The sequence below is a fragment of the Amedibacillus dolichus DSM 3991 genome, from assembly GCF_000154285.1.
Classification (GTDB): domain Bacteria; phylum Bacillota_I; class Bacilli_A; order Erysipelotrichales; family Erysipelotrichaceae; genus Amedibacillus; species Amedibacillus dolichus.
Genome location: NZ_DS483474.1, coordinates 230686 through 288356, shown reverse-complemented (window position 1 = coordinate 288356; position 57671 = coordinate 230686). Strand labels below are relative to the sequence as shown.

Annotated in this window: 60 protein-coding genes and 1 riboswitch (1 of these 61 running past the window's edge); of the genes, 6 read left to right on the top strand and 54 right to left on the bottom strand. The window is 36.5% G+C overall.

Annotated elements, in window-relative coordinates:
• Nucleotides 1–147 precede the first annotated feature (147 nt).
• Complete coding sequence (locus EUBDOL_RS11440) at nucleotides 148–285, bottom strand: hypothetical protein (protein WP_022421017.1); 138 nt, start codon at nucleotides 283–285, stop codon at nucleotides 148–150.
• Between the two features lie 107 nt (nucleotides 286–392).
• Complete coding sequence (locus tag EUBDOL_RS04385) at nucleotides 393–1646, bottom strand: hypothetical protein (RefSeq protein WP_004798907.1); 1254 nt, start codon at nucleotides 1644–1646, stop codon at nucleotides 393–395.
• Nucleotides 1647–1763: 117 nt separating this feature from the next.
• On the opposite strand from EUBDOL_RS04385, the gene EUBDOL_RS04380 reads away from it, so the two are divergent.
• Nucleotides 1764–2825, top strand: a complete 1062-nt coding sequence (locus EUBDOL_RS04380) for an amidohydrolase family protein (RefSeq protein WP_004798906.1) — start codon at nucleotides 1764–1766, stop codon at nucleotides 2823–2825.
• Between the two features lie 55 nt (nucleotides 2826–2880).
• On the opposite strand, the gene EUBDOL_RS04375 is transcribed toward EUBDOL_RS04380, so the two are convergent.
• On the bottom strand, nucleotides 2881–3204 hold the full coding sequence (locus EUBDOL_RS04375) for a cyclic-di-AMP receptor (RefSeq protein ID WP_022421020.1): 324 nt from the start codon (nucleotides 3202–3204) through the stop codon (nucleotides 2881–2883).
• 166 nt (nucleotides 3205–3370) lie between these two features.
• Here EUBDOL_RS04375 and EUBDOL_RS04370 point away from each other — a divergent pair, with 166 nt between their 5' ends.
• The gene (locus tag EUBDOL_RS04370; RefSeq protein ID WP_004798901.1) at nucleotides 3371–4228 is read left to right on the top strand and encodes a patatin-like phospholipase family protein; all 858 of its coding nucleotides are present in this window, start codon (nucleotides 3371–3373) and stop codon (nucleotides 4226–4228) included.
• 7 nt (nucleotides 4229–4235) lie between these two features.
• On the opposite strand, the gene EUBDOL_RS04365 is transcribed toward EUBDOL_RS04370, so the two are convergent.
• The 4 genes from EUBDOL_RS04365 to EUBDOL_RS04350 form a co-directional block, all read right to left on the bottom strand.
• Nucleotides 4236–4934, bottom strand: a complete 699-nt coding sequence (locus EUBDOL_RS04365; protein WP_040463060.1) for a GNAT family N-acetyltransferase — start codon at nucleotides 4932–4934, stop codon at nucleotides 4236–4238.
• Nucleotides 4935–4994: 60 nt separating this feature from the next.
• Nucleotides 4995–5621, bottom strand: a complete 627-nt coding sequence (locus EUBDOL_RS04360; protein WP_148495289.1) for a hypothetical protein — start codon at nucleotides 5619–5621, stop codon at nucleotides 4995–4997.
• Nucleotides 5596–5970: a hypothetical protein gene (locus EUBDOL_RS10940; protein ID WP_022421024.1), complete on the bottom strand. Its 375-nt coding sequence runs from the start codon at nucleotides 5968–5970 to the stop codon at nucleotides 5596–5598. Before EUBDOL_RS10940 ends, EUBDOL_RS04360 begins: the two co-directional genes overlap by 26 nt.
• Before the next feature lie 281 nt (nucleotides 5971–6251).
• A complete protein-coding gene (locus EUBDOL_RS04350) occupies nucleotides 6252–6938 on the bottom strand; it encodes a hypothetical protein (RefSeq protein WP_004798892.1) in 687 nt (228 codons plus the stop codon).
• Nucleotides 6939–7062: 124 nt separating this feature from the next.
• Between EUBDOL_RS04350 and EUBDOL_RS04345 the strand changes: the two genes are divergently transcribed.
• Nucleotides 7063–8118, top strand: coding sequence for an HNH endonuclease (locus tag EUBDOL_RS04345; protein WP_004798890.1), 1056 nt, complete (start codon nucleotides 7063–7065; stop codon nucleotides 8116–8118).
• A gap of 181 nt (nucleotides 8119–8299) precedes the next feature.
• On the opposite strand, the gene EUBDOL_RS04340 is transcribed toward EUBDOL_RS04345, so the two are convergent.
• The 10 genes from EUBDOL_RS04340 to EUBDOL_RS04300 all read right to left on the bottom strand — a co-directional run bounded on the left by EUBDOL_RS04340 (nucleotide 8300) and on the right by EUBDOL_RS04300 (nucleotide 15199).
• The gene (locus tag EUBDOL_RS04340) at nucleotides 8300–8641 is read right to left on the bottom strand and encodes an FtsB family cell division protein (RefSeq protein ID WP_050750075.1); all 342 of its coding nucleotides are present in this window, start codon (nucleotides 8639–8641) and stop codon (nucleotides 8300–8302) included.
• On the bottom strand, nucleotides 8580–9035 hold the full coding sequence (yabQ, locus tag EUBDOL_RS11860) for a spore cortex biosynthesis protein YabQ (RefSeq protein WP_106381514.1): 456 nt from the start codon (nucleotides 9033–9035) through the stop codon (nucleotides 8580–8582). The genes EUBDOL_RS04340 and yabQ overlap by 62 nt, the downstream gene beginning before the upstream one ends.
• A complete protein-coding gene (gene yabP / locus EUBDOL_RS04335) occupies nucleotides 9035–9337 on the bottom strand; it encodes a sporulation protein YabP (protein WP_004798886.1) in 303 nt (100 codons plus the stop codon). Before yabP ends, yabQ begins: the two co-directional genes overlap by 1 nt.
• Before the next feature lie 56 nt (nucleotides 9338–9393).
• Nucleotides 9394–9753 carry a YbaN family protein gene (locus EUBDOL_RS04330; RefSeq protein WP_004798884.1) on the bottom strand — a complete coding sequence of 120 codons (360 nt, stop codon included), beginning with the start codon at nucleotides 9751–9753 and terminating at the stop codon, nucleotides 9394–9396.
• Nucleotides 9750–10073, bottom strand: coding sequence for a nitrous oxide-stimulated promoter family protein (locus tag EUBDOL_RS04325; protein ID WP_004798879.1), 324 nt, complete (start codon nucleotides 10071–10073; stop codon nucleotides 9750–9752). The genes EUBDOL_RS04330 and EUBDOL_RS04325 overlap by 4 nt, the downstream gene beginning before the upstream one ends.
• Nucleotides 10057–11712: an amino acid ABC transporter ATP-binding/permease protein gene (locus EUBDOL_RS04320; protein ID WP_004798878.1), complete on the bottom strand. Its 1656-nt coding sequence runs from the start codon at nucleotides 11710–11712 to the stop codon at nucleotides 10057–10059. Before EUBDOL_RS04320 ends, EUBDOL_RS04325 begins: the two co-directional genes overlap by 17 nt.
• On the bottom strand, nucleotides 11705–13447 hold the full coding sequence (locus EUBDOL_RS04315; RefSeq protein ID WP_004798877.1) for an ABC transporter ATP-binding protein/permease: 1743 nt from the start codon (nucleotides 13445–13447) through the stop codon (nucleotides 11705–11707). The genes EUBDOL_RS04320 and EUBDOL_RS04315 overlap by 8 nt, the downstream gene beginning before the upstream one ends.
• A gap of 174 nt (nucleotides 13448–13621) precedes the next feature.
• Nucleotides 13622–13855 carry a hypothetical protein gene (locus EUBDOL_RS04310; RefSeq protein ID WP_040463058.1) on the bottom strand — a complete coding sequence of 78 codons (234 nt, stop codon included), beginning with the start codon at nucleotides 13853–13855 and terminating at the stop codon, nucleotides 13622–13624.
• A 164-nt stretch (nucleotides 13856–14019) separates the two neighbouring features.
• Complete coding sequence (locus EUBDOL_RS04305) at nucleotides 14020–14397, bottom strand: SdpI family protein (RefSeq protein ID WP_004798874.1); 378 nt, start codon at nucleotides 14395–14397, stop codon at nucleotides 14020–14022.
• A gap of 76 nt (nucleotides 14398–14473) precedes the next feature.
• The gene (locus EUBDOL_RS04300; protein WP_004798873.1) at nucleotides 14474–15199 is read right to left on the bottom strand and encodes a nucleoside/nucleotide kinase family protein; all 726 of its coding nucleotides are present in this window, start codon (nucleotides 15197–15199) and stop codon (nucleotides 14474–14476) included.
• A 93-nt stretch (nucleotides 15200–15292) separates the two neighbouring features.
• Between EUBDOL_RS04300 and EUBDOL_RS04295 the strand changes: the two genes are divergently transcribed.
• Nucleotides 15293–17068, top strand: a complete 1776-nt coding sequence (locus EUBDOL_RS04295) for an ABC transporter ATP-binding protein (protein WP_040463056.1) — start codon at nucleotides 15293–15295, stop codon at nucleotides 17066–17068.
• A gap of 227 nt (nucleotides 17069–17295) precedes the next feature.
• Here EUBDOL_RS04295 and EUBDOL_RS04290 read toward each other — a convergent pair whose 3' ends face one another.
• The 23 genes from EUBDOL_RS04290 to EUBDOL_RS04180 form a co-directional block, all read right to left on the bottom strand.
• Complete coding sequence (locus EUBDOL_RS04290) at nucleotides 17296–18984, bottom strand: putative manganese-dependent inorganic diphosphatase (RefSeq protein ID WP_004798869.1); 1689 nt, start codon at nucleotides 18982–18984, stop codon at nucleotides 17296–17298.
• 110 nt (nucleotides 18985–19094) lie between these two features.
• A complete protein-coding gene (locus tag EUBDOL_RS04285; RefSeq protein ID WP_004798868.1) occupies nucleotides 19095–20225 on the bottom strand; it encodes an amidohydrolase in 1131 nt (376 codons plus the stop codon).
• Nucleotides 20226–20243: 18 nt separating this feature from the next.
• The gene (locus tag EUBDOL_RS04280; RefSeq protein WP_004798866.1) at nucleotides 20244–21050 is read right to left on the bottom strand and encodes a histidinol-phosphatase HisJ family protein; all 807 of its coding nucleotides are present in this window, start codon (nucleotides 21048–21050) and stop codon (nucleotides 20244–20246) included.
• Nucleotides 21051–21224: 174 nt separating this feature from the next.
• Complete coding sequence (locus EUBDOL_RS04275) at nucleotides 21225–22397, bottom strand: SIS domain-containing protein (protein WP_004798863.1); 1173 nt, start codon at nucleotides 22395–22397, stop codon at nucleotides 21225–21227.
• Nucleotides 22398–22413: 16 nt separating this feature from the next.
• The gene (locus EUBDOL_RS04270) at nucleotides 22414–23295 is read right to left on the bottom strand and encodes an aldose 1-epimerase family protein (RefSeq protein ID WP_004798861.1); all 882 of its coding nucleotides are present in this window, start codon (nucleotides 23293–23295) and stop codon (nucleotides 22414–22416) included.
• A 38-nt stretch (nucleotides 23296–23333) separates the two neighbouring features.
• Nucleotides 23334–24344: a Gfo/Idh/MocA family protein gene (locus EUBDOL_RS04265; protein WP_004798859.1), complete on the bottom strand. Its 1011-nt coding sequence runs from the start codon at nucleotides 24342–24344 to the stop codon at nucleotides 23334–23336.
• Between the two features lie 17 nt (nucleotides 24345–24361).
• Nucleotides 24362–25765 carry a PTS transporter subunit IIC gene (locus EUBDOL_RS04260; protein WP_004798858.1) on the bottom strand — a complete coding sequence of 468 codons (1404 nt, stop codon included), beginning with the start codon at nucleotides 25763–25765 and terminating at the stop codon, nucleotides 24362–24364.
• A gap of 20 nt (nucleotides 25766–25785) precedes the next feature.
• The gene (locus EUBDOL_RS04255) at nucleotides 25786–26061 is read right to left on the bottom strand and encodes a PTS sugar transporter subunit IIB (protein WP_004798856.1); all 276 of its coding nucleotides are present in this window, start codon (nucleotides 26059–26061) and stop codon (nucleotides 25786–25788) included.
• A 13-nt stretch (nucleotides 26062–26074) separates the two neighbouring features.
• Nucleotides 26075–26545 (bottom strand): PTS sugar transporter subunit IIA, encoded by a 471-nt coding sequence (locus tag EUBDOL_RS04250; protein WP_022419899.1) that lies wholly within the window; start codon nucleotides 26543–26545, stop codon nucleotides 26075–26077.
• Nucleotides 26545–27003 carry a PTS sugar transporter subunit IIA gene (locus tag EUBDOL_RS04245; RefSeq protein ID WP_004798851.1) on the bottom strand — a complete coding sequence of 153 codons (459 nt, stop codon included), beginning with the start codon at nucleotides 27001–27003 and terminating at the stop codon, nucleotides 26545–26547. The genes EUBDOL_RS04250 and EUBDOL_RS04245 overlap by 1 nt, the downstream gene beginning before the upstream one ends.
• A gap of 105 nt (nucleotides 27004–27108) precedes the next feature.
• On the bottom strand, nucleotides 27109–29157 hold the full coding sequence (locus tag EUBDOL_RS04240; protein WP_004798850.1) for a BglG family transcription antiterminator: 2049 nt from the start codon (nucleotides 29155–29157) through the stop codon (nucleotides 27109–27111).
• 27 nt (nucleotides 29158–29184) lie between these two features.
• Nucleotides 29185–29670 (bottom strand): DUF3284 domain-containing protein, encoded by a 486-nt coding sequence (locus EUBDOL_RS04235; RefSeq protein WP_004798848.1) that lies wholly within the window; start codon nucleotides 29668–29670, stop codon nucleotides 29185–29187.
• A 159-nt stretch (nucleotides 29671–29829) separates the two neighbouring features.
• A complete protein-coding gene (locus EUBDOL_RS04230) occupies nucleotides 29830–30687 on the bottom strand; it encodes an EamA family transporter (RefSeq protein ID WP_004798847.1) in 858 nt (285 codons plus the stop codon).
• A gap of 104 nt (nucleotides 30688–30791) precedes the next feature.
• On the bottom strand, nucleotides 30792–32324 hold the full coding sequence (gene purH / locus EUBDOL_RS04225) for a bifunctional phosphoribosylaminoimidazolecarboxamide formyltransferase/IMP cyclohydrolase (RefSeq protein WP_004798845.1): 1533 nt from the start codon (nucleotides 32322–32324) through the stop codon (nucleotides 30792–30794).
• Nucleotides 32321–32911: a phosphoribosylglycinamide formyltransferase gene (purN, locus tag EUBDOL_RS04220; protein WP_004798843.1), complete on the bottom strand. Its 591-nt coding sequence runs from the start codon at nucleotides 32909–32911 to the stop codon at nucleotides 32321–32323. Before purN ends, purH begins: the two co-directional genes overlap by 4 nt.
• The gene (gene purM / locus EUBDOL_RS04215; protein ID WP_004798841.1) at nucleotides 32905–33936 is read right to left on the bottom strand and encodes a phosphoribosylformylglycinamidine cyclo-ligase; all 1032 of its coding nucleotides are present in this window, start codon (nucleotides 33934–33936) and stop codon (nucleotides 32905–32907) included. Before purM ends, purN begins: the two co-directional genes overlap by 7 nt.
• On the bottom strand, nucleotides 33933–35351 hold the full coding sequence (purF, locus tag EUBDOL_RS04210) for an amidophosphoribosyltransferase (protein WP_004798840.1): 1419 nt from the start codon (nucleotides 35349–35351) through the stop codon (nucleotides 33933–33935). The genes purM and purF overlap by 4 nt, the downstream gene beginning before the upstream one ends.
• 15 nt (nucleotides 35352–35366) lie before the next feature.
• Nucleotides 35367–39059, bottom strand: coding sequence for a phosphoribosylformylglycinamidine synthase (locus EUBDOL_RS04205; RefSeq protein ID WP_004798838.1), 3693 nt, complete (start codon nucleotides 39057–39059; stop codon nucleotides 35367–35369).
• A gap of 12 nt (nucleotides 39060–39071) precedes the next feature.
• Complete coding sequence (gene purE / locus EUBDOL_RS04200) at nucleotides 39072–39569, bottom strand: 5-(carboxyamino)imidazole ribonucleotide mutase (protein ID WP_022419883.1); 498 nt, start codon at nucleotides 39567–39569, stop codon at nucleotides 39072–39074.
• 188 nt (nucleotides 39570–39757) lie between these two features.
• A riboswitch (purine riboswitch) is annotated at nucleotides 39758–39859 on the bottom strand.
• Between the two features lie 263 nt (nucleotides 39860–40122).
• The gene (locus tag EUBDOL_RS04195; RefSeq protein WP_004798835.1) at nucleotides 40123–40719 is read right to left on the bottom strand and encodes a sugar O-acetyltransferase; all 597 of its coding nucleotides are present in this window, start codon (nucleotides 40717–40719) and stop codon (nucleotides 40123–40125) included.
• A 54-nt stretch (nucleotides 40720–40773) separates the two neighbouring features.
• Complete coding sequence (locus EUBDOL_RS04190) at nucleotides 40774–41694, bottom strand: DUF1848 domain-containing protein (protein ID WP_004798834.1); 921 nt, start codon at nucleotides 41692–41694, stop codon at nucleotides 40774–40776.
• 31 nt (nucleotides 41695–41725) lie between these two features.
• Nucleotides 41726–42577, bottom strand: a complete 852-nt coding sequence (locus tag EUBDOL_RS04185) for a nucleotidyl transferase AbiEii/AbiGii toxin family protein (protein WP_004798832.1) — start codon at nucleotides 42575–42577, stop codon at nucleotides 41726–41728.
• A 17-nt stretch (nucleotides 42578–42594) separates the two neighbouring features.
• Nucleotides 42595–43176, bottom strand: coding sequence for a type IV toxin-antitoxin system AbiEi family antitoxin domain-containing protein (locus EUBDOL_RS04180; RefSeq protein WP_004798831.1), 582 nt, complete (start codon nucleotides 43174–43176; stop codon nucleotides 42595–42597).
• Nucleotides 43177–43414: 238 nt separating this feature from the next.
• On the opposite strand from EUBDOL_RS04180, the gene EUBDOL_RS04175 reads away from it, so the two are divergent.
• The gene (locus EUBDOL_RS04175) at nucleotides 43415–43792 is read left to right on the top strand and encodes a hypothetical protein (protein ID WP_004798830.1); all 378 of its coding nucleotides are present in this window, start codon (nucleotides 43415–43417) and stop codon (nucleotides 43790–43792) included.
• Nucleotides 43793–43810: 18 nt separating this feature from the next.
• Here EUBDOL_RS04175 and EUBDOL_RS11940 read toward each other — a convergent pair whose 3' ends face one another.
• The 9 genes from EUBDOL_RS11940 to kdpF all read right to left on the bottom strand — a co-directional run bounded on the left by EUBDOL_RS11940 (nucleotide 43811) and on the right by kdpF (nucleotide 52677).
• Complete coding sequence (locus EUBDOL_RS11940) at nucleotides 43811–44203, bottom strand: ATP-binding cassette domain-containing protein (RefSeq protein WP_083781335.1); 393 nt, start codon at nucleotides 44201–44203, stop codon at nucleotides 43811–43813.
• 162 nt (nucleotides 44204–44365) lie between these two features.
• Nucleotides 44366–45019: a S41 family peptidase gene (locus tag EUBDOL_RS04170; RefSeq protein WP_004798825.1), complete on the bottom strand. Its 654-nt coding sequence runs from the start codon at nucleotides 45017–45019 to the stop codon at nucleotides 44366–44368.
• A 45-nt stretch (nucleotides 45020–45064) separates the two neighbouring features.
• Nucleotides 45065–45319, bottom strand: coding sequence for a hypothetical protein (locus EUBDOL_RS04165; RefSeq protein ID WP_004798824.1), 255 nt, complete (start codon nucleotides 45317–45319; stop codon nucleotides 45065–45067).
• A gap of 402 nt (nucleotides 45320–45721) precedes the next feature.
• The gene (locus tag EUBDOL_RS04160) at nucleotides 45722–47299 is read right to left on the bottom strand and encodes an ATP-binding protein (protein WP_004798820.1); all 1578 of its coding nucleotides are present in this window, start codon (nucleotides 47297–47299) and stop codon (nucleotides 45722–45724) included.
• Nucleotides 47280–48020, bottom strand: coding sequence for a response regulator transcription factor (locus tag EUBDOL_RS04155; protein WP_004798819.1), 741 nt, complete (start codon nucleotides 48018–48020; stop codon nucleotides 47280–47282). The genes EUBDOL_RS04160 and EUBDOL_RS04155 overlap by 20 nt, the downstream gene beginning before the upstream one ends.
• A gap of 110 nt (nucleotides 48021–48130) precedes the next feature.
• Complete coding sequence (kdpC, locus tag EUBDOL_RS04150; RefSeq protein ID WP_004798817.1) at nucleotides 48131–48757, bottom strand: potassium-transporting ATPase subunit KdpC; 627 nt, start codon at nucleotides 48755–48757, stop codon at nucleotides 48131–48133.
• An 11-nt stretch (nucleotides 48758–48768) separates the two neighbouring features.
• Nucleotides 48769–50826, bottom strand: coding sequence for a potassium-transporting ATPase subunit KdpB (gene kdpB, locus EUBDOL_RS04145; protein ID WP_004798816.1), 2058 nt, complete (start codon nucleotides 50824–50826; stop codon nucleotides 48769–48771).
• A 20-nt stretch (nucleotides 50827–50846) separates the two neighbouring features.
• Complete coding sequence (locus tag EUBDOL_RS04140) at nucleotides 50847–52583, bottom strand: potassium-transporting ATPase subunit KdpA (protein WP_004798814.1); 1737 nt, start codon at nucleotides 52581–52583, stop codon at nucleotides 50847–50849.
• Nucleotides 52584–52599: 16 nt separating this feature from the next.
• Nucleotides 52600–52677, bottom strand: a complete 78-nt coding sequence (gene kdpF, locus EUBDOL_RS11935) for a K(+)-transporting ATPase subunit F (protein ID WP_083781334.1) — start codon at nucleotides 52675–52677, stop codon at nucleotides 52600–52602.
• Between the two features lie 291 nt (nucleotides 52678–52968).
• Here kdpF and EUBDOL_RS04135 point away from each other — a divergent pair, with 291 nt between their 5' ends.
• Nucleotides 52969–54858, top strand: coding sequence for a DUF4118 domain-containing protein (locus EUBDOL_RS04135; protein WP_004798813.1), 1890 nt, complete (start codon nucleotides 52969–52971; stop codon nucleotides 54856–54858).
• Nucleotides 54859–54947: 89 nt separating this feature from the next.
• Here the strand turns inward: EUBDOL_RS04135 and EUBDOL_RS04130 are convergent, their stop codons facing one another.
• The 5 genes from EUBDOL_RS04130 to EUBDOL_RS04110 form a co-directional block, all read right to left on the bottom strand.
• Nucleotides 54948–55160 (bottom strand): hypothetical protein, encoded by a 213-nt coding sequence (locus tag EUBDOL_RS04130; protein ID WP_004798811.1) that lies wholly within the window; start codon nucleotides 55158–55160, stop codon nucleotides 54948–54950.
• 112 nt (nucleotides 55161–55272) lie between these two features.
• Complete coding sequence (locus EUBDOL_RS04125) at nucleotides 55273–56514, bottom strand: HipA domain-containing protein (protein WP_040463055.1); 1242 nt, start codon at nucleotides 56512–56514, stop codon at nucleotides 55273–55275.
• Between the two features lie 119 nt (nucleotides 56515–56633).
• Entirely contained in the window at nucleotides 56634–57041 is a 408-nt protein-coding gene (locus tag EUBDOL_RS04120) for an arsenate reductase ArsC (RefSeq protein WP_004798808.1), read from the bottom strand.
• A 29-nt stretch (nucleotides 57042–57070) separates the two neighbouring features.
• Nucleotides 57071–57403 carry a thioredoxin family protein gene (locus tag EUBDOL_RS04115; protein ID WP_004798806.1) on the bottom strand — a complete coding sequence of 111 codons (333 nt, stop codon included), beginning with the start codon at nucleotides 57401–57403 and terminating at the stop codon, nucleotides 57071–57073.
• Nucleotides 57404–57419: 16 nt separating this feature from the next.
• Nucleotides 57420–57671: the end of a permease gene (locus EUBDOL_RS04110; RefSeq protein WP_040463054.1), read on the bottom strand. Its footprint extends 762 nt past the window's final position; 252 of the gene's 1014 nt are visible here — the last part of the coding sequence; its start codon lies beyond the right edge, outside the window; the stop codon is at nucleotides 57420–57422.

The following is a 57671-nucleotide window of genomic DNA, read 5'->3' as shown; positions in this document are numbered from 1 at the left end:
CTCTATACACTCATTATAATCTATTTTATGATATACTATAGTATTATATTGTGAAAAAGAGACATAGATCTCTTAAGCATGTTTACGGGTTTTATATACGTAGCACATTTTATTATTCATTTATTAACCCTCCCATATATTGTTCTTTCACTTACCACCATATAAAATAATTTCATCATTACAATCTATTGTATGTGAATGGTCGCTTCCACATTTGGCACAATAACATAGTGCCATACCCATAATAGGTAAAATTATAATTAAACTTTTAACATACTTCTTCATAAAAAAACCTCCAATTCTTTACTAAAACTATAACCTAACTTATAGTTTTTTCAATAGATTGGAGGAGAATGAAAAAAGATACAATTTTTTTAAAATCATTTCCGTTTTTATGAAGTTTTTTTCATTTCATGAAGTAAATACATCGGCTTATATGCCTTTCTTCGCTTGCAATAATCAACGATGATTTTTTCTACGATCTCATAATATAGGATATCGTTATGCGTAAGAATCGGAAGAACGCTTTTTAAAAGATAATCAATCGCTTTGCTTTCTTCTTGATTTTGATAATCCTTAAAATAGGAATACAACAACCAATCCACCTTATCTCCTTTTTCATGTTCTTCGCTAGAATAATACTCTAATGGAATCTCAAAATTTTGAATTTTATATAAGAAACACAAACAGCTGTATATACGAATAAGATTGGTTTTACTGTATGTCAATGCTTTTTGATACAGTTCTATGCTTTGCGTATAATCTTCCATGAGTAAATATAAATCAGCTAAAGTTAAATAAAATGTATAATTCTGCCCTTGTGATAAGTCGATAGTTTTAATTAAATCCATTATATTTCTACAATACTGACGTGCGATATGTTTATCAAAGCGTACAAAAAGTGTTGCTAAATTTGAGTAAACAAATAGCTTCTGAAAATTATACCTTTCATCAACAATGTTTTCTAAAATATTCTCAAGTGCATTTTGTGCTTCAAGATATCTTTTTTCTCTTTCTAAAAGATCCACTGAAAACCGTTGATTTGCAATCAGCTTAGAATGTGCATAGTCATAGTTATGAAGTACATATTCTAACTTTTCATCTTCATGAAAGCTTGCATAAACATACAGATAATAAATGCAAAGATCATACAGCTCATTTTTAAAAATAGCGCTGATCTCATTTAAGTTATCGTACTCGCTTTCCGATACAAATTTACGATCTGTCAGAAAAACTTTTAGGGATTGCAGTAAATAAGCAATCTCTCCGTAGTAAAAATAGTTCTTTGCATTTTGCATTGTCGATAGCATTCGTTCAATGATATCTGCGCTTTCTTGATCCTGCTTGCGATTCATGGCATCTATCAATAAAGTGCTTTCTTTGGTTAGCATTTCTTCCCAATCCTGTTTTTCTTCTGCAATCTTATCTAGCTTACTTGCTGCAAAAATATAAATTTCATCTTGAAAAATACCCTTTTGCATTTCCAATGAGCAATAGGTTCTTGTGGAGCATATCGGCGTATTGGTTGTAGGATCACTATAAAACCATTGTTTCTGCCACTTTCCCTCATTTGTAGCATACAGTCTTTGTTTTCGATAGTAAGGTATTAGAATGTTGCACTTTTCTTTATATCCATCACTTAGCATACGAAACACCCTCTCTTATCATTTTATCATACATTCATCTTTTCAAGAATAGTGGCAAGTCCTGCTTGTCAAAGGATATGATATGCAATACAATGGTAGTATTAAGGAAGTGTTGCAATGAAAAAAATAATCGAAAATGTAAAATTCATTCAAGATGGTACGCTTGTTTTCGGTGATTTGCACCTAGAAAACGGTTTTGTGGAGCGTATTGATTATAAAACACCACATGCCAATAGCTATTTGGCAATTCCCGGCTTTATTGATTTACATACCCATGGCTTTCGTGGACATGATTGTGATAATATCCAACCGGAAAACCTAAAGCAGTTGGCTTTGGAATATGCGAAACGAGGAATCACAGCCTTTTGTCCGACCATATCTGCCCGCTCTTTAGCGGAATATGCTGCCATCATCGAAGGCTATCATGCGGTATTTGAAAATGATATCAAGGGAGCTGCATATTGTGGTATCCACATGGAAGGTCCTTTCCTCAATCCCGATTGCTGTGGTGCACAGGAAAAAGATCAGCTTTGTGAAATCAATCTCAGTGAGCTGGACGGTTTTCTTTCAAACTATCATGATGATATATGCATTATGACCATTTCACCGGATATTCCCAATGCCATGGAGGCAATCTCTTTGCTGCATCTGTATGGTGTGCAGGTTTCTTTAGGACATACCAATGCCAGCTTTGATACTACCATGGAGGCATTTGAAAACGGCGCAACAAGAATCACTCATTTATGCAATACGATGCCTTTCATTGATCACCATAAGGAAACAATGATGGACGCTGTATTCTTATCCGATTGCTGCTGCGAAATTATTATGGATCGTAAGCATATTCAACATAAAATGTTAAAATGGCTTATTCCGTTATTAGGCTGTAAACGTATCAATGCCATCAGTGATGGTCGTAAGCAATGCGGTTATGAAAAGGGAGAAGAAGGATATAGTGATACCAGTTGTGATATGCTGGATATCTTTCGTTTCTTATATCGTGAGGAAATGTTTGACTTGGCTGACTGTTTGCAAATGTGCAGCGGCAATGCCGCAAAGATGTTGAAATCCTATTCTTATGAGATCGGATTAGGAAAGAAAATTGATTTGGTCGTTTTAGATCATGACTTGCGTATCTGTGAGGTTATCATCAACGGCAAAAGTATTCTGCATGTGTAATCGCTCTGTTTTCCCAAAAGAAAACAGGGCTTTTTTTCACCCTGTTCGTTTATCATTATAGCTTAATAAATTGTTCCACATCAATTACAAAAATCGTAGCTCCCCCAACCTGAACTTCAACTGGGAAAGAAGCGTAGCGCCCGATATCATAAGAGGCAGTACTAGGCACAACTTCCGTACGGCGTCTGCTATATTCACCAATGACTTCGATTGCTCTTTCGATTTTATCATCATCTGTACCGACGATCAGAGTTGTATTTCCTGCACGCAAGAAGCCTCCGGTTGTTGCTAAACGGGTTACCTGATAGTTTTCTTTTGTTAAAGCACTGGAAACTGCCGGACTGTCGTCATTGGACATAATCGCTAAAATTAGTTTCATGATTGTTTGCTCCTTTCTTGTGTATATGCACATTTTATCACTTATAGACTCGTTTTACAAACATATCCTTTGCATATCCTAAAATTTAAGAAAATATTTCGTTTTTACACATCTGTCAGCCACGTTGCTTTATGCTATAATGATAGTCGCAAAGGAAGTGTAAGGAATGAGTAAATTAGGTTTGGTATTGGAAGGCGGAGGTATGCGTGGAGTTTATACCATGGGTGTGCTTGACTATTTTATGGAGCATAATCTATATACCGATGGGGTAATCGGCGTAAGTGCCGGTGCTTGTCATGCATGCAGTTATGCCTCAAAACAGCAGGGACGTGCTTGGCGCATCAATGAGCGGTTTTTAAATGATAAGCGCTATATGAGCATGCAATCTTTAATCAAAACCGGTGATTTGTTCGGTGCGGATTTTATTTATAATGTTATTCCCAATGAGTTGGAGGTATTTGATTATGATACTTTCCATAAGAGTGGCATGAAGCTGTATGCTGTCTGTACCGATGTGGAAAGCGGCAAGGCTGTTTATGCACCCTGCATGGATATGAAGAAGGATATTGCCTACGTTCGAGCTTCTGCCTCTTTGCCATTGTTATCGAAAATCGTAGAGGTGAATGGCAAAAAGCTACTAGACGGTGGAGTTGCCGACAGCATTCCGATTCAATATTTTCAAAGCCTCGGTTATGAAAAAAACATTATCGTCTTAACACAGGCAAAAGAGTATCGGAAAGGCAAGAATAATCTGATGCCGATTATCAAACGCACTTATCGCAAATACCCTGAATTCGTAAAAGCAATGCAAGAGCGTCATATCCATTACAATCGGACACTTGATGAAATCAACCTCATGGAAAAAGAAGGCAGTGTCTTTGTTATTCGTCCTAGTCAGCCGGTAGAAATCGGTCGTTTGGAAAAGAATATGCATGCGTTAAGGGCATTGTATGAGCAAGGCTATCAAGATGCTACAAATCACTATGAAGCCTTATTACAATTTATCAACAATGAAAGACCATAGAGGTCTTTTATTTATAGAACCAATAGGTAAGCCTATCACCGATGGTTAAACCTACATGTTCTTGAAGCTTTAAAGAAGCCGTATTATCTATAAAGATTTCACCATACGGAATCTTCCCTCTTTCCAACTGCATATTGATAACCGCTTTTTCTAAGGCAGAGCCTAACCCTTTTCGCTTGTAACAGTCCTTCACCTCCAACATTCCCATAGAACCACTGCCACCTTCATGAACTCCCATAAATCCGGCAAGCTCATCTCCATGAAATACTCCAATTAAGCCATAGTCCATCGCTTTTCGCATATATGCGGCATTCGCTAATTCAGGCATTTCTTTACGGTATAGTGCTATCACATCTTCCATATAGCGCTCATCTACAAAAGCAAAGTGAAAGCCTGCTGGCAAATCAACAAAAAAACGCTTATGCCCAATATAGACACAATGGTAACAACAATTTTCATAGGTAATGTGAAAACGTTGCTGAATAGCTTGATTACAATATTCATCATGCGACACGAGAATATCAAAATCCTTAATGTGCCCAATCATGTTTGCGGCAGCTTCTGCATCTAAAGCTGTGCAATACGTCAATCTGGAAGAAATATCTTGTAAAAGCAGACTTCGTTCATCTTCATATAAAATTACCGCTTGATGACGCAGAGCATTTTGCATATCCGCATATAAAATCTTATCAATATCTAAGTTCATATCCATCACCTAGATTCATTATAACACGTTGTTGATAGGCTAAAAACATGTGAATTTCATTTAAGAACGATTGCTTTTCATTTCCTTTATATATGCAGTTGTTAATTGTTTACGTATCTTAGTTTGCATTTCTTTTTCTATTCCTAACAAAGCAAAAGCTTCTTCTATACTTAGCTGATGCTCTAACAGTCTTTTTACACTCGTAGTCAATGCTTTTAGTTCTCCGACCTGTATTCCTTTCGCTATACCTTCTCTTTTTCCTCTTTGCTCTCCAACTCTTTCATGATACATACTGATATTACACATATCGTTTAAATCCTCCTCCATTTTCTTTGTTACTTCAATATGATACTGCTTCCTCAATATCTCTATTTTCTTTTCTGCACTTAGCTGATTCGTAAATAATACTACAATTAAATTCTGAAAATCGGTATTATTCTCATCGTATTCTTCATTTGTATAAATCAACAGAATATTGCTTAAATCATACGTATCGCGGCAATGTCTTAATGCTCTTTGAAGTTTCTTCTCCGCTACTCGATAGCTATTCACCGCGCCTTGCTTATACTTTGCACAGCCATACATCAGCCATATAGAATTTACTTTGATCAGACTATCATATCCTCCTGCTGTATGATGCAATTGTCGATCAATCAAACGACTACAATAGTAGAGCGCTCTTTTCAATATCGGATATCCGGGGATAATCACTCATCTGTGCTTCGATATTAAACAATTCCAATCGCTTGCTTTTTGGCATTCTTACTTCAAATAAAGTATCAAAGCGAATTACAGAACCTAAAATGCTCTCGTCCTCGAGATTAAGATTTTCGACATATTCTTGATTTGGATTTCCCAAATACTTTGCTATATCTTTTAAAGGAATATCACTAAATTCCTCCACATACTCTTTAAAAAAATAGGCAAGTATTTGTTTGTTTGATAATAGCTTCTTACAATAGCGATCGTATGCTTTTCGATCCGCTTGCTGCTTGATTGCTGCACCTAATACATTATTTACGGCATTAACTTTCATAGCCTCAACTCCTTTCACTTTTTCGTTCTTTATTATTGTATTCGTATGAATATTTCTACACCTTAAGCTTATCACACCTCCTATCTGCTCTCAATTCGATATATCATATATTTCTTTTGTATGATTGCGTCTTTTCTTCCTCTTTAAAAACACCTCCTTCTCTATATTTAATACGTAACAATTCATGAAAATCGGTAAAATTTATAAAAATAAATAAAAAAAGTACATTTTGTGCTTTTACTTTCAAAATATACTTTCTTATCCTTTATTTGATTATTTTTTTAAATTTCTACAATATTCCCCTTTTTATCTGCTAAGATTACGCTCATGTTCAAACTGCTTTTTACTGCTTTTGGAATTTCATTCCATTGCCGGCGATAACTAATCGAATCATTAAATGCCATACTGTAATGCGTATGTGTATCGTCGATCTGTTTAATTACTTCACTAAGTTTCACCGGTAATGACTGTTTTCTTCCACGCTTAATCCCCTGCACATTGATGATCCATTTTTCTTCTTCATGATGTGCTTCAATAATTTCCTTATTCTCCATATACTCCCAGCCATGCGCCTGCAGCCAATTGGTAATCAGCCTGCTTAAATCCTCTGTATTACGCTTCATCTTTGCTTTGCGCGCCGCTAGCTTTTCTTCCTCGCTCTTTGCCGGTCTACCACGTTTTTTATTAGGGAACATACGCTTTCTTCCCTCTATATCATGCACATAAAAACGAATGGTTAAATGTGATCCGAAGCCGGTGTTTCCCTTTGGCTTTTGTAGGATTTCATCTCCCTCTAGCATGTGCTTATACATTGCCTGACAGCATGTTGGCATCGTTGCATGATTTGGTGAAACATGGGCATGGAGCTCCTTGGAATTGATTTCAAGATATGCTTCCCCCTTTTCGATCGCCTCCCTTTTCAAATTTTCAATTACCTGCAAGTAATCTTTAATACCTGGTCCTTTCATTTGTTACACTCTCCTTTTATGCCTACATTGTAAATGTTTTGTTTTGTCGAATGCACGCACATTTTGTTGTAGAAGAAAAAATTTCTTTTTCGGTGTATAATAAACATATAAAGGCGGTGATTTTATGCGAAAATTACAGTTTAAGAAAATCCTTTTGATTGTTGATGCCATTGAGCTTCGTGAGATTTCCCTACAAGAAGCACCGCTTGCTTTGTATGAGGAAATAGCAAATGAATACTATGCGATGAAATTGTCGGCAGTGGAAGAACTCTTTGATTTTCTTGTTTCCACAAAGCTTATTTGCGATACCGGTAACGGAATCGACTTAACTCCTGCCGCTACTGTTTATGCGAAAAGCAATCAAAATTCACGCTTGGAGGCCTATGCCATTGTCGAAGCTTTTCTTAAAGTTGAAAAAGTTGCGGTCTTTTTTCAAAAGCAATGCCAACAAAATCCGTTTTGTCGTAAGGAAGAAATCCTACAACAACTTGGAAATAACGAGATCTTTTGTTATCTGGCACAAACGATGTTATTTGAAATCGAAAAAGAAGCCTATCGCATTCACCCCAAACTGCTAAAAGGAATTCGTATAATCGTAGATGAGTATAAACAAAATGATAAACTCTTGATATCTACGGCATTGATGGCTTATTTTACCGATAGTGTTGTTTCTCATAGCGATTTACGTATTCACTATAAAAACAGTGAACGAAAAATGGTGGATTATGACAACAAAGATATTATTTATACGGTTATTCCTCGTTTGGGAATCCCTCATGATCGTGATGAAACCAAAGCCATGCAGTCCTTTTATAAGGATACCTTATTCCATGAATTTCATCATGCTTGTCCGATCTGTCATATTCGTATTCCTCACATGCTGATTGCTTCGCATATCAAACCCTTCCGTGATTGTGCTCATATCTTTGAGGCAGTCGATCACAACAACGGACTTTTGTTATGCCGTAATCATGACTATTTATTCGATCAAGGCTATTTTACCTTTGATGATCGAGGATATGTTATTCTTTCCCATGAGCTTTTAAAGCACATGGAAACCTGTGATGTGTATGGTATTGCGAAAAACTATCGTATTCCAAAGGAATATATGACCAAGAACCGGCGTTTGTTTCTTGCATATCATCGTGCATATATATTTAAAGATAAACTTCCCAGTTAGACAAAGCATACATGCATTTATCGTATAAAGATCAAAAAGTCTTTGAATCTTATAAGTAGCTTTCCTATATATTTTATAGCAATGCAAAAAGCACTCTATCCTTTTGTATCATTTCCTAATATTCCTTCAAAAAAGACAATGCTTTAACTCTGCATTGTCTTTTTAGTTATTCGATTTTATGCTATTCCTCATCTGCTGCGGCATTCTTTGATGGCAGGATAAATACCTGCTCTCCCGGCTTGCTGACAAGATATTTACCACGCACAAAGCGTTTTACATATTCCGGATTTTCCAAGTTTTTCTTTTCCTTGGTTAGTGATGACTTTTCACTTTCCAATTCGTCTACGATTTCCTGATGAGAAGAAATTTCCTTCTTTAGCTTAACGGTCATCAATACATCATGTGCTGATGAATAAATCAAAAAGCAGGCAATGAAGATGAAAAGGATGCTGAAAAATGTCTTAATCGGACGTTTTTTCTTTTTGCTTACGTTTTGCTTTGGTGCGCTTTCGTTTTTTGTCATATCCCTTCCTCCTATTCACTCTGCGTATAAGCACCTTAATTATACCAAGTATTTTATATTTGACAACCTTAAATTTCTTACGAATCCATCGAAAAATGGCGATGATTTTTTGAAAAAAGGATAAGAAAACAGCTAAATAATAGCGATAATAAAGTATCATACCAAGCAGAAAAAAAGCGATTAGGTAAATGTTGGTAATGCCTCCGTTGATACAAAAAAGACCATAGTACATAAGCAGGGTGAAAAGGATATGATAGAGAATCTCCATGATGCCCTTGAAGAAGCGAATACGAAAATGCCTGTTTAGCGTTAATATAAAACTAAATCCAAGCCCATACACCCACCCCATAAGCAAATGGTAGAGTATCGCTTGGATTTGTATTGGAAGCAGCATCATCGAAACAGCTTTGACATCATCGTTTCCTTGGCAGTTCCTTTTTTATTGGATACATAGCTTAATGCCTCAATGATGCCATTGATAATGACATCTCCTCGTTCGGTATCTAGCTTGCCAAGTTTTAAATCCTTTCCCTGTATCATAAGCCAGCCTTGTGCTGTTTCTAATAAAAACTCATTCGCATCGAAGCTATCAATCTGTTTTACGCCAGTTAATTCCATAACCTTGCGATCCTTTATCACGATGTTATGGTATGGATTGGTTTCGAAACGAAGCGGATTGGCATTGTGTTCTTCCATGAATGTTCCTCCTTCACAGTATACCTTATGAAGCAGTCGTGATGGTTAGAACCTGCCTAGCGTATCGTTTTGATATGAACGATAAAATAATAATATTTGATAAACATTAAAAGTAAGAGGAAAATTTGTAAATGGAGGGAGTTTGTAAAGTAGATTGCCAGTAGTATCATGATACTTGCAAAGCTTAATAAGCGAACCTTTGTTTGCAGGGTCATTTCCTGATTTCTAACAAAGCTATCCAAATGTTTTTGATACAGCTTCGTTTGAACAAACCATTGATGAAGTCGCTTCGAGCTTTTCGCAAATAGCACAGCAGCTAATAATAGAAAGGGTGTGGTTGGTAAAACCGGTAATAACACACCGATGGCACCAAGTGCGCTGCTTATACAGGCAAGTATAAAATAAATGATTTTCATAGATTTCTTTCCTTTCTGCTATGGTAGATATGAGATACTACGAGCCATGGCTTATGAAACAGCATGCGTGGTCCGCTAAAGCGCATCACTTTGCGAATCTTTTCACGCATTTCGCTTTGGTAACAGTGTACCTTGCAGTTGGAACAAAAACTTTTGGTTTCCATAAAGGGACAGCAATCGATTCGTTGACAGGCATATTCCAATAGTCTTTGGCAATCCTCACACATCGCTTGTTTATGATTCTTTCGGCAATATAAAGCAATCATTTGCTCGATGACCGCTTTTTCCTTGGAACGCTTTGTTTTAGCTGACACGGCCATTTTCGATATGCAAAATTTCATCGGCAATACGTAGGGTTGCTTGGCGGTGAGTTACCAATAGGATCGTTGTATCCTTTTGTTCCTTAAGACTTTTTAAAATCATGGCTTCATTCAATACATCTAAGCTGCTGGTCGGCTCATCAAGAAGAATGCAAGGTGCTTGATGTAGGAAGGCACGTGCTAAGGCAATTCTTTGTCGCTCACCGGCAGATAGAGAGGAACCTAGCTCTGCGACACTGGTTTCATATTCCTTCGGCAAGGACATGATGAAATCGTGAATGTTTGCTTTTTTACATGCTCTTTCAACATCGCTGACACTTGCCTCTAAATTGGCAATATGCACATTGTTAAAGATGGTATCGTGGAACATGATCGTATCCTGTGTAACATAGCTTTGCATATCACGCAGATCATTTGTATTGATACTATCCAATGCTCGCTCACCAACTTGAATTGCTCCGTCCTGTGCTTCATAAAAACGCATCAACAGCTTTAATAAGGTACTCTTTCCACTTCCGCTTTTTCCAAGAATGCCAGTTATTTTTCCTTTTTCAAACGTATGGGATACCTTATCTAAAATTCTTTCCTTATCATAAGCAAAGCTTATATTTTCTACCTTTATCGTATCAAATACAGCATCTTCCTTACCATTGATGTCCTCAACCTGTGGTGCTTCTTCTAATAGGGCTAATACTCGTCTTGCGCTTGCCATCGTAAGCAAAAGATGATTGGATAGTGAGGAGAGTGCCAATACCGGACCAAAGCTGGAAAGCATAAGAACGGTTGTCATGATTAAAGAAGTAATGGATACCTCACCCTGCATATAAAGGGTTGTGGCAACGCCTAGCATCAACAAGCTAAAGCTCATCACTGCCATTGTTTGTAAGCTTGCATTTTTTCCTTCATGACGCTTTAGCTTTTCTTGCGCCTTGTTTACTTCCGCACTACGCTTCAGCATGCCCAACTTACGCTCATCAGCGATTTGATATTGTAGAATATCCTGCATGTTTCGTAAATTTTCTAGCGTATAACTGCTCATTTCACCAAAGATAGCCTTGCTGGTTTCTCCGTCTTTTTTTCCTTGTTTCATAATGATAAACGGAATGAACAATGCACAAAACGCATAGCCTGCCAAGGCAATTAGGAAGAATAAGATGTGCATACGATAAAACTGAAACAGTAAAATGATACTTGTTACAAGAGCGATTAGGATCGGTGAAATCGTATGGGCATAAAACACCTCGAGTGCTTCGATATCACCGGTAATCAGATAAATCAAATCACCGGAGTCATGGCGATCTAGCTTTGCCGGTGCTAACTTACGTAAAGCTTTGAATACCTTATCACGCAACAGAGCCAACAAACGAAAGGCGATGTAGTGATTGCATGCCTGTTCGCCATAATGTAAGATACCTCGCATAAGTGCAAATATAAGCAATAAGATAAAGAATACATGAATCGGAAAATCCGGTGCTTGAATCGCAATATGCGTAATCAATAAAGCCGCAAAATATGGAATATAAATCGCACATAAATAGCCAACAACTCCTAGTATGACCGCAAGTACCATATATCCGGCTAGAGGTCTTACAAGCTTGGACATCTTCCACATCAGCTTTATATTGTTTTCTTTATGCATGCGCACTTCCTCCTTCCCATTCCTCTAGCTCTCTTTGCTTTTCAAACATTGCATAATATTTGCCTTGTTGCTGATACAATGCTTCATGACTTCCTTGCTCTATACAGTGTCCCTGCTCCATGACATACACTCTATCACAAGCAGTAATGCTTGCCAGACGATGGGTAATCAAAACAACGGTTTTCTTTTCCTTTACCAACTGCTTTAAGACCGCAAGAATTGCCTCCTCGCTTTCCACATCAATATTGCTTGTGGCTTCATCAAAGATATAAAGCTCACGATCGGCTAATAACGCTCTTGCTAATGCCAAGCGCTGCTTCTGTCCTCCGGATAAGTTGTTTCCCTTTTCCAACAGCTGCATATCCAAGCCGCCCTGCTCTTGTAAGAATCCATCTAAGCGTACTTGTTTTAAGGCGTTCCACATTTCTTCTTCATTCGCATTCGCCTTGCCAATCAATAGATTCTCTCTTACACTGCCTTTTAATATCATCGGCTGATGGGTAATATAGGCTGCTCTTTGATAAAAGGAAGTATCCTTGATTTCCTTGCGCTGCTTACCTTGTATTTGCACACTGCCTTCATAGTCCTTATGGAATCCGCTCATAAGTTTCGCAATCGTACTTTTCCCACTTCCGCTTTCTCCGATGATTCCGATAAATTCCTGTGGCTGTATTTCCAAGGAAATATCGAATAAGATCTGACGGCTTTGATCGTAAGAAAAATTTACATGTTCCATTGTAACGGAAAGCGCATCGTCGCTTAACACCTCTTGTCCTTGCGTATCGCTTGGCATATCCAAGATTTTGAATATTTTATCACTGGCGGCAATTCCGTTCATTGCGATATGAAAGAAAGAGCCTAGGATTCGTAGAGGAATGAAAAATTCAGAGGATAGTAGAATAATACATAGCACCGCAAATAGCGAAACACTTCCGTTGATAAAACCGCTAATCGCAACGATACTGCCAACCGCAGCTCCGCCATAGGCAATAAAATCCATAACGCTGACGGAGTTTAACTGCATCGTTAAAACACGCATTGTAATCTTACGAAAATTCTCGGCTTCCTCATTCATTTTTTGATTGCGATATGCATCTGCCTTATAAATTTTAAGCGTTGTTAATCCTTGTAGGTTTTCCAAGAAGCTATCACCGAGATTGGCATAGCTTGTCCAATACTTCGATAATAAACGCTTCGCCAACTTCTGAACGGCAATAATGGAAAGTGGAATCAGTGGCACACAGATCAAAAGTACAACCGCACTTTTCCAATCCAACCATACCAAGATCAGAAATAAGGTAAGAGGTGCCAACATACTGTAAAAGAACTGCGGCATATATCTTCCAAAATAAGTTTCCAGCTGGTCGATTCCTTCTACATTCAGCTGTACAAGCTCACTGGTTGATAAATGCTCCTGATAGGCACTTCCCATTTCAATCAGTTTATCAAACATTCGATTGCGTAAGTGATCCTTTATTCCGCTGCTTGCCTTGTGAATATAGTAGGTACTGCGATTGGTGGCTAACATACGCATGGCAATACATATAATGGATATGGCAATAACCAGCCATAGCGATGAAACACGAATCGTCTGATGCAGTGCCTGATCAATAAGAAAAGCTATTGAAAAGACAAAAGCAATATTGCATAACAATGAAATCCATTGCATCAAAACTGTTTTAAATATATCGGTTTTGGCTTGCGGCATTTCATTTAATAAACGCTTGTTAATCATAAAACCTCCCTAGTTAGCTTAAACTAACTTTGTGAACGATTAAAGTTTACCATAGCTAACTTAAGCTGTCAATAGCTTTTCCTATTCTTTCATTCGTTAGCACAAAAAAGGTCCTACCCTACGGCACGACCTTATTTAAATTATTCAATTATAGTGGTTATTGACAGTTTTATCCTACCAAGGCGGCATGACCCATGGCAAGATATCAAGCACTTTTTCTATTACCTTGCCCTGTTTTTCACCCTTCATTTTTTCTTTTGCTACATAAGCGATTTGTTCCTTACAAAAGCCTGCCTGCTTGAGTTCTTCTGCTTCCTCTTGCGTAAGATATTCCGCAATCAGCTTATCCAAATCCTCACCTTCATCAAATAGCTTGTCATACGAAAAATCCTGTTTATTTTCTGTCATGCTTTCACCTCCATTGAAAATCGTATGTTCATTGCTTACTGTATCTCTAAGTACATCATACATAGAAAATCAGTGAAATGCAAGCAGCGATCAAGGGGTTTGATAAGCTAAATTTTATTATTTAATTCCATATATATTTTTCATATTCCATTTATTTTGGAAATTTACTTTCTATTCCCGTTTCGATCAAAATTCTTTTTCAATGCTCTTTCAGTAGGTATAATAGCACCGACGAGTGGGATAAGCTGTACAAAACATAAAGCTGCACCTACTATTCCGATAATATTCTCTGTTTTTCCCATAACCGTAAACATAACCAATGATGAAATAGGCAATAAGATAAACCCACTTACATACCATAGCTTTCCACAATAGGTATGAGCAAATACCCAAGTATCTTTATTTTTCATCGTCATTGCCGTACGATATCCGAATATTCCGTTTATATCTTTTGGGGTATGTTTAAAAAAGTATTTTCCAAAGCCAACCATAAGCAATGGCGTTAATAAATCTATACATAACATAAATATCCAAAACCACATCGTAATTCCTCCAAAAGCTCTATTTCTTATTACTTCCTATTTTTTGGTAAGCTTTTCCTAGTTTATTATGTAAAGCTTATAACTTTGTGTAAACACCTTGCCCATCTAAATACAAAACACAGTCTGCCTCTAATCTATGCGCTAATACACGCTGAACATTCTTTTGATCACTGCACTTATAAAAGACAATCGCTTCTTCCATAGTCGTACCCTTTGCTTTACGTTCGATCAAGCGCTTTTCTAGCATTGCTTCATCTCCATAAAGAAAAATAGAATAATCGCAATACTGCTTTAAATCCCGCCATGGTGCTTCGTCCAGCAACAAGTAATTTCCCTCAAGCAAAACAATATCTTTATTCACCAACATAGCATCATTTTTCGGATTGTGTAAGGTACGATCATATATCGGCCAAGCAAGATCCTTCGTTTTGCTGTCTATGATGTAGCTTTTTAATTTTGCATAATCAAAACTTTCCGGACAACCCTTTACATCACGCAGCAAACCACCTCTTACAAAATGAAAATCCAAATAGTCATTTGGATAGTGGAAACCATCCATACCGATTCCCTGTACATTATCATATCCCATATCTTTTGCTAATTTCTCCAAAAATGCCACCAAGGTGGACTTCCCGCAGGCAGGAGGTGCAGCAATAAACACTAGGATTCGCTTTTTCTTCTTTGCATATAAATTCTCCCAATGCTTAAGCAAAGGCTGAAAGATTTTTGTGATGTTTTCTTTCGTATAGCTTGCCTCTACCTCATACCCGTTGATAGTAAAAATATCCCTTACCCATTCCATAGTCAATCTCCTTATTTTTACGCAATTCACTAGAGCTTTTCTTTAATATAGATTATAATAATGTAGTGTATGAATGTAAAGGGAGGTTTTAAAATGCATGTAATGAAAAAATTTATCGGCTACTATAAGCCTTATAAAAAGATTTTCTTTATTGATATGTTTTGTGCGATGATGATCAGCTTGATCGACTTGGCATTTCCGCAAATTTTAAACTATTTAAATGATACCTTATATCTTGATACAAAAGAGGCAATTCTCAATAGCCTATTGTACTTGTTTATCGGACTGCTTATTATGTATATCGTACGTGCGGTTTGTCGTTTCTATGTGTCCGGTCAAGGACATATCATGGGGGCACGCATGGAGAGCGATATGCGTCAGGACTTGTTTGATCATTATGAAAAGCTGTCTTTTTCTTACTATGATAAAAATAATACCGGTGAAATGATGAGCCGTTTAGTTTCTGATTTATTTGATATTTCCGAATTTGCTCACCATGGGCCAGAAAACCTGTTTATCAGTCTGTTGAAGATTATCGGTTCTTTTGTACTGTTATCCTTTATCCATATTCCACTTACCTTGATTTTATTAAGCGTAACACTTATCATGCTTGTCTTTTCTTACTATCAAAATAAACGTATGCAGGCTACTTTTACGGATAACCGCCGTAAGATTGCCGGTGTCAATGCCAGCTTACAGGATAGCTTAGCCGGTATTCGTGTTGTGAAAAGCTTTGCGAATGAGGATTTGGAAAGAGAGAAATTTTATCAATCCAACGATCGTTTTTTGAAATCCAAGGAAAACAATTATAACATCATGGGAATTTTCTATGGTGGAAATAATTTCTTTCAAGGCTTATTGTATTTGGTTATTTTGGTTGCCGGAGGATATTTTGTGGCAATGGGAACACTTGACCCTGTAAGTCTTGCGACTTATGCTTTATATATCAATATCTTTGTTGCGCCAATTGAAATTTTAGTAGAATTTACCGAAATGTTCCAAAAGGGATTCTCCGGCTTTAAACGATTCTTAGAGGTCATCGAAACCGAACCGGAAATCGTTGATCGTCCTGATGCTAAAGAGCTAAAAGATGTCAAAGGAGTTATTGATTACCAAGATGTTTCCTTCGCTTATACTGATGAAGAACCGGTATTGAACCATGTAAATATTCATATCGAAGCCGGAAAATCGGTTGCGTTGGTTGGACCAAGCGGTGGAGGAAAAACAACCCTTTGCAGCTTACTGCCTCGCTTCTATGATGTCGGTGATGGCAGTATTTCCATTGATGGCGAGGATATTCGTAACTTTACATTACATAGCTTACGCAGCAGTATCGGTATTGTTCAACAAGATGTTTATTTATTTGCCGGATCGATTCGTGATAATATTGCCTATGGTAAGCCAACTGCCAGTGATGAGGAAATTATCGAAGCAGCTAAGAAAGCAAATATCCATGACTTCATCGAGGCACTGCCTGATGGGTACGATACGTATGTCGGAGAGCGTGGTACACGTTTATCCGGTGGGCAGAAGCAGCGTGTATCCATTGCTCGTGTATTCTTAAAAGATCCGAAGATCTTAATTCTTGATGAAGCTACCAGTGCTTTGGATAATGAAAGTGAACGTCATATTCAAAAGAGCCTTGAGGAATTGGCAAAAAATCGTACTTCCATCACGATTGCCCATCGTTTATCTACGATTCGCAATGCCGATGAAATTATCGTTATCACAGAAAACGGTATGGAAGAGCGAGGAACACACAAGGAGCTATTAGCAAAGAATGGTGTCTATGCAAACTACTATCGTTTACAATTTGAAGGCTTAGATTATGATGAAGATACGATTGAAACGATCCACAGCAAAGCTTAGATAATTTCTATACATTGATTTTAAATGCATAGTAAAAAGGAATTGCTTGAAATAATAGCGATTCCTTTTTGTTATATAGCTGTTTTTACAAGTGTTGCTATTGATGATTGAAAATATGATACTTTAATAATAACTAGCTCTCTTTAGTTCTTTGATATGTTTTGAATTGACAAGGATCATTCTTTACGTTACAAAAAAAGCATACCTTAGTCGATATGCTTTTAATACTAATTAAACGTATTGATGATTGCTCTTGATAAGAGAGGAACAAACTGATTCTTACGTGATAGAATATCCGCTTGGAAGCTATGCTTTTCCCCTTCATTATTAGGGAAAGCCTCCTCAACCACATAATCCAATTTCCCTGCTGCATAAAATACACTGCCGTTTTCTAGAATACTTGTAAATGCCATTACCAAAAGATCCAAGCCCTTGCCTTTTACAAACGCCTTCATTTCTTTTTCTAATTCTGTTTCAATTTCCTTAGCATCTTCTACCTGATAAGCGATTACTTGGGCAATCATGACCTTTTTACCATCAATCTCAAACTTTTTAATATCCTGACGAATCAAGTCTTTAACCGCTCGATTGGAAATGTTTGATGTTAGCTTGAACATTTCCTTGGCAAAAGCATCAATATCCAAGTTTGCAATCTCAGCCAATACCTTTGCAATCCCTCGATCTTTTTCCGTTGTTGTTGGTGATTTGAATTTCAAAGTATCGGAAATAATCGCTCCCAGCAACAAGCCTGCCAAACGCTTTGGTATTTCCATTTGATTCTCAAAATAAATAGAGGCAATAATCGCTGCGGTACTACCGATGATTTCATTACGGAAAGCAATCGGTCTGCTTGTAACGATATCACTGATGCGATGATGATCGACAATCTCCAATAAATCTGCCTTTTCAATACTTTTAACAGATTGTGAAAACTCATTATGATCCACCAAAATCACTTTTTTATTATGCTGATTTAAAACATGGAAACGAGAAACATATCCGACAAAGCGGTTTTCATCATCAACAACCGGATAGCTACGATACCTTGACTTTAACATTTTCATTCCTACTTCTTCTACAAATTCGTTAATATTGAAGGAAATCAAATCGGTTTTCATGATTAAACGCACCGGTGGTGAGAAGTATAAGTAACGTGTGGTATTCATCGTACCATGTCCGCTCTTAATAATCGGACAATGCATCTGTTGCGCCAGCTCATAAACCTCCGGTTCAATTGTATCACACCATACGACCATCAAAATACCGGCATGCTTGCGAATTGCCGCTAGCTGTGCATCGGTGTCATTCCCTACAATGACCAAGCGATCCTTTAAATCATAATTTTTCAAACGTGATTCCGCAATCGCAATAACACTAACCTTTCCATTAAAATGTCGCTCGTCATCATCATACAGCACTTCACCGCTGATGGTTTTTGCGATATAGTCCGTTGGTGTCTCCTTCAACAAAGAAATAGAAACTGCTGTATCACTCAAACCAATCTCTGCCAAATCGGATTTCGTAACCATACCCATCAGCTTATTCTTGGAATTTACGATTGCCAATGACTGTTTGTTTTGTGTTTTCATAATTTCAAGTGCTTCTTGAATCGTGGTTGTTGATGTTATTGTAATCGGCGGATCGAGTGCAATCTCTGCCAAGGTAGAGCGTGCATCTTCAAACAGCATCGGTTCATCAAAGCCGAAACGCTCCAACAAATACTTTGTTTCCGGATTTAATGCTCCTAAACGACAAGCTACGGCATCAAAGCCCTTGCGTTTTTTTAGTTCTGTATAAGCAATCGCAGAAACAATCGAATCACTGTCGGGGTGGCGATGTCCGGTAATGTAGATTTTTTCACTGTTTTTCATCTTCTTCATATCCTCATTATTTTGCAGGCCTGCTAGATCAAGCATATAGAATCCCCCTTTTTTATCTAATTAAATTATAAAACAACTTGTTAAAAAAGTGAATTAGAATGTCCTTCTTACGCAAAAACCTGTCATCGGACAGGCTCTTTGATTGTTTATTGTGCGCAATATACGACTTCTCCGTTAATAATCGTATAGGATACGGTATGCTGAGGATCTAAAATAGAGCCATCACAGATTACCAAGTCGGCATCTTTTCCAACTGCGATACTGCCAATACGATCATCAAGACCTAAGATTTTTGCCGGATTGATGGTAATTGCTTTCAAAGCGTCCATTTCCGATAAGCCTGCTTTCATTGCCAGACCTGCACATAGCGGCAAATATTCCTGAGGTACGACCGGAGAATCGGTGGTAATCGCCATTAAAATACCGGCATCATTCATCACCTTTGGTGTTTTAAAGGAGTTATGTGCCAATTCGAATTTACTTTTATGCGTCAATGCCGGCCCTACAATGACAGGATATCCACTAGCCTTGATCTGATCTACAATAATTGCCCCATCGGTGCAATGATCTAAGGTTACCTTTACATCAAATTCCTTAGCAATACGAATAACGGTTAAAATATCATCGGCACGATGCGCATGACATTTTAAAGGCAGTTCCTTCTTGATTACCGGTATCATCGCTTCTAGCTTCATATCAAAAGCAGGCTGCTCTCCGTTTTCCTTCTTTGCCAAATATTCCTTTGTTTTGAATAATGTTTCACGCAGCATAGCCGCAATATTCATACGGGTTTTGATACGGGAATCCTGATAAACTCGCTTTGGATTTTCACCGAAAGCACATTTCATAGCAATTGGATTTTTGATTGCCATTTCATCAATGCTGATGCCATGTGTCTTATAGGCTAGAAAGGTACCGCCGATGACATTCGCACTTCCCGGTCCTGCCGCTACACAGGTAATACCGGCATTGCATGCATTGACTACGGTTTCATCAAGCGGGTTACAGCCATCAATCGCACGTACCTGTGGTGTTAATGGCTCACTCATCTCATTAACATCGTTGCCCTCCATACGAATCGCGCTTTCTTCCATACCTAAATGGCAATGTGCTTCGATAAGTCCGGGGTAAACACACATTCCTTTTGCGTCAATCACTTGCTCGTCTTGTTCATCAATGCTTCCTATTTTCGCAATCTTTCCGTCTTTTACAAGAATATCCCCCTCTTGTACATTGTTTTCTTCCATAGTATAAATTTTTGCATTTTTGATAATCATATTTCCATCTCCTCCTATCTATAACTTATGAAATATCGGTTTCATATTCTCAAAGGTACAAAACTCTTTAAAACCAATCGAACGCAGTTCTTCCTTGACCTCCTCGACGTATGCTCCTAAATGGATCGGTTTATGTGAATCACTGCCGATGGTTAAAATACGTCCGCCTAATTCATGATACAATTCCAAAATACTTTTTGCCGGTGTAATATCTCCGATATCATAACGAATACAGGACATATTGACTTCGATTCCTTTTCCATCTGCAATGATATACTTCAAAATTTCGGTAATGATTTCACGATCATTCATCACGTCATAGCCATCGTGGTTATCATAACGGCGAATCAAATCCAAATGAGCGAGTACACTATAATCATGAAATTCCTTAACGATTTTTAACATTGCTTCATAATATGCGTGATAATATTCTGCCTCGCTCTTTCCTTCTTGAAATCTACGATTCCAATAGCCTAGATTATCAATGCGATGAATGGATAATAAAACAAAGTCCATCGGATACTCACGTATGATTTCTTGATACTGAGGTATGGTTTCATACTGGATACCGATTTCCAATCCCTTTTTAATCGTAATTTGTTCTCCATACCTTTTCTGCATTTGATTGATTTCCCTAAAATATTTCTTAAATGGCGGCTTTGTTTCACTGGCATCGGCATAGCCCAAAAGCCGTATGGTCAAATCGCAGTGATCGGTAAAGCACAGCTCGTCAATCCCTAATAAAATAGCGTCCTTTACTACCTCTTCCATAGGATACACACTATCACTGCTGTAATAGGTATGTAAGTGATAATCTGCAAACATGAACATTCCCTCCCTAATTCAATTATCATTATACTCTTTTTATTAACTAATGCCGCATAAATTATTAAGTTTTATCATACTTTGGCAATCTTATAATTTTTTACCACAAATAAAAGGATTGATTTCATTTCGATAACCAATCCCTTTGCTAAATTTATTGATACTAATGTCAAATTACTTTTTAATATAAGGATAAATTGTTACTCCTTTAACTACTCGGTTAACTTCACCACTAGGACATGGATCATCTGGTTGAATACCACACGCATAAGATTTAAAGAATGCCAATATTTGTGCATAAAGAATATAGCATAAACCTAAATAAGCATTATCATAGTTCTGTTGTAAATTGAGATCAAAACAAAGATCACTTAAATGACTATAAGCTTCTTTACAATGATTTCCTATAACAATCAAACGATTATTCTTTCGTTGAAGGCTAATTTCTGTTATCAGATCCTTTTCATATTCTCTGGTATAAGAATCATCACTGACATAAACAACAACTAATGTATCATCATTTACAATTGATTTTGGCCCATGACGAAATCCCATTGGGGAATCATACATCGTGGTAACTCTACCTTGTGTTAATTCCAACATCTTTAATTGACTTTCTTGTGCTGTTCCTTTTAGACAATTTGAACCTAAGTAAACGATACGTTTAAAATCATAAACCTCTACAAACTCTTTCAATTTTAACCAATCATTTTCTATAATTCGATTTGCGGCTTTTCCAAGATCCTCAAGCATCGCATCAAAAACTGATAAACGATCTAGTTGAAAACAAAGTAATGTCGCTAATGCCATATTGGTGTATGAAGATGTCATGGCAAAACTTTTGTCTAGTGTTTCCGGAGTTAAATTAATCGCAAGTGCATTATTTCTCAGCTTTGCTGCTTTAGACAGTGCACCGTCTTTATTACAGGTAATAAACAAATGATAAATATTCTCACATACCGCATCAGCAGCTTGTAGTGCGCCTACGGATTCCGGTGAATCTCCGCTTCTTCCATAGGAAATTAAAAGTGTAGGCTTTGTTTTTGATAAATATTTTTGCGGTGCAGCTACGATATCTGTTGTTGCATAAGATTTTACTTTATATTGCAGCTGTTCGTTTAAAAATGGATAAATTGAGTTTCCTACATATTCACTTGTTCCCGCACCACAGAGTACAATATCAAAATCTTCTTGTAAAATTACTTGATTTATAAATTTTTGAATATCATTCTGATTTTCTTTAATTTGATGTAATGTTTTTTTCCATGTATTTGGCTGTTGTGCAATCTCATTACTTGTATAAACACCTTTGCATGAAATCCAATATTTTGTTGTCTTTCCAAACATTTTCTTTTCCCCTTTTTTATTGAAATGTAATTTTATAGCTGTATTTTTTATGTTGATTCGGCTCTAAACAAGCAACCTCTTCCTTTTTTGAAATTTCATTATTGTAGCCTTTAAAATCAGTATGTCCTACCCAAGGCTCTATACATATAAATTTCAATGGTTTATCTTTGATATACGGAGACCATATAGCCAAGTTGTCAAAATCTTCAAAAGACACTGTAATTCTACGGTTATGATTAAGATTTTTAATAGATACATTGTTTGATTTTGGATGATAAAATGCCAATGCTTCTTTTTGAAATAAGTTTTTACGTATAAAGAAGCGACTTTCTTCAAAGAAAAATTGACTTTTTTCAGGTATTAATTGTCCGGTTTCACACACTTTAAAAATATCTGTTGTTTCTTTTTCTTCAAATTCAATATAGTAATCATTGCAATTTTCATTCTCATACATAGGCACACAGAAGCCTGGGTGTCCAGCGTAATTATAATACATAGCTTCATTGCCATCATTATAAATAGTCGCAGACATAACTAATTCACGTCCAACAATCTCATAACGTAATAAAACCCGACAATTAAACGGATACTTCCTTTTTAAATCTTCTGTATTGGTAAATAAGAACTCTACATAATGTTTCTCTTGATTAAGTATTGGTATTCTTTCATATCGAATCAGCCCATTTGATTTCAAAGGATAGGACTTTCCTTTATGATAAAATTCAAGATTATTAAGTTTTCCAATAACCGGAAAAACTACTGGTGATGAGCTAGACCAATATGTTGAATCCCGTTGCCACAAATACTCTATTTCATGTTCTAAATCATAGATGGAAATCATCTGCGCTCCATTTTCATCAATTCTAACTCTTATCTGTTCTGATGTAATTTCTACCATATCATTTCCTCTCAAAAAGCGATCATAACAATCGCTTTTTACAAATAAACTACCTTTCCCGTTTCAGCTGATTCATGAACTGCCTGTGCAATACGTGTAGCTTGCAAGCCATCATAAGCAGATGTTCTAAATTCCCTTTCGTTAATAATATCACTAATAAATTCCTGCATTGGCTCTAATCCAAACCCACTTGCACTATGTTCATCAAAATTCATAAAAATATAGTTAGGAATATTTTCCTTCTTTTCTGTAAAATATTTAACACCTCGATAGGATTCATTTTTGAAGTATTTATTCTCTGTTAGAATTACAAGCTGTCCATCATTAGATTTCGGATATGTGTTCGGTAGAATCCAGCTAGTTTCTACTGTCCAATTACTACCATCCTTCATCGTTAAAATCGTTTGAATGTTATCCCATGTATGATAGCCCTCCTTTTCTAAAATTTCTTTATTTCCACTAGCATAAACCTTTTCTACTTCGCTTCCTGTAATGTAGCGAATTAAATCGTAACAATGAACTCCTAAAAACCAAGCAGGTGATGATTTATCTGTCCAAGTAAACCATTTTTTAGGGACATCAATAATATCGTCCAATGCCATATATCCTCGAATAACTTTCTCCTTATCTTTTTGTATTTCATCTTTAATACAATTATATGCCGGATCCCAACGCTTATGAAAATCTACTGAAATCTTTACATTATGTCTTTCTGCTAAACGAAGAATTTCTTCACATTCTTCTATTGTTGTCGCAAGCGGTTTTTCAATTAACAGATATTTAATTCCTGCTTCAATTGCATCTTTAGCTGGTTCAAAATGATATGGATCCGGAGTAGCAATACTAACGGCATCTAACTTTTCTGCATGTATCATTTCTTTTACAGTAGCATATCCCGTAACATTATACTTTTTACTTGTTGCACATCTTCTTTCTTCATTTAAATCACAAAATACAACTCTTTCCACATTTGGATCACAGATAAATGTGTGTATATGATAATTCCCATAAATTCCTGCGCCTACTACACCAACTGTTATCTTTTTCATATTCCATACCCCCTATTTTATAAAGATTCAATACCAATGGTTTCTTCAAAAGCTTCATCTTCTTTTGCATAATATTTTTCTAAATATTTTCCACCGAAAATTGCAACAATATCAACAACAACTAAAACGATCGCACCTACTACTGGAATTTCAGCTAATAGTGTCGGAATCAGAATAAACAAATTACCCAATGCCATTGTTGTTGCTTGCATTCCTTCTGCAACTAATTCCATGCCTGCATCTGCGGCAAGCTGTGTAAACATTGGAGCTGCCCAACTAGATACCCATAATACGATTGGAATAAAAATCAAGCTTGAAACGATGGTTCTTCTCTTGTTTGCTCTATGCACAATGGTTGCAAAGCATACATAGAAAGCCGCAAATGGTACTTCACCTAGTGGAAGTGTCGTATTTCCAGGAAGAATCGCAGCCAAGAGCATAAATACTGGAATCATTAAGAAACCTACAGCAATAGTTACTGGATGTCCGATAGTTACAGCGGAATCTAATCCGATATACAATTCACGATCAGCAAAATGCTTCGTAAAGAATTTTTTTGCTTGGTTGGAGATTGGAATTAATCCATTTACCATCATCTTTACTACTGTTGGGAATAGTTCCATTAAAGCTGCGGTTTTAATAGTTACATCTGCAATTCCCTTGAAATCATAACCTGCAACAATTCCAAAGAACATACCCATAATTAATCCTAAATAGATTCTTTCACCAAAAATTGCGCCTATATAGTGTCCAATACCTTTTTTCTCATTTTCTTGATAATCATCTTCGATCTTCTTATGTGCTAAGAAAGGTATATGATCATAAATCTTATCTAGTAATAAAAACAATGGCGCACTTGCTGCTGCAAATCCATGCGGAATCGCAATTGCTTCAATTCCTATAATCTGTTGTGTTCTATGAGCCATGACATCTGCTACCTTTAAGCCCAAAATAGCATGTGTAACGCCCGCCAGAATACCTAACCAAAAGTTACCTGTTACAAGATTTACAAAACCAGCTGTAATTGCAAAATACCAAAAATTATAAATATCAACATTTACAGTATTTGTAAGCTTCAACGCAACCATAATAATATTTACTACTACAATAATTACAATTAACGTTGCACCGATTAAGCCACCAAAACCAACAGCTGCTGCCGGTGATCCTCCAACATCAATAGCGGTAAGATTTAAATTTAATACATCTACCATTTCATTGATGACCGGGCCTAGTGAATTTGAAGTCAATGTCGAAACAATACTGACACCAACTAAACCAATACCAACAGTTGCTCCAGCTTTTACTGCCTTTGAAAACTTTAATCCGAATAACATACCAATTAAACACATTAACATTGGTACAAAAATATAGCTTCCTAAATCAACGATATACGAAATTATATCCATTACAACTTGCATATATTTATTTCCTCCCAAGTTTATTTCAAAATTTCTAAAATTTGTTCTGTAACTGCTTCTTCATTTACTCCGGATAAATACGCACTTCCGGAAACCACCGGTGATTCATATTTTTTACGAACTCGCATGGTTGTAATAATCAAGTCTACATCACCATCATAATTATCAACCTCTGTTAAAGTACATTGAATTGTTTTAAACGGGATACTATTTTTCTTTAATATTTGTTCTACTTTATCTTTCACCATACTTGAAGTAGCCAAACCGGCTCCACAAGCAATAACTATTTTCTTCATAACATAACCCTCTTTAGCTTTCTAATGTCTCTATATATTCATTTAATAATTTACATATTTCATTCTTTGAACTAATACTTTGAAGCTTTTTAAATAATTCTTCATCCCTAACTAGCTGCATTAGGATTTTTAGCATCTCCATGTGTTCATGTGAGCCATTAATCGCTAGCATAAATACGATTTTTACCGGTACTGTTTCATCAATATCCTCCATGTGCTTAAAGCCTACTGGTGTTTTTAAAATCCCAATCGCAATGTTATTTCCCTTTGTTTCCGGATCGAAAGCATGAGGAATCGCTATTACTGCCCCTTTCGTTATTAAGCCCGTAGGATACTCTTTTTCTCTTTGTAATACCAGCTCCGAATAATGACTACTAACACATTTTCTATCAGCTAGTTTCTTTGCTAGAAATCGTATAACCTCTTCCTTATTTTTTGCACTAATATTTGTTTCTACAAGTTCAGGTATAAATTTATAATTCATCATTTCACCTCTTTTCCTATTCTTTCTCTAATTTTCTGATACAGTTGCCCTTTACTCTTGCTTTCCATAATACTTTGATTACTGTTTCTATCATAAAGCATACCGGATATTTCCTTTAAGATCTGTAAATGTGATTTTGAATCCATCGGAGCCATTACAATTACAAGCCTTACCGGTGTTTTATTATCATCAAAGTGGAAAGGGGTTTTTGTTAATAAAATGGAAACTGCATTTTCCTTAACTCCCTGTTCAGGACGTGCATGAGGTAAAATGATATATGGATAAATAACGAAGTTACTACCATACCGTTCAATGTTTCTATTTACAGCGCTAATATATTCACAATCTACTTTTCCCTGATCAATGAGTGGTTGAATACAGATAACAACTGCTTCTTTCCAACTTTCTACACATTCTATATACTGAACGCTTTCTTGTGTCAGAATATCATCCAGCATCGTATCACCTCGATTCAACTGTAAGAAATATATCTCTTTACACTGCCATTATAGCAACCTGCCTATATATAAAAAAGTCCAACTAGATTGAACTTTTTTGTGCAATCAATTGGACTTAGAATTTTTTGGTATTCTATATGTAGCTTGCGATAACCTTTTATAAATCTCTTGTGTATCTTGCATTTGATCAAGCTCACTTAGTAATGCTGGATCAGATGACATGTTCATTATGCCTCTAAGTAAATGCAAATGCTTATCTTGTTCAGGATTTGATAAAATAAACAAATATTTCACTTCCTCTCCTTCAAAAGATATTGTTCGCTTACTAATTAGTAAGGATAACCCTAAAATATTAGCACCCTGTGATGGCGCTGCATGCGCAATAGCAACTTTATTTCGCAATACAATATATGGGCCATACTCCTTTAACAATTCTATCATGGCAATAATATATTTTTCTTTAATTACTTTCTTTTGTAAAAGTGGTTTTGATGCAACTTTTATTGCTTCTTCCCATGATTTCTCTTCGTTTAAAATTTGAATGTTCTCCGGTTTTAACAAATCAAATGCTTGGGTTGGACCTTTCTTTTCAATCTCAACCAATACATTCCCTTCTTTTAAATATTGATAAACATCTTGTTTCAATGCCTCCATTTTTTCTTGTGGAACATATCTCTCCAATAATTGAAACAGTCCGTTGATATGCTCCCCATCTGCTTTATAAGTATCAACGTTTAACATCATCAGCGATGCAATTCTAGATTTATCCTCATTTGTTAAAATAGTATGTACTTTAATCCATGGCATTTCACATTGGATATCAATCGTAGATACTATAAAATCTATATCTTCCTCATATTCATCAATATTACTTGCCGCTGCTGTTGCGACAACCGTAACATTTGAATATAACTGTTCGACCTCTCTTTTCAATAGCGTTGAAGTTGAAATACCACTGGGGCAAACTACGAGAACGCGAATTTTACGATAAAACTTTCCACTTCCTTGTCTTAGATGTCCACCAAAATGCATGGTAATATAGACAATTTCACTGTCTAATACCGGAAATGGAAACTCACTGCTTAAGTCTTTACATATCTCTGAAACTAACTGATATAAATCTGAATAGTTTTCTTTTACTTCCTCAATAAGTGGATTTACAACTTGAATAGACAAACGATAATAGTACATAGTCAATTTAAAATGAATATATAATGAGTTAATTAATCCATTTTTATCAACAAGCTGAATATATGCTAAGCGTTCAAATACATCACATAGATGCTGTGCCAATTCAAATAACTGAATATCGCTCTCATCATCTTTTACCTTTAGTGTGCTTCCTGCCTTTGAGCCTAATAGATGCACTGCTAGATATAATCGTTCATGAACATTAAAATCTTGAAAATAGATGTCAATTAATCGCAGCTCAGAAGTTTTCCCTAAGTCTTTTAGCTCTAACAATGAGAACTCAAACTGCTCTTTTACATTGCGTATAATACATAATAAACAAGCAATTGATAACAACATTTCAAAATCGTATTCATTATTCATCTCCAAAGATATTTTTATTAACCGATTATAGAAATCCTCTACATCACTTGAATTAAGAAAATGTAAGCTTTTATAGTGAATCCTATTCAGTAATAAACGTAAATAGTACAATAAAACCGTACGTTTACTTAATGTCTTTCCATTAATAGAATAACCTCTTTTAATATCAAATTCTAAACACAAATCATAGCTTTCCAACTCTTCTTTTACTTGCTTTAAATCATTAAAGACAGAATTACGTGATATCTCCATTTCGTCCATAATACTTTCTACATGTACCGGACTTTGTGGATATAAAAGCCAACATATTAAATAATATACCCGCTCTTTTGGTTTCATAACCTCATCAGAAGCTTCTTCGCATATAAGCTCATGTATTTTTTCTTTTTGTTCTTCTTTTATAAAATATCCTTGCTTTCTTATATTTTGAATCGGATCTAATGAACAATGATAGAGTGTATCATTAAGCTTATTTACAATATAATAAATTGTACGCTTACTAATATTCATTTGTACTTGCAAAGAAGATATAGAGACGGGTGCATTTGTATTTAATAAAATATTTAGAAATTCCTTTTGTCTATAATCAAAAACTACCATACCTCTTACCTTCTCTTTCGTATAATTTTATTCTTTATTTTGATTCATAAGAATATATTCTTCAATATGCTTTAATAGCTTCCTACTTTTCTTTTCTGATTTTTTATGCAAATACATTTTATGAAGTTTTGATTGGCTTCGTAATTTCTTTCCACTTAAAAGCTTAAATGTCTCTGTATAAGTAACACATATTTTGTTTTCTTCTTTTTCTTCAATTTCATAAGTTACAGTTGTAATGTCGATTTCGCTCGTAAAACTAGCACTATATATTTTCGAAGGTACACATTCTAAAATTTTAATAATGACCTCTGCATTTTTTGAAGATCTACCTGAAATTTTCTTCTTATAGGTTAGTCCTGATTTCAATTGACTTGCATGCATTTTACGGTTTGTCTGTCTCTGTATATCTCCTAAGATCGAACGTACAATTTCATCAAAAAATGTTTTTGAAGAAACGTTCAAAAGCTCACTTACCTGTATATATTCACTATTATCAAATTTCTCAAGTGTCATAATTTAACTCCATATATATTAAAAAATATACTTTCCTTTCTTCTAAGCATCTTTATGAAAACAATAAGATTATTAAAAATTCTGCTCATCGCTTATTATACACTAAAACGCTTACAAATCAATATTTTTATAATATCTATAGAAAGTAGTTGATTTTTATTACACCAACATCAACAGTGTTCCGATTGTTAATACACCTAAACCAAAAACAGCCTTCTTGGATAGCTTCTCATGCAACACAACAACCGAAAACGCAACGGTAACCAAAATACTTAGCTTATCAATCGGTACAACAAGCGATGCCTGTCCATCTTGTAAGGCTTTATAATAACAAAGCCAACTAGCTCCCGTTGCCAATCCGGATAAGCCTAAAAAGAAAAGTTCCTTGCGTGAAATCGTATGTATGCTATCCTGCTTCTTTGTAACAAACACAACGATCCATGCCATCACCAATACAACACTTGTTCGAATTGCCGTACCTAGATTGCTTTCAATATCATGAATACCGATCTTTCCTAAAATGGTTGTTAAGCTTGCGAAAATCACAGACAAAACAGCATATAAAAACCACGAGCTATGCTCTGTTTTGCTTACTTCCTTTTTCGGCTCCAACATCAAATAGGTTCCAAGCGTAATTCCTGCCAAGCCTATCAATTTACCAAATGTAATTTCTTCATGAAAAAAGATAAAAGATAAAAGAATTGTTAAAACAATACCGGATTTATCGACTGCTGCCACCTTATTCACGTTTCCCTTTTGCAATGCTTTGAAATAAAACAACCAACTCGCACCTGTTGATAAGCCGGATAATATCAAAAAGATTAAAGTTTTCGGTTGTATGGCAGATAACTCGGATAAAGAACCCGATATAGCAGCCATAAGCCATGAAAAAAACAACACTACAACTGTACGAATTGCAGTTGCGACATTACTATCGGTATGCTGAATACCGATTTTTGCCAAAATTGATGTAAGTCCCGCAAACAAAGCCGAACCAAATGCAAATGCTAACCACATAAGATCACTTCCCTTTATAAATAAATTATACTAAAATTTTTCTTTGTTGGCTGAAATATATAAAAGAAAGAGCCCTCTTTCAAGAGCTCAATTCATCACAACTATTAGTGTTTAAAATGACGTACTCCGGTATAAACCATGGCAATACCATACTCATTGCATACATCAATAGACAACTGATCCTTAATGGAACCACCCGGTTGAATAATTGCCGTAACTCCTGCTTTTACAGCTTCCTCTACGGTATCCGGCATTGGGAAGAAGGCATCAGATCCCATCACAGAGCCTTTTGCTTTTTCCTGTGCCTGTTCAATCGCAATACGTGCAGCACCGACACGATTCATTTGTCCGGCACCGACACCGATGGTCATGTTATCCTTAACAAGTACGATGGCATTGGATTTTACATGCTTTACAACATTCCAAGCAAACAACAGCTGTTCCAATTCTTCTTCTGTTGGCTTACGATTTGTTACACAACGCAAATCTTCTTTGGTTAGCTTATGATCATCTACATCTTGTACTAACAATCCATCATTGACATTGGTTACCTTATATTTTGCATTTACAGACAGCGTTGTATCTAGCTGCATCAAACGAATATTCTTTTTCTTTGACAAGATTTCAAAAGCATCTTCATCAAAGGCAGGCGCAATAATGATTTCCAAGAAGATATTTGCTAGTTTTTCCGCTACGGCTTTATTTACCGGCTCATTGAAAGCTACGATACCACCGAAGATTGAAACCGGATCTGCTTCATAAGCCTTATCCCATGCTTCTTCGATCGTCTTACCTAAACCAACACCACATGGATTCATGTGCTTCAAACCAACTGCCGCACATGTACCTTCAAAATCCTTTAAGATTTCAATTGCCGCATTGCCGTCTTGGATATTGTTGTAAGATAACTCCTTACCATGCAGCTGTTTTGCATTTGCCAAAGAATACTGTGGATTCATATTCTTATAGAAAGCAGCACTTTGATGTGGATTTTCTCCATAACGTAAATCCTGTACCTTATCGTAGGTAATGGTTAGCTTTTCCGGATATTTTTCACCGGTTTTTTCAGTTAAATAGCTGGCAATCATCGCATCATAATTGGCAGTATGACGGAATACTTTAGCGGCTAGTTTTTCTCTTGTTTCCAAACTTGTTTCGCCATTTGCCTTTAATTCTTCAATGACCGTTTCATAATCACTAGGATCTACTACAACCGGAATAAACTTATAATTTTTAGAAGCACTACGCAGCATACTAGGACCGCCGATATCAATATTTTCAATGATCTCCTCATGCGTTACTCCCGGCTTTTGTACGGTTTGTTTGAATGGATATAGATTCACACAAACAAGGTCGATATAATCTATGTCCAATTCCTTTAGCTGTTTTACATGTTCCTCATTATCTCGTACGCACAGCAATGCACCATGCACCTTAGGGTGTAGGGTTTTTACACGTCCGTCCATGATTTCCGGAAATCCGGTAATCTCGGAAATCCCGATGGTTTCAATTCCGGCTGCCTCTAATGCTTTCTTTGTACCTCCGGTTGATATAATTTCATAGCCTAATTTTACTAATTCGGAAACAAATTCTACTAGATTTGTTTTGTCTGATACACTTACAAGAGCTCTTTTCATTTTGTAGCCTCCTCTTCTATCCTATCGCAAACAATCTTTACAACCTTTGGAAACATACGATACTCCAAAGCATGTACATGCTCCTCCAAGACCTCTAATGACCATGATGGATCGATCACGATCTTTTCTTGATGAATGATCTCTCCGGTATCTACACCTTCATCTACATAATGTACCGTAACACCGGTAAATTCGGCATGGGCTTCATACGCATCGAGAATACTATGTGCACCCGGAAAGTTCGGTAAATAGGCAGGGTGTAGGTTGATGATACGATTCGGATAATTCGTTAATAAAACCTCACCGATAAAACGCATATAGCCGGCAAGTACGATCAGCTCGACTCCATATCCCTTTAAAATACGTAAAATCTCACTTTCATATTCTGCCTTATTGGCATATTCCTTCGGATTTACATAAACAAAGGGAATGTGCAAGCGCTCTGCGCGCTTGCAGGCATACGCATTTTCTTTATCGACAATCAATACCTTACACTGTGCATTATCAATTTGCTTATCATTGATTGCATTGATTAGATTTTCAAAATTAGAGCCGTTTCCACTCGCAAAGATGGCAATATTTACCATGTTAAATCCACGCTTCCACTATTTGTAACTTCGCCGATTACATAGCTTTCTTCACCGATTTCTGACAATAAGGATTGTACCTTTTCAACATCGTTTTTATCCACTGCCATGATGAAGCCGATTCCCATATTGAAAACATTACACATTTCTTTCATTGGAATATCTCCGGTTTTCGCAATAAAGTCAAAGATCGGTTTGCGTGGATAGGTTGTAAGATCAATACTTACGCCTTGTCCCTCTTTTAACATACGTGGTACATTTTCATAGAAACCGCCACCGGTAATATGACTCATTCCTTTGATATCTACTTTTCCTAGTAAATGTTTGATTGCTTTTACATAAATACGTGTCGGAGTTAATAGCACATTTCCTAAAAGCTCACCGTTCAATTCATCATAAGTCTTATGCAAATCCAACTTAGCGTCCTTTAATAAAACCTTACGTACCAAAGAGAAGCCATTGGAATGCACACCGGAGCTTGGCAATCCGATTAAGACATTACCAGCTTCGATTTTAGAACCGTCCAATAGGTTTTTCTTATCCACAGCACCGACACAGAAGCCTGCGATATCATAGTGCTTAACATCATACATATCCGGCATCTCTGCTGTTTCACCGCCAATCAAAGCACACTCTGCCTGTACACAGCCGTCCGCAACACCTTTTACCAGCTGTTCGATTTTCTGTGGTTCGTTTTTCCCAACTGCTAAATAATCTAAGAAGAAGATCGGTGCTGCACCTTGAACCAATACATCGTTTACACACATTGCAACTGCATCAATTCCAACCGTATCATGTTTGTCCATTTCAAAGGCAATCATCAATTTGGTACCGACACCATCTGTACCACTAACAAGTACAGGCTCTTCCATCTTTAATAACGATAGATCAAACATACCGCCAAAAGCACCGATGGAATCCATTGCACCTACTACCTTTGTACGTGCTACATGATCCTTGATCAGACGAACAGACTCATAACCGGCTTCAAGGTTTACTCCGGCTTCTCTATATTTTTCACTCATTTGTTTTTCTCACTTTCTAGGATTTCCCCATAACTGAACAGCTTTGTACAATACTGTCCATCAAAACATGCGGTACATAAATTTTTGGTACCGAAAGATTCGCCCATTTCATCGACTTCCATGAAACGTAAAGAATCCGCTCCGATAAACTCACACAATTCATCGTGCGTTAAACGGGCACTAATCAATTCATCATAGGTTGAAGTATCAACCCCATAGAAGCATGGACTAATCAGCGGAGCACTGCAAATACGTACATGCACTTCCGTAGCTCCCGCTTCTTTCAACAGCTGTACGATACGCTTACTGGTTGTTCCACGTACAATGGAATCATCAATCATAAAGACACGTTTTCCCTTTACGATAGAGGATACCGCAGACAGCTTCATACGCACACCACGTTCACGCTGCTTCTGGGTTGGCTGAATGAAGGTTCTTCCCACGTAACGATTTTTGATCAATCCGATTTCATATGGAAGTCCGCTTTCTTCCGCAAAACCAATAGCTGCGGAAGTTGAGGAATCCGGAACACCTATGACAATATCAGCTTCCGTATCTTCACGCTTCGCAAGGGCACGACCGGATAAACGACGTGCAGTATGTACATTGATGCCATCAATCGTAGAATCCGGACGGGCAAAGTAAATATATTCCATCGCACACATCTTATATTGTGTATCATCGGTATATTGATAGCTATGAATTCCCTCATCATCAATTTTAACGATTTCTCCGGCTTTTAAATCACGTACATATTCACCGGCAACAATATCATACGCACAGGTTTCGCTGCTTACGCAATATCCGCCCTCCGGCAGTTTCGCAATGGATACCGGACGCAAACCGTTTTTATCACGTACGGCATAAATGGCTTTGTTTGTTAAAATGACAAAGGCAAACGCACCTTCAAAACGACGGCATGCTTTGACGATACATTCTTCAAAGCTTCCTTCCTCTACCTGAATCATGTGTGCCAATAATTCGGAATCACTGACACCTTGGAAGATGCTTCCGCGTTTTTCCAACTCATGACGCAATTCCGGAGCATTAACGATCTGTCCGTTATGCGCAACCGCAAAGCTTGCGGTATGAGAACGTACCATGATTGGCTGTACGTTTTCGATCTGATTGGCATCAGCGGTAGAATAGCGCACATGTCCGATTGCATGACGACCCGGTAAGGTCGCAATGATTTCGTTGTTAAAGACTTCTGCTAAAAGACCTTTTCCTTTATAACAGTTGATTTCTCCACCGGTGTCGCAGGCTGCGATTCCCGCTGCCTCTTGCCCACGATGCTGTAAGGCATGCAGACCATAGTAGGAAAGACTTGCGGCATCGGAATTGTTGTAAATTCCGAAAATACCGCATTCCTCATGTAATTCTCTTGATAGAAATTCATCTCTTAATTCGTTCATCGAAGTTCCCTCTTTCTATTTTTTAAAGTAATTGACACCATTTTGGAAAATATTTTGTAACTTATTTCCGTCAATATTTTGGAATAAGCCATCTTCATAACGCTCACTATGTCCCATCTTACCGAAGATACGTCCATCAGCTGAAGTAATACCTTCGATTGCATAGCTGGAGCCGTTGATATTGTATTCGCCGTTCATTGTCGGATTGCCATCTAAATCAACGTACTGTGTAGCAACCTGACCGTTTGCAAACAATTCCTTAGCGACTTCTTCACTTACCACAAATTTTCCTTCACCATGGCTCATTGCAATGCTGTGAGTTTCTCCTGCCGTAAAACCTGCTAACCATGGAGATTTATTTGATGCAATGCGTGTATAGGCAATGTGGGATACGTGGCGGTTAATATCGTTTCTAAATAAGGTTGGTGAATTTTCATTTAACTGCTTAATATCGCCATACGGTAATAGACCGGATTTAATCAAGGCTTGGAATCCATTACAGATACCTAAGATCAAGCCATCATTAGCAAGTAAGGTCTGAACCGCTGCATTTACCAATTCATTGCTTAAAACATTAGCAATAAACTTACCGCTGCCATCTGGCTCATCACCACTGGAGAAACCTCCAACAACCATTAGGATCTGTGCACTTGCAATCTTTTCGCTCAATTCCTTTAAGGAACGTTCAATGCTTTCAACATTCAAGTTGTTAAATACATAGATTTCCACTTCAGCACCCGCACGTTCGAATTGTTGCTTTGTGTCGTATTCACAGTTTTGCCCCGGGAATACCGGAATGATAACCTTTGGCTTATCGTATGTTTTACTTGCCTTTAAAGCAGTTGGTGCTTCATAAAGCGGAGTTTCAATCGCTTGTTTATCTTCGTTTACATGCATTGGGTATAAACCTTCATAACGCTTGCGCCAAAGTTTGATAGCTTCTTCTACGCTCAGCTTTTCGTCATTGATGCTTAATACACCGTCATCACTTACACGACCGATTTCCACAAATGCCGCATCTTGGATTTCCGTTTCACTTTCCACAAGGATACTTCCTAAAGATAAATCATAAAGCGGTTCGCTTGTATGAACATCAACACCAAGCTTATTACCGAAGGTTGCCTTACACAATGCCTCACTGATACCGCCAAACTTCACCGTACTGGCACTTAGAATTTTATGTTCACAAGCAAGCTGATACATTTTCGCAAAGTTTTCTTTCAGCTGTTCATAATTCGGTGTCATATTTTCCTTTGGTGTATGCTTCAACAAATAAATACGACTGCCGGCTTTTTTAAATTCACTGGAAATAATATTTTGTGTTTTTTCCGTAGTTACCGCAAAGGTAATCAGTGTAGGTGGTACGGTAATATCATTGAATGTACCGCTCATGGAATCCTTACCGCCGATAGCAGGAGTTTCGAATGCCAATTCCGCTTCGATCAAACCAAGCAATGCCTGCATTGGTTTTCCCCATTTTTCAGGATCATTATGCAGACGTTCGAAGTATTCTTGATTTGTCAAACGACAAGTTGCATAGTTACCACCAAGTGCCGCTACTCTGGCAAGTGCTTCGACTACGGAATAGGAAGCTCCTAAATATGGTGAATATTGAGATAACTCAGGGTGATACCCATGCGTCATGATGCTGCATGTATTTGTAAAGCCTAATACCGGAAGCTTCTGCACAGAGCCTTCGGTTTCACTTAACTGATACTTTCCGCCAAACGGCATCAATACCGTTGATTTTCCGATGGAAGCATCAAACATTTCTGCCAATCCGATCTGACATGCGACATTTGGCTGTTGAAGGTTTTCTTCCATGCTTGTTACCTTGCTGTGGAATGGATCTGTGGAAGTCAATCCTTCCTTCATGATAACATCTTGTAAACCACGGACCCCGTTGGTATCTAAGAAAGCACGTGAAATATTAACGATTTCTTCTCCATGGAAGGTCATAACCAAGCGCTTTTCTTCTGTTACTTCCGCTACGATACAGCTATCTAGGTTTTCTTCGTATGCTAACTGACGGAATTCTTCAAAAGCATCTTTTTCAATCAAAACCGCCATACGCTCTTGTGATTCACTGATTGCTAATTCTGTACCGGATAAGCCGCTGTATTTTACCGGAACCTTATCCAAATCAATCAACAATCCATCGGCAATTTCACCAACTGCCACACTTACGCCTCCAGCACCGAAGTCATTGGCTTTCTTAATCAAGCGAGTTGCTTTCGGATTGCGGAATAGACGCTGCAATTTACGTTCGATCGGTGCATTTCCTTTTTGTACCTCACTTGAGCATTTCGTCAAGGAAGTATCGTTATGTTCCTTACTTGATCCGGTAGCTCCTCCGACACCATCACGTCCGGTAGCTCCTCCGATCAATACAACGATATCTCCGGTTTCCGGTGATTTACGTACAACATTTTCTTTTGGTGCAGCACCGACAACCGCACCGACTTCCATACGTTTTGCGACATAACCGTCATGGAAGATTTCTTTTACATAGGTAGTCGCAAGTCCGATCTGATTTCCATAAGAGGAATAGCCTGCCGCAGCACCTTTGGAAATACGTGATTGCGGAAGTTTGTTTGGTAAGGTATCGGCAATATCTTTGGTAATGTCTCCGGCACCGCTGATACGCATTGCCTGATACACATAGCTTCTTCCTGATAAAGGATCTCGAATTGCCCCACCGATACAGGTACTTGCTCCACCAAATGGTTCGATTTCCGTTGGGTGATTATGTGTTTCGTTTTTGAACATCAATAGCCATGGTTCTTCCTTACCATCGACATCAACACTGATTTCAATCGAGCAGGCATTGATTTCATCACTGATTTCCATATCATCAAGCTTGCCCTGCTTACGTAAGTATTTTCCGGCAATGGTTGCCATGTCCATAAGTGTCATGACCTTCTTACCGCCATGTACCTCTTCTCTTAATTTCAAATACAATTCGTATGCCTTTTGCATAGAGTCCTGTAAGCTTCCGGCATCAAATTTGATATTTTGTAAAACCGTTTCAAAGGTTGTATGACGACAGTGGTCGGACCAATAGGTATCCAATACCTTTAGCTCCGTCAAGGTCAAATCACGTTGTTCTTCTTCCTTGAAGTATGCTTGAATATGCTTTAGATCCGCAAGTGTCATGGCTAAGCCTTGTTCCTTACGCAAATCCTCCAAGCCTTCCTCACTTAATTCACAGAAGCCATGAAGTACAGGTACCGGTTCGATTTCTACATCTTCTTCATAAGCTAAAACAGCTAAATCCTTTTCTCTGTTTTCTACCGGATTGATCATATATTTCTTGATGCGATTTACTTCTTCCTCACTTACGCTGCCATGCAATACAACGATACGGCCGCTTTTGATAACAACGTCTTGCTTGTTATTTAACAGCATCAAGCATTGCTGAGCACTGTCGGCACGCTGATCATACTGTCCCGGTAAGCATTCATAGGCAACGTATGTCTGATTGCTTAAGTCGATTTCATCATATACCTCATCGGTTACTTTTTCTGATAACACATGGGCGCATAACAGCTCTTTATCATGCTCATCACCATGAAATACGTCATATACGTTATAAAGCTCTACGTCCTTTAGACCTTGCAGGTTAAGGTTTGTTTTCAATTCATGAAACAAAGAATCGGCTTCTACACGATATGCTTCCTTCTTTTTAACAAATACGCGAAAATTCATACAATGTCCTTTCTATTCCACTTCAATTACGGAATCGGCAATTACTTTATCCGCCATCGCCTGTTTAAAAGCTTCTAGTTTTTTTGCTAATGCTTCATCGCTAAGCGCAAGCATCTGGACTGCCAAAATAGCGGCATTTTTAGCACCGGCTTTTCCGATAGCAACCGTTGCGACAGGAATTCCTCCCGGCATTTGTACTGTTGATAACAAAGAATCCATACCACCAAGCGCGCTGGTTTGAATAGGAACACCAATAACCGGAAGCGTTGTGCTTGAGGCGATAACTCCGCCAAGATGAGCCGCACCACCGGCAGCGGCAATAATGACCTTAATGCCACGATCCTTTGCTTCTTCTGCCAGCTTAATGACCTCATTCGGTGTTCGATGGGCTGACAAGGCATGAGCTTCAAATGGAATATCAAATTCCTTTAACTGTGCAAAACAGTTTTCCATAGTTGGCAAATCGGAACGACTCCCCATTAGAATTGAAACGAGCGGTTTGTTTGACATGTGTTCTCCTCCTTACAAATAAAAAAGTACATATTAATCCCGTTAATATGCACATGAAAAAACATTCCTTTTTTTATTTAATATAGCGTATCTTCTTAAGACCATAAGTAAGACCTCCTATAATAAATATAAAGGCGTACCTGTTTTCAAGCAAACAAGTACGCCTTTACATCTGTTATTCGATATAAAAAGCATAACCGTTCACTTGTAGCCCTCTCATTTATGGCAAGAGGCTAGAGACTTTTCGACCTTATTACGAAATATATACAAGTAATCGCCAATACAATCTTATTTTACTCTTTCTCTTTGTGTATTACAATAGCAAAAGGTAATTTTTACATGAAAAAACCAGTCTTGCTAAAGGACTGGGGTGTGAACTCAATTATTTTTACATGATTCCTAACTTATGTGTTTTACATGTACTACTGCATCGTTTGTTCAATGTATATAGTATAGCACAGCAAATGCAAAAATTATTTAGCATCGAAGGCTTCTATATTAGAAAAATCAGGGTATGATTCCCATTACAAACATAGAGATAACTGAGATTTTACTACATCTCTATATATTCTGAATATTTTTGCTTATCCTCCTCTGTTATTCTACGAATTACTTTACAAGGAACTCCTGCCGCAATTACTCCATCGGGTATATCCTTATTAACAACACTACCGGCACCTATGATTGTATTGCTTCCAATAGAAACTCCCGGTAAAACCGATACATTTGCACCAATCCATACATCATCACCAACGCTAATCGGCAGTGCTATTTCCAGCCCCTTTGCTCTTTGTTCGCGATCAATAGCATGCCCTGCTGTTGAAAAAACAACATTGGGTGCGATAAATACATTATTACCAAAGGTAACTTTAGCTCCGTCTAATATCGTGCAATTATGATTTGCATAGAAATTATCTCCAATCGTTATATTACTTCCGTAATCACAATAAAAAGGGGCTGTGATCACAAAGCTTCCTTTTACACAGCCGATTATTTTTTTCATAATTTCAATTTGTTTTTCTATATCTGATGGCTTGCATTGATTAAATTCATAGCATAAATCAGCACATTTTATTCTACTTTCTATAATTTCTCTATCATTGTTGGCATTATATAAACAGCCTGCTTGTGCTTTATCCCATTCCTTCATTATATTCCTCCTGATACAATCCAATACACCTTAATACATTAAGTTTGTATATCGTTACAACAATGAAATCTGTTTTATACTCGATTCCTTGCGCTCATGAATATGATCATCTTCTTCAATTCTACCGATTAATACACTGCTGTTTGGATCATGACACTTCATGCGTTGTAAAATCGCTTTGCTGTCATAATTTGCGTAACAATATAAACAATCATGTGCACAGCAATTATAATCTCCGATGTCTACCGTAGCCAAGCAATCGCACATGGAACGTACACCTTTATCGGATATATGCGATAAGGAATGTTTCGCAATAGCTTCCAGATGGTTACGTTCAAAGCATGCACCTTGTGTTATTCCATACATGGATAAGTCAATTTCCTCCGCACAGGTCTGAACATGAAGATGATACTTTTTCGCAATCTCGCCAAAGCTTTTTCCTATCGCCAGCATATCATCTGCTCGCATCGTTTGCAATCTCATTCTTGCGATATTCTCTTTTGTATTTTTATACATATCAACAAAGGAAATAATAATTGTAGAAACATATCCGTCTAGCTGTTCACAAAGACGTTGGAATGCTTTTCTATGATATTCTAAGGTATAAGTATCACTTAAAAAAATAGGATCGTAGCGAACAACAACATGTTCTTTTCCTAATTGCTTTGCTAGAAATCGAATTGCTTTTAAAATTTCTTTTTTGTTTGGCAGTTGTTCGATTTCTTTATGATAGGGTGTTAAAGTAACATGAAACAGCATAGGAAAAGGAATTTGCTTGATATAAGAGAGAATGGGCAAAGGATTCTTTGTACAAAACGCAAGTACATCAACACTTTGTTCGTTCAAATAAATACGTGATAGCTGATGTGGATCGTATGGATTTCTCACATCAACAAAACCTTCTTCAATGCGTCGTAACAGCCACTTGCTGTAAAAGGCAACAATATCACAGCGACCGCTTGCCAAAAGTATCATGTGCTGTACCTCCCTCTATCCATTTTTTATTTTAATGTAGTTCTATTTGTACTAAATTGTTGATTTTTCTAAAAGTATCAAAAAGATCTTCCAATGTTTCATCATAATAATGATTATTTCTTTTATATCTATTAAAATTATCGCAAAATACTTTCGATTCTGATAAATCACGCAATAATTCATCAAAATCTAATAAATTATTATAAGTGTTTCTATCTTTCGATACTTCGATTATTGTTTTAACTAATAATTTATCATTGATTAAATGATGATTATTTTTATACAAATAATGAACATCAAATAAATCTCTTATACGAGTATTAAATTCTCCTCTATCAAGAGTAGTTTCATACTTTTCAGCAATGATGTTTTCGATAGGATAGCTCATTACCTTAATATCTTCCTCATTAACAAAACTACGTAGCTTTGTTTCTATACTTCTAGGATATACCAAGGTATTATTCGAAACATCTAACTTGAAATGTATTCTTGTTTTTTCATAAACAGCATCAATCATACAACTAAATCCAGAATAATGATCATCTAATTGCTCTTCTTGAATATTTACAATTTCATAATTGAAAAACTTTTCGATTTTGGTGTTTATTATTGATTCTAAAATTTCTTTAATTTGATCTATATCATAAATTGTTGAGTTAAACGTAAAGTCAATATCTCTGGTTTTTCTTTCATCAATTCCCAATAATGCCGATACAACAAAACCACCTTTTAATATAATCGAATGTTTATATTTAGATTCACTAATCATTCTAGCAAATTCTTCTAAAATATAGCGTTGCTGCATATCCTGTACATCGATTCCGTTTTCTTTCGCTAATTTTTTTATTTTACTCTTCCACTGGTCAATGCTTGAATATTTCATACTTTCTCCTTATATGATTATGGCTTCACATATAATTCTATAATACTCATCATTTTCTGCTGAATATTTAAAAGCTTCGATATTTTCGATAACTTTCTTAAATTTGGTTTTCCTCTCAAAAAATAATTCTGTAATCCCTGAATATATACCTGTGGATCCATACGATTTTTGTTTTTTACAATATCACAAATGGTTCTTTCTATATCATAAACATAAATCGGATTTCCTTGTGGAGAATTCAATATGACTACATTATTATCCAAAAATTCTTCTTTAACATAATATACTTTAAGTTTTTTATTCCGTACATGATATCCGCTTTTTGTTGTAACACTTAACGGATTTGGAAAACGATCCGTTAGATTGTGAAGGTACAATGCGGTTTCATTACTATAAACGATATACGAATTGTTTTTTTGATAAATATGAAATTCATCATCTATTTCATTATGTAACCTATACAACCCCTTTCGAACACGATACAAAAAACCTTTTTTCACCAAATTCATAATTTGGTACTTTGTATAGCCATTTTCTAAAAGCATCTTACAACTAACCACATGGTAATCATTAAACAGTTTTTCTAGTTTTTTATCCATATATTTTCCTTTCGTACGTATATTTTATATTATTTATGTACAAATGTAAACTAATACTTATAACAATGATATTTATCGGATATACAAAAATTCACCGTTTATTGATATTTTATCTATATCCATCTTTACTATTTCTTCTATAACTGTCATGTGTGATAAACTTGAAAAATAAAGACAATCTTATTCCATAATGCTATACTGTTCTTAGACAAATATAATACTTGAAAGGATTCATATTATGAAAAAAGAACTGCAACGAATTTTGCTCATTAGCGTATTTTTAATTATCGGTTGTGTAATCGGTTATTTCCTAGCTATTTATCAAATCCATCAATTTAACGATCCTGCGTATATCGCTCTTTTGACTCATAAAAATATGACGGTTCCTCAACCTATCGGAATAGTGCCTTTCACCATTTTATTCGGCTTGCTTTTTTCCGGTATTCCAACCGGTTTGATATTCTTCTCTCACATTAGCCGTAATTGGTTTACTGTGCTTGCTCCTAAAATTATCATCGCCTTTATTACCTTTCCTATTTACACCCTTGCCGGAGCAATCAGCTCTATTCCGTTTATCATTTACAACGCTTATCATTTGATAAAGGATAGAAAGTAGTATAGAAAAAGAAGCAAATTACTGCTTCTCTACATAATACTTTGATTGCATTTCATATAATTCAAAATAATAATTCTTCAATTCCATTAGTTCATTGTGATTTCCCTGCTCTACTATTTTTCCATCTTTAAATACCAATATTTGATCACAAAATCTTGATGATGATAATCTATGAGAAATATAAAAAGCCAATCGATTCTCAGTTAATGCTTCAAATGATTGATAAATCTCATATTCTGCCCGTGGATCTAAAGCAGCAGTCGGTTCGTCTAAAATAATTAACGGTGTATTTTTATATAAGGCTCTGGCAATCGCCAGCTTTTGCCCTACTCCACCCGATGGTTCAAATCCCTGTAAATCAAAGTCTTTATGAACTTTGTTTTTTAATTTATTAGGTAATAGGTTGTATATAAACGATTAAAGGAGATTTCAATTTTTGTGAAATATCCTTTTACAATTAGAAATTGGGAAACATAGAATAGGGAATCTAGGTTATTGAATTTTATTTAATTGAACTCTATTCTTTTTTATCATCAATAGTTTTAATCTCGAAATAATTTAATTCATAAGATTTTATTTTTCCATACTCAAGAAAAATTGCAACGCATCACCGGTTACGGCAATATCCGGTTTACTTCCTATTTCATCACTTTTACAAGCGTCCATTCTAAATACGATATGTGTATTCGGCAATTCAATCAACATAGGGTTCAAAAAATCCCCTCCGCTTCCTTTTGTATGTTCTCCTACACTAACTGCATAGTTGCTTTCCTTAGCAAACTTTACAAATGTGTCAGCTGACGAAAAGTTTTTACTGCTTGTTAATATATACCTTTTGGGGAAATTATAAATATTCTGAGATTCTATCTTTTTCTCAACTTGAATTTCAAAATCATCTTTTGATTGATGCAAAATTGCGTCCTCAATTTCCTCTTTAACATAAGATAAAGAAATTTCACCTCTACCTGTAACTTTTTTATTATATTCATAATCTTGATCTGATGTCATTGCAACAAGATTTATCCAATAGGAATCTGCTCCTCCGCTATTTTCTCTAATATCAAAAGCTATACAATCTCCATCATAGGTAGCTAAATATTCTTTTATGATTTTCAGATCATTTTCTATTAAGGAATAATCAAAAGAATCTATTTTAATAACCAACACATCGTCATATTTTTGAAAATGAACGTTTTCTTTATTCTCTCCGTTTTGATTTTCATACATGGATTGCTTTACCTTATCAAGGGTAGTACCTGTTAGGCTTGACAGTTAATCATACGTAGCTTTGACTTCATTATCATTCAAAATTTTATAATTGTCATTTTCAAGTGATATTAAACGATCCTCTAACGCCATATCATACGTAACTTGATGCAAGTAATATTCCTCTGCATTTAAAATAAATAAATGTCCCAAGCCGTTGTATGGTTTCACTATTGATTTTAGAAGCTTATAAAATTCTTCTAAGCTTTCGCAACTTTGTGCGGCTTCTAAATAAAAATCTTTCTTTTCATCAAAATTCAAATATTCTTAATATGGATAATTTTCTTCAACAGTATTTATAAAATATTTCATATCCTTTAAATACTTATTGTTTTCTTCATGTATCCTTAAATACAACAAAAAGCATAGTATAATGAGAATTGTTAATATAGCCAAAACAGATTTCTTTTTATATATTTTCATAGTTTTCTCCCTCATATTCTACCGATTCACAACTGAATCTAGTTTTAAAATATTATATCATTACCTACCAAGCTATTAGCTTTCCTCTCATGATGTTAATATACCATGTCATATTTAAAGATACAATAAATTTATCAGCTGCGGAAAAACCTTATAAACATTAACAAAACTGACTCCATTTTTTTGCTCATAAAAAAGCTTACTACCTCTTATACGATAGTAAGCTATGTTATATACAATTTATGAAACTTCCCCATGCTCCTCTAATTTCAGCTTTGTTGCCGGCAATGTGAAATAAAACATTGCGCCATGTGGAATACGATCCATTACATGAATCTCACCGCCATGAGAGTGAACAATGGACTTACACAATGCCAAGCCTAAACCAAGACTTCGCTTGCTATCGACAATCTTCGTATTACCACGATAAAACTTATCAAAAATATGCTCTTTTTTATCATCGGGAATACCTGCCCCATCATCGTAAACCTCAATCGTAACCATATCTTCCTTTTGATAAGCATGAAGTGTGATATTAGAACCTTGCGGTGTATATTTGATTGCATTATCAACCAAATTGATGATGACCTGAATAATCAAATGAGCTTCCATATCTGCCATTAACAAATCATCATCAATCTGTACATGAAGATGATGTTCCTTTTTCTTACGACTGACATGCTTCAAAGCTTCGTATAAAATATCTTCAATCATCTGCGGTTCCAGCTTTAATCGAATAGCTCCCTCCTCCATACGTGTAATGGATAATAGATTTTCAACTAGATTGATCAACCATAAGGAATCATCGTAAATATCTTCATAAAGCTGTAAGCGATCCTTTTGAGCTAATTCCTGCTCCTTACTGACAAGCATATCGGCATTGCCGGAAATCGAAGTCAGCGGTGTTCTTAAATCATGTGAAATAGAACGCAACAAATCAGCACGCAGCTGTTCGTTTTTCGCCCTTAGCTCACTCTGCTTTTTCTCATCGTTGATATGTTCGATTTCCAAGGCAAACGCAATTTCACCTAAAATAGCCAATAAAATATCATTTTCATAGGAATCCAACTGTTCCTTATCCAAATAAATTCCCAATACCCCATATACATTATGATCGGCACGAACTGCCAAATACAAATACTTCGAATTTGGAAGATAATCGGTAGAAGCACCGCCATGACGATTATGTTTTGCAACCCATCTTGCGACATGAATTTCATCGGATAATACATCTTTGAAATGCTCACTTGTTTGTGGTGGATAAACATACACCTCTTGTAGCTCATGCTCACTATATGGATAAAAAACAATATCACGCTTCAAAAGCTTATAAAGCTGTTCGCACCCCTTTTGAATAATCCCCTCTTTGGTTATTTCCTTTTGCAGCATTTGATTGGTTTCCAATAAAATACGGGTTCTTTGCGCAATAAGGGCAGAAAAGTGCGAATTTTGTTGAATCTTTGCCGCAAGCGTACTCGTTACAAAAGCAACGGTAAACATGATCACAAAGGTCATCGGATATCCGGAATCGTATGCCGATAAGCTTAAGAGCGGAAAGGTAAAAAAGTAATTAAAAATCAATACGCTGATAAAAGAAAAAATAATGCTGTAAATACGATTAGCTGTAATAATGGCAATCAAAAATACTGCTAATAAATACAGCATAATAATGTTGGAATCATTAAAGCCAAGCTGAAAGAAAAGAAAGCCGATAAATGTCGAAAGCGTTAAGATCAATAAACTAAGATATAGCTTTTTACGCTCAACGTGCATATTCACAAACCTTCCCATCGTTCTTTTATGCTCCTGCTTCATCATTTGAATCCTCTTTGGTATCCGTTACTCTTATCATTTTATATCCGACTCCGATATGCGTTTGAATATATTTCTGCATGCTGTTCTTTTCGATTTTCTTACGCAAAGTCGTCATATATACACGCAGAGAGGATAAATCCGATTCCATGGCATTGGTCCAAACCTTATCTAAGATATATTGATGGGTCAATACTCTACCGACATTGTGTGCCAAAAGACATAATAAATTGTATTCGATGGGCATTAAGTGCAGTTCTTTTCCCTGGAAATATACTGTCCTTGAAGGATAATCAATCTTTAAATCACCGTTTTCAAAGGCAATTTCTTCTCGCTGACTTTTTTGATTTTCCAAAAATTGTGCTCTGCGCAAGGTAGAGCGTACTCTGGCAAGAAGTTCCTCTACACTAAAGGGCTTGGTTAAATAATCATCGGCTCCGGCATCAAGGGCTGCAATTTTATCCTCATCATTGGTACGTGCACTTATGACGATGATCGGGGTTGTAGAAAACGTTCGCAGCTGATCGATGATTTCAATACCGTCTTTATCCGGTAGCCCCAAATCCAATAAGACAATATCATAATGATGGGTTGATAATGCTAACAAAGCGGTTTTTCCATTTGCGGCCAAATCATATTTATACGCATTGGTTTGCAAAGCCGTAGCTATTAAATTACGAATCGGACCATCGTCCTCTACAATCAAGATTTTTATATTTTGACTCATCTTCCTCACCTGACTTTTGTTTTTTATTGTTTTTATTATAGCACCCTCTTAACACCTATGTCATTAACGATGTAAGCATTCCTATACATGCCTGCGCTTTATTTTGATACTTAGGAAAAGCTAGGCAGCTGTTCAATCAACGATACATTTAGCTCCAATACATTTACATATTGCTCCCCAAAGACAGACAACAATGGCTGTTCGGTATGTTTATCAATTAACTTTTCCAACTCCTGTTTGGAAAGTCCGGTATGTTTGGCAATGCGATCAATTTGAAATTTAGCTGCTTCTACGGAAATGTGCGGATCTAAACCGGAACCGGAGGCTGTAATCATATCATCGGGTATATCCTCTTTTTTCATTGTCGGATTGTCCTTTAAAAGCTGTTTTACATCTTTTTCAATGCGCTTTTGAAGCTGTGGATTGCTTGGTGCGTAGTTGTTGCTTCCGGAAGCAGGTCCACTGTATGTCTGCTTTTCTAAATCCTCTTGCGTATAGGTATTATACTTATAAGCAGAAGGACGACAATGAAATAAGCGCTCATCACTGAAATCTTGACCAACCAGTGCAGATCCAACCGCTTTTCCATCATATTCTACAACACTTCCATTTGCCTGCTTAGGAAATACAAGTTGAGATACTGCGGTAAGCGCCATCGGATAAGCAAATCCACAAAGTAAGAACATCGCACAGGATACAACAAGTGCAGTTCGTATATTTTTCCATATCTTTTTCATAACAATCTCCTTTATAAGCCAAGTAATAACAATAGCGGTGAAATCATAAGATCAATCAGCTTAATACCGATAAAAGGACAAATCACACCACCTAATCCATAGATCAGCATATTTCTTCCCAGCATTCGAGAAGCACTCATCGGTTTGTATGCAACTCCCTTCATTGCTAATGGAATCAAGCATGGAATAATGATGGCATTGAAAATCAGGGCAGATAATATAGCACTGGAGGAGGAAGTCAGCTGCATGATATTCAAGACTTCCATTTGCGGAATCGCTGCGGTAAACATAGCCGGAATGATAGCAAAATATTTTGCGACATCATTGGCAATAGAGAAAGTAGTTAAAGATCCACGTGTAATTAACAGCTGCTTTCCGATTTCTACGATTTCCAATAGCTTGGTTGGATTGGAATCAAGATCGACCATATTGGCAGCTTCCTTAGCAGCCGTTGTACCGCTATTCATCGCAATACCGACATTAGCTTGGGCAAGTGCCGGAGCATCGTTGGTACCATCACCACTCATCGCAACGATTTTTCCCTCTGCCTGCTCTTTCTTAATAGCATCAATTTTATCCTCCGGCTTACACTCGGCAATATAACCATCAACCCCTGCCTCTGCTGCTATCGTGGCAGCAGTCAATGGATTATCACCGGTACACATAATCGTTTTAATACCGATTTTACGTAAACGCTCAAAACGCTGTGCCAAACCCGGTTTAACAGTATCCTTTAAATAAATAACACCTAAGACACGCTCATCTACACATACAACAAGCGGTGTTCCACCTAGCTTAGAAATTTGATTGACCTTTTGTGTAAGATCCTTAGGAATGGTTCCATGCTTTTGTGAAATATAAGCACTTATAGCGTCCTGTGCCCCTTTACGAATCCTATGTCCGTCTTTTGTATCAATTCCGCTCATTTTCGTAGCGGCACTAAATTCCATTATTTCAACATGCTCATAATCGCTTTTACAAATCGTACTTCCAAGCTTCATAGCAAGCTCTACGGTTGATTTTCCTTCCGGTGTATCATCGTAAAGCGAAGCCATGCAGGCAACATCAATCAATTCCTTTTCTTCTACGCCATCTACGGGAAGAAATTCACTTGCTAATCGGTTACCAAAGGTAATCGTTCCGGTTTTATCCAAAATCATGGTATCGACATCACCGCAAGCCTCCACTGCTTTTCCGGACATCGCAATTACATTAAAGCGTGTAACCCGATCCATACCGGCAATGCCGATTGCACTTAACAAGCCACCGATCGTAGTCGGTATCAAGCAAACCGTTAAAGCGATCAGTGTAGATATCGAGATATGAATATTTAAGTAGGCTGCCATCGGATATAAGGTAACGATCACAATCAGGAAAATAATCGTTAAGGAAACCAACAACGTATTTAATGCTATTTCATTCGGTGTTTTCTGTCTGGAAGCCCCCTCTACCAAGGCAATCATTTTATCAAGGAAGGACTGTCCCGGATCTGATGTAATTTCGATTTTGATCCAATCCGATACAACAAGTGTTCCCCCTGTTACACTGGCAAAATCACCACCGCTTTCCTTGGTAACCGGAGCGGATTCTCCGGTGATTGCGGATTCATCAATACTAGCAATTCCCTCGATAATTTCACCATCACCCGGTATGATTTCACCTGCCTTTACAAGCACGATATCTCCTTTTTTTAAATCATTGGAGGAAATCGTTTTTTCTTCACCGTTTTCCAAAACAACTCTTGCTTGCGTATCCTTTTTGGTTTTCTTCAAGGTTTCCGCCTGTGCTTTGCCACGTCCTTCTGCGACTGCCTCGGCAAAATTGGCAAATAATAAGGTAAAAAACAAAATGATAGCAACAATGCTGTTATAAATACGTAAGGAGCTTCCTTGATCATGAAAGAGATGCGGGAAAAAGATCAGTATTACACAAATGATGAATCCGACTTCTACCACGAACATAACCGGATTTTTCATCATATAGCGTGGATTCAGCTTACGAAAGGCTCCTTTGATCGAAGCAGTTAAAATATCCTTGGTTATCAGCTTTGATTTGTTTGCTTTGCTCATGCTATCTCAACTCCTTTTTCCTAGATGGTTAAAAATTCGGCAATCGGACCTAATGCCAAAGACGGCAAGAAGGTCAATGCGGCAAATATATAAACAACGACAACAAGAATGATCGCAAAGGAAGCAGTATTGGTTTTTAGTGTTCCGATTGTTTCATTTACTTCTGTTTTTTGCATCAAGCTACCGGCAATACCCAGCTGAATGATAATTGACATATAACGTCCTAAAAACATAACCACACCACATGCTAAATTCCAAAACAATGTATTATCGGCTAACCCTTCAAAGCCGGAGCCGTTATTGGCTGCCGATGATGCAAATTCATACAATATTTGTGAAAGTCCATGATAACCCGGATTGCTTATGCCCTCTAAGCCTGCTTGTGTAGATACGGCAAGTGCACTAAAAGCTAAAATAAGCAGTGGGTGAATAATGATGCTTAAAGCTGCCAGCTTCATTTCCTTTCCTTCGATTTTCTTACCTAGATATTCCGGTGTTCTGCCAATCATCAAGCCACAGATAAAGACTGCCAAAATCGCATAGATTAGCATATTCATTAAGCCGACTCCCGCACCGCCGAACACCACATTCAACATCATGTGCAACATTGGCACAAAACCACCAAGCGGTGTCAAGGTATCGTGCATATTGTTTACGGTTCCGGTCGTAAAAGATGTTGTTACCGTTGTAAATAAGGAAGATTGCGCTACTCCGAAGCGTACCTCTTTACCTTCCATATTCCCTGCTGTTTGAGAAATACCCACAGCCTCCACAGCTGAATTTCCTTGACTTTCGCTATAAAAACAAAGACCCAATCCGATAACAAATAAGACAGACATTGCAACAAAGATTGTTCTGCCCTCTTTACCAAGCCACACACGCTTTTGTGCAGGAGCTTCACTGATGGAAAGAACCCCTTCCTTTACTTTCTTTTCTTGATGTTTATCGTATGCCATACGACCAAAGACAAACACACAAGATGCCGGTAAAAGCATCATGGAATAGAGTTCGGCAAGATTGGTAAGAATGGTTGGATTTTCAAGTGGTGTTGCGGAATTGGCTCCTAAAAAGCCACCACCGTTTGTTCCTAAATGTTTAATAGATTCTAGCGCTGCAATCGGTCCGCTGGCAATATCCTGTAGCTTTCCTTCCAGCGTTGTAAGTGTCATATTGGAAGCTAGATTTTGTGGTACACCTTGCCATACAAGGAATAAACCGACAAAAAAGGACATCGGCAATAAAAAGCGAGTAATGATACGTATGAAGTCAACATAGAAATTCCCCATTGGTTTTCCTAATAAGCCACGTATCATAGCCATACATGCAGCATAGCCACTTGCTGCCGAAGTAAACATCATCATAATAATCACTAACATCTGTGATAAATAAGATAAGCCGGATTCTCCTGCATAATGCTGAAGATTGGTATTGGTCATAAAGGAAATTATCGTATTAAAGGATAAGGCTTCCTCCATGCCACCGACACCATTTGGGTTTAAAAGACTTGTAGCTTGTAGTCTTAAAATCAAATAGCCAACAAAAATCAAGCAGGCATTCACAAGCAATAACGATAAAGCATATTTTTTCCACCCCATACTCGCTGTATGTATTCTTAATACCTTATAAAGCGTATTATCTATGCGATCAAAGAGCGGATCGACAAAGCTCTTCTTACCGGTAGCAATATGATAAACATAATTTCCTATCGGAAAGATCAAAATAAGAAAGATAAGCAATGTGCCTATGATTTGTAACATAATATTCCTCCCTCAGTTAAAATTTCTCAGGATTGATTAGCGCATATACTAAGTAAGCAGCTAACAATACAATAACGACACCTAATATCCACATAGCTATGACCTCCTACTTTTTAATAATTTTATCTACATAGCTTACAAAGCCAAGCATGGCGAGAAACGAAACCGCAAGCATGGCAAGCATGCAAAGATCCATCAATGTCATAAGCTTTCCTCCCTTATACCTACTGCTTTCATAGGTTGCATCAATTCTAAATCAGAGGATATAAAAACAGGATTAAAAGAAAGTCATGGAATATTAAAATCGCATTAAAATTGATACCCTCTTGCTTTTGGTTTTATTTCCTTCGTGTAAAATAAGAGGTATATAAGGAAGGTTGAGAGCATGCAAAGAAAAGGAAGATTAAAAATATTTTTCGGATATTGCGCAGGTGTGGGAAAAACATATAGTATGTTAAAGGAAGCACATGAAAAAGCGCAGGAAGGTGTCGATGTCGTCATTGGTTATATCGAGCCTCATGATCGTAAGGAAACAATTTCCTTGATTGATGGCTTAGAACAATTAGATAAAAAAGAAATACTGTATAAAAAACATCGCTTTTATGAATTGGATCTGGATTTGGCTTTACAACGCCACCCAAAGCTTATCCTTGTTGATGAGCTGGCACATACCAATGCAATCGGATCGCGGCATAAAAAACGATATAGTGATATTGAAGAACTGCTGCGGGCAGGAATTGATGTTTACACTACGATCAATGTTCAGCACTTGGAAAGTTTGCATGATACCGTTGCGATGATTACACGCATTCAGGTGAATGAAAGAATACCGGATCATATCTTTGATGATGCCGATGATGTAAAACTTGTGGATATTGAGGTTGATGATTTAATCCAACGTTTAAAAGATGGAAAGATTTATCATAAGAATCAAACCAAACGGGCTTTGGAAAATTTCTTTGTTAGAGATAATCTTATTGCGTTAAGAGAAATCGCCATGCGACGATGTGCCGATCGAATCAATCTGATAACTTCTACTGCGAACAAAGCATTTAGTAAGGAGCATATCATGGTATGTTTAGGCGCTTCCCCTACCAATCAAAAGGTGATTCGTACAGCTGCTCGTATGGTACAAGCCTTTCATGCGGATTTTACAGCTTTGTATGTGGAAACCTCCCAAGCGGATTGGATTACACAAAAGGCAAAAAATCAACTGCAAGCAAACCTAGAGCTTGCTCGTCATCTCAAAGCAGATATCGTTTCTACCTATGGTGATGATATTGCTTATCAAATCAGTCAATATGCTAAAAATGCCCATGTATCCAAGCTTGTTTTAGGACGCTCTTATCAAAAGCCCTCCATCTTTCGTAAAACAACGCTTGTCGATCAGCTATCCAAACTGGCACCGGAAATCGAGATTTATATTATTCCCGATCAGCAATCCGGCGCAATGAAAAAAAAGTACCGTACGCTCTTAAAATCCAAATTCAATATGCAGGAAGCGATTATTACTATCACCGTTCTATTGGTAACGACATTGTTTGCCATATTTCTTGATTCCTTTCATGTACATATTACAAGTATCGTTTTGCTATATGTGCTTGCTTCCTGTTTCATCGGTATGATGACCTTTTATCCGTTGTATAATCTTATCGCTACATTCCTGTCCTTGTTATTGATTGATATTTTCTTTGTTGAACCACGCTTTTCCTTGCTGATGGATTCCAAAGAGTATCCGATTATGTTTTTGGTTATGATGATCGTTTCGCTTTCCATTAGTATGATGGGACATCGCTTAAAGAAGGAAAAAATGCTTGCCTCCTTGCATGCGCATAGTATGGAGGTCATCTTACAAACAAGTCAGCGCTTGCAGGTATTAAATACCTATCATGAAATTATGGAGGAAACCTGTTATCAGCTCTTTCAGCTGCTGCATCGTCCGATTATCTTTTATCCTGTCAAGCATCAGGAGTTACAAGATGGTGTTTTATATAAGGCTTGTGATTTCCCCGCTATTAAAGAGCAGCTAACCAGTATTGAAGAAATAGCAGTTGCTAAATGGGTATTTACAAATAATAAAAATGCCGGTGCGACCACAAACACATTATCACATTCTAAGGCTTTGTATCTTGCCATTCGTAAAGGCAGCTGTGTCTATGGAGTTGTCGGCATTAGGATCAATACAAGCAATGATCTATTACCTTTTGAGAAGAATTTATTAAAGGCAATACTTAATGAAACAGCACTTGCGATGAGTTCGATTGCACAACAATGACAGCTTAATACCTTAATAAAAGACACCTTGCGGTGTCTTTAATGTATTTTTGATTTTCTATTTAATTGCTACTTATTTTTATATTCCGCTTATAACAGTTCCAATATGCAGGCAATGGGAAGCATCAGAACAGAAACGATGATAAATAATAGGAAAAGGCTTATCATCGGTAAAATTATAAAGGAAGATAAGATAAACAGTGTTTCATGCTTTCTGAAATAAAGCTCCATAGAAAACAATCTTGAGGTTAGAAAGTGCTTCATTGCTAAATGAAAGCTATGTAATGATATAGAATGGTTCATACTCTAATTCCTCCTTACACTATTATTATAAAATAATAGAAATAAAAGTAGGATTAAAGTAAGATAGATCTTATTAAAATAAGATTAAAAGACTGTATGTTAAAGTAGATAGCTATTCTTCTATAAGCAAGCCCTTTTCTCTCATTTTCCTATAGAACAATTCCATTCTTGTTTCAAAGCCCTTTGCTATTTTTTCGATTTGTTCATCAAAAAGTTTGGTATATGTTTGATATTGGAATAATAAATGCTTAAACTCTTGGCTTACAGCTTTTAATTTTTCAAACTGTTCTGTTCTAAGTGGTATTGTGAATAATTCTAATAAAGTCTCACTTGTTATAAAATGATCTGTAAAGCATTTAACTTCTCCTTCGTTCCAATCCCAATAGGGTTCGGAAATATTTGTATTATTGCTTCTTCCGGTATCAAATATAGGACAAATACTCTCCCATTCTAAGGTTTCTACATTGCGAATAATACCAAAATTAGTTAAATGTCTGTCTTCATTCAACATGATATAATCCAGCATAAACATCTTCTGTAAATATTCCTCTGCTCTTGGGATATTATGTTTTTCCAATTCATCTAAATAGATATAATAATCTTGAAAAGTTCCGCTTAACTTCTGATTATGTTCAATCAACTCATACGCCGGTATAATTTCTTGATTCTCATTGATAATACATTTACATACACTGACCAACGTATTTTGTCTTTTATTTTGGATTGTTTTTAATTCATAAGGTATGTAAGGTACTTCTAATATCTCACAGATCATAGATGCTATTACTTCATTGATCGGATCAAAATTATAAAGTGATGCACTTGCTTTATATAAATAATTTTCTCCATTGATTTTAATCCATGCCTTTTTTAATTGTCCTCCAGTCGTATTATTAGGAGTTTCTAAACTACTTAGAGCAGTGGTAATTTTTTTAGTTAAAGTAATGTATGCATTATTTCCATAATTTGCATCAAAAAATTCATGACTGTCATAATCATTTGTAAAGTAATTTATATTTTTCCAAGTAATAGAGCTATGGATAGGCTTTAACCAATATTGATCTGATAAGGATAAAGCAAAATGCTTATTTGCCAATTCTTCACTACTCTCTACATCAATATTCTTTAACAATTCATACTTATTCTCTCTTGAATTGGGTATGATTCTATATCGAAACCATTGATTGATTTTATCTAATGTTTTTTCCGGAAAAGAAGCGATAGCATTTTTTATCACGAATGGAGCATAAGCGGTATTTATCAACTCTAAAATTGCTATGAATTTATAAGTTTTATCATCTTGCTCTACTACCATGACCTCCGTATCTTTATTCATCAAAACATATTTTGCCACATTACCAACTCCTATTTTCTTTAGTATATCATATCAGGTTGATAATAAACGATAGATTTTCAGCTTTGGATAATAGAAACATCTCGCATATCTTATCAATTTAAAATAAAGTACTATTCCTACATTTTATTACTAGTTATCCTTTCAGTTAATGCCATTATTTTCTTATAAATCGCATGAATCGTTTTTTCAAATACAATATCATTTTTCCCACTAGGATCTGCTAATCCCCAATCCTCTCGATAACTACAAGGTATATTAGGACAGTTTACATTGCACCCCATTGTTATCACAATATCTACTTGCGGTATTTCTGATAACAGCTTAGAATACTGTGTTTGTTCCATATCTATCTGATACATTTTTTTCATTAAACGAACTGCATCTTGATTGATTTGTGGTTTTGTTTCTGTGCCTGCGGAATAACTCTCAAAAACATTTGAAGAAAGATGCTTGCCCAATGCTTCCGCAATTTGACTACGACAAGAATTATGAACACAGATAAATGCTACTTTAGGCTTTTTCATAAATGAATCACCTTCCTTTCTTTATTTTATTATTTTCTCAATAGTACTTTAACTTCTTCTACACTTAATACTTTTCCATAGGATAAAACTTCTCCATTAAATACCAATGCAGGTGTAGACATTACACCGTAACTGGCAATTTCTACATAATTTGTAACATGCTCAATTTCATAGTCTAATTGAAGTTCAGATATTGCTGTTCTTGTTGCTTTTTCTAATTCCATGCATTTTGCACAACCAGAACCTAGTATTTTGATATCTTTTTCTTGTTTCTTATTTTCTGCATTTTGCATTATTTCTGATGTACAATCTCCACCACAGCAGCATGACGTTGTTTCTTTTTTCTTTCCAAATAATTTCATTTCTTATTCGCTCCTTTTAAATAAATATCGTACTAAAAATATTAAAGAGATAACCTACAATAATGATACCAAACGTGCAAATTGTAATAAATAAAATCAATAATTTAGGCTTTACTGCCTTTTTAAGCATAATTAACGATGGTAAGCTAAGTGTTGTTACTGCTATCATGAACGAAAGAACTGTTCCTAGCAAAGCACCTTTTGCAAGTAATGCTTCAGCAACCGGAATGGTTCCGAAAATATCAGCATACATAGGAACTCCGACAAG

Excerpts from the sequence above, each read along its gene's own strand:
- EUBDOL_RS11440 (WP_022421017.1), bottom strand. The coding sequence starts at position 285 with ATGAAGAAGTATGTTAAAAGTTTAATTATAATTTTACCTATTATGGGT.
- EUBDOL_RS04385 (WP_004798907.1), bottom strand. The coding sequence starts at position 1,646 with ATGCTAAGTGATGGATATAAAGAAAAGTGCAACATTCTAATACCTTAC.
- EUBDOL_RS04380 (WP_004798906.1), top strand. The coding sequence starts at position 1,764 with ATGAAAAAAATAATCGAAAATGTAAAATTCATTCAAGATGGTACGCTT.
- EUBDOL_RS04375 (WP_022421020.1), bottom strand. The coding sequence starts at position 3,204 with ATGAAACTAATTTTAGCGATTATGTCCAATGACGACAGTCCGGCAGTT.
- EUBDOL_RS04370 (WP_004798901.1), top strand. The coding sequence starts at position 3,371 with ATGAGTAAATTAGGTTTGGTATTGGAAGGCGGAGGTATGCGTGGAGTT.
- EUBDOL_RS04365 (WP_040463060.1), bottom strand. The coding sequence starts at position 4,934 with ATGAACTTAGATATTGATAAGATTTTATATGCGGATATGCAAAATGCT.
- EUBDOL_RS10940 (WP_022421024.1), bottom strand. The coding sequence starts at position 5,970 with ATGAAAGTTAATGCCGTAAATAATGTATTAGGTGCAGCAATCAAGCAG.
- EUBDOL_RS04350 (WP_004798892.1), bottom strand. The coding sequence starts at position 6,938 with ATGAAAGGACCAGGTATTAAAGATTACTTGCAGGTAATTGAAAATTTG.
- EUBDOL_RS04345 (WP_004798890.1), top strand. The coding sequence starts at position 7,063 with ATGCGAAAATTACAGTTTAAGAAAATCCTTTTGATTGTTGATGCCATT.
- EUBDOL_RS04340 (WP_050750075.1), bottom strand. The coding sequence starts at position 8,641 with ATGACAAAAAACGAAAGCGCACCAAAGCAAAACGTAAGCAAAAAGAAA.
- yabQ (WP_106381514.1), bottom strand. The coding sequence starts at position 9,035 with ATGCTGCTTCCAATACAAATCCAAGCGATACTCTACCATTTGCTTATG.
- yabP (WP_004798886.1), bottom strand. The coding sequence starts at position 9,337 with ATGGAAGAACACAATGCCAATCCGCTTCGTTTCGAAACCAATCCATAC.
- EUBDOL_RS04330 (WP_004798884.1), bottom strand. The coding sequence starts at position 9,753 with ATGAAAATCATTTATTTTATACTTGCCTGTATAAGCAGCGCACTTGGT.
- EUBDOL_RS04325 (WP_004798879.1), bottom strand. The coding sequence starts at position 10,073 with ATGGCCGTGTCAGCTAAAACAAAGCGTTCCAAGGAAAAAGCGGTCATC.
- EUBDOL_RS04320 (WP_004798878.1), bottom strand. The coding sequence starts at position 11,712 with ATGCATAAAGAAAACAATATAAAGCTGATGTGGAAGATGTCCAAGCTT.
- EUBDOL_RS04315 (WP_004798877.1), bottom strand. The coding sequence starts at position 13,447 with ATGATTAACAAGCGTTTATTAAATGAAATGCCGCAAGCCAAAACCGAT.
- EUBDOL_RS04310 (WP_040463058.1), bottom strand. The coding sequence starts at position 13,855 with ATGACAGAAAATAAACAGGATTTTTCGTATGACAAGCTATTTGATGAA.
- EUBDOL_RS04305 (WP_004798874.1), bottom strand. The coding sequence starts at position 14,397 with ATGTGGTTTTGGATATTTATGTTATGTATAGATTTATTAACGCCATTG.
- EUBDOL_RS04300 (WP_004798873.1), bottom strand. The coding sequence starts at position 15,199 with ATGGAATGGGTAAGGGATATTTTTACTATCAACGGGTATGAGGTAGAG.
- EUBDOL_RS04295 (WP_040463056.1), top strand. The coding sequence starts at position 15,293 with ATGCATGTAATGAAAAAATTTATCGGCTACTATAAGCCTTATAAAAAG.
- EUBDOL_RS04290 (WP_004798869.1), bottom strand. The coding sequence starts at position 18,984 with ATGCTTGATCTAGCAGGCCTGCAAAATAATGAGGATATGAAGAAGATG.
- EUBDOL_RS04285 (WP_004798868.1), bottom strand. The coding sequence starts at position 20,225 with ATGATTATCAAAAATGCAAAAATTTATACTATGGAAGAAAACAATGTA.
- EUBDOL_RS04280 (WP_004798866.1), bottom strand. The coding sequence starts at position 21,050 with ATGTTTGCAGATTATCACTTACATACCTATTACAGCAGTGATAGTGTG.
- EUBDOL_RS04275 (WP_004798863.1), bottom strand. The coding sequence starts at position 22,397 with ATGTTTGGAAAGACAACAAAATATTGGATTTCATGCAAAGGTGTTTAT.
- EUBDOL_RS04270 (WP_004798861.1), bottom strand. The coding sequence starts at position 23,295 with ATGGTAGAAATTACATCAGAACAGATAAGAGTTAGAATTGATGAAAAT.
- EUBDOL_RS04265 (WP_004798859.1), bottom strand. The coding sequence starts at position 24,344 with ATGAAAAAGATAACAGTTGGTGTAGTAGGCGCAGGAATTTATGGGAAT.
- EUBDOL_RS04260 (WP_004798858.1), bottom strand. The coding sequence starts at position 25,765 with ATGCAAGTTGTAATGGATATAATTTCGTATATCGTTGATTTAGGAAGC.
- EUBDOL_RS04255 (WP_004798856.1), bottom strand. The coding sequence starts at position 26,061 with ATGAAGAAAATAGTTATTGCTTGTGGAGCCGGTTTGGCTACTTCAAGT.
- EUBDOL_RS04250 (WP_022419899.1), bottom strand. The coding sequence starts at position 26,545 with ATGAATTATAAATTTATACCTGAACTTGTAGAAACAAATATTAGTGCA.
- EUBDOL_RS04245 (WP_004798851.1), bottom strand. The coding sequence starts at position 27,003 with ATGCTGGATGATATTCTGACACAAGAAAGCGTTCAGTATATAGAATGT.
- EUBDOL_RS04240 (WP_004798850.1), bottom strand. The coding sequence starts at position 29,157 with ATGGTAGTTTTTGATTATAGACAAAAGGAATTTCTAAATATTTTATTA.
- EUBDOL_RS04235 (WP_004798848.1), bottom strand. The coding sequence starts at position 29,670 with ATGACACTTGAGAAATTTGATAATAGTGAATATATACAGGTAAGTGAG.
- EUBDOL_RS04230 (WP_004798847.1), bottom strand. The coding sequence starts at position 30,687 with ATGTGGTTAGCATTTGCATTTGGTTCGGCTTTGTTTGCGGGACTTACA.
- purH (WP_004798845.1), bottom strand. The coding sequence starts at position 32,324 with ATGAAAAGAGCTCTTGTAAGTGTATCAGACAAAACAAATCTAGTAGAA.
- purN (WP_004798843.1), bottom strand. The coding sequence starts at position 32,911 with ATGGTAAATATTGCCATCTTTGCGAGTGGAAACGGCTCTAATTTTGAA.
- purM (WP_004798841.1), bottom strand. The coding sequence starts at position 33,936 with ATGAGTGAAAAATATAGAGAAGCCGGAGTAAACCTTGAAGCCGGTTAT.
- purF (WP_004798840.1), bottom strand. The coding sequence starts at position 35,351 with ATGAACGAATTAAGAGATGAATTTCTATCAAGAGAATTACATGAGGAA.
- EUBDOL_RS04205 (WP_004798838.1), bottom strand. The coding sequence starts at position 39,059 with ATGAATTTTCGCGTATTTGTTAAAAAGAAGGAAGCATATCGTGTAGAA.
- purE (WP_022419883.1), bottom strand. The coding sequence starts at position 39,569 with ATGTCAAACAAACCGCTCGTTTCAATTCTAATGGGGAGTCGTTCCGAT.
- EUBDOL_RS04195 (WP_004798835.1), bottom strand. The coding sequence starts at position 40,719 with ATGAAGGAATGGGATAAAGCACAAGCAGGCTGTTTATATAATGCCAAC.
- EUBDOL_RS04190 (WP_004798834.1), bottom strand. The coding sequence starts at position 41,694 with ATGATACTTTTGGCAAGCGGTCGCTGTGATATTGTTGCCTTTTACAGC.
- EUBDOL_RS04185 (WP_004798832.1), bottom strand. The coding sequence starts at position 42,577 with ATGAAATATTCAAGCATTGACCAGTGGAAGAGTAAAATAAAAAAATTA.
- EUBDOL_RS04180 (WP_004798831.1), bottom strand. The coding sequence starts at position 43,176 with ATGGATAAAAAACTAGAAAAACTGTTTAATGATTACCATGTGGTTAGT.
- EUBDOL_RS04175 (WP_004798830.1), top strand. The coding sequence starts at position 43,415 with ATGAAAAAAGAACTGCAACGAATTTTGCTCATTAGCGTATTTTTAATT.
- EUBDOL_RS04170 (WP_004798825.1), bottom strand. The coding sequence starts at position 45,019 with ATGTATGAAAATCAAAACGGAGAGAATAAAGAAAACGTTCATTTTCAA.
- EUBDOL_RS04160 (WP_004798820.1), bottom strand. The coding sequence starts at position 47,299 with ATGATGAAGCAGGAGCATAAAAGAACGATGGGAAGGTTTGTGAATATG.
- EUBDOL_RS04155 (WP_004798819.1), bottom strand. The coding sequence starts at position 48,020 with ATGAGTCAAAATATAAAAATCTTGATTGTAGAGGACGATGGTCCGATT.
- kdpC (WP_004798817.1), bottom strand. The coding sequence starts at position 48,757 with ATGAAAAAGATATGGAAAAATATACGAACTGCACTTGTTGTATCCTGT.
- kdpB (WP_004798816.1), bottom strand. The coding sequence starts at position 50,826 with ATGAGCAAAGCAAACAAATCAAAGCTGATAACCAAGGATATTTTAACT.
- EUBDOL_RS04140 (WP_004798814.1), bottom strand. The coding sequence starts at position 52,583 with ATGTTACAAATCATAGGCACATTGCTTATCTTTCTTATTTTGATCTTT.
- kdpF (WP_083781334.1), bottom strand. The coding sequence starts at position 52,677 with ATGTGGATATTAGGTGTCGTTATTGTATTGTTAGCTGCTTACTTAGTA.
- EUBDOL_RS04135 (WP_004798813.1), top strand. The coding sequence starts at position 52,969 with ATGCAAAGAAAAGGAAGATTAAAAATATTTTTCGGATATTGCGCAGGT.
- EUBDOL_RS04130 (WP_004798811.1), bottom strand. The coding sequence starts at position 55,160 with ATGAACCATTCTATATCATTACATAGCTTTCATTTAGCAATGAAGCAC.
- EUBDOL_RS04120 (WP_004798808.1), bottom strand. The coding sequence starts at position 57,041 with ATGAAAAAGCCTAAAGTAGCATTTATCTGTGTTCATAATTCTTGTCGT.
- EUBDOL_RS04115 (WP_004798806.1), bottom strand. The coding sequence starts at position 57,403 with ATGAAATTATTTGGAAAGAAAAAAGAAACAACGTCATGCTGCTGTGGT.